Source organism: Streptomyces sp. CNQ085 (assembly GCF_022614595.1).
Taxonomy (GTDB): domain Bacteria; phylum Actinomycetota; class Actinomycetes; order Streptomycetales; family Streptomycetaceae; genus Streptomyces.
The window spans coordinates 1-53,922 of record NZ_JAJFAU010000013.1; the positions used below are offsets into that span (position 1 = coordinate 1).

Below are 53,922 nucleotides of genomic sequence, written 5' to 3' on the forward strand. Positions count from 1 at the left end.
CCCCCCCCCCCCCCCCCCCCCCCCCCCCCCCCCCCCCCCCCCCCCCCCCCCCCCCCCCCCCCCCCCCCCCCCCCCCCCCCCCCCCCCCCCCCCCCCCCCCCCCCCCCCCCCCCCCCCCCCCCCCCACGGCCGTATCCGCACCCGCACCCGCACCCGTATCTGTTCCCGGTCCCGTCCCGGCCGGTCAGGCGGTGGGGGTGAACACCACCGGCACCTCCCTGGGGCCGCGGGTGAACACGCCCTGCTCGACGATCTCGGCGCCGTCCGCCGTCCGCATGTCCGGCATGGCGTCCAGCAGCTGGTTGACGCCGGTCTCGACCTCGGCCTTGGCCAGCAGCGCCCCCACGCAGAAGTGCCGGCCCAGGGCGAAGGCCAGGTGGTCGGCGGCGGCCGAGAACGCGGTGGTGGACGTCAGGTCGTCGCGGAAGATGTCGAAGGAGTCGGGCTCCTTGTAGTGGTCCGGGTCGCGGTTGGCGGCGCCGATCAGGCAGGTGACGGTCGCCCCGGCCGGGATCGTGCCGCCGCCGACCTCCACGTCCCGCGCGGTCTGCCGCATGATCATGTGGACGGGCGGGGTGTAGCGCAGGGTCTCGGCGAACGCCCGGTCTATCAGGGAGCGGTCCTCCCGCACGGCGGCGAACTGCTCGGGGTGGGCCAGCAGATTGGCGAAGATGGCGGCGATCGCCTTGTCGGTGGTCTCCCCGCCGGCGGCCAGCAGCAGGCTGCAGAACGCCTTGATGTCCTCGTCGCTCATCCGCACGCCGTCCACCTCGGCGGCGCACAGCGTGGACAGCAGGTCGTCGCCCAGGTTCTCGCGGCGCTGCCGGATGATGGGGATCATGTACTCGGCGAACTCCACCCGGGTGCGCTCACCGTCCGCCGTCACCTCCGGGTCGCCGGAGAGGTTGCCCAGGAAGGCGATCACCGAGGTGTACCAGCGGTGGAACCTGGGGTGGTCGGCCTTGTCCAGGCCCAGCATGTCGGCGATGACGTTGACGGGGAAGCGGGTGGCGTAGGCGTCCACCAGGTCCACCCTGCCGGTGTGGCGGAAGGTGTCGATGAGTTCGCGCGAGTTGCGTTCGATGACCGGCAGGAACTTGTCCCGCAGGTCGCTGCCGCGGAAGGCGGGGGCCACCAGGGCCCGGCGCACCGCGTGCTCGCGTCCGCTGAGCTGGAGGATCGTCTTCCCGTGCACCGGCTCGATCTGCCACTCGTAGTTGTCGGTGCTGAACGACGCTCCGTCCTTGAACGCCCGCTCCACGTCCTCGTAGCGGGAGACGATATAGCTGCGGGTGGCTTCGTGCCAGATCAGCGGCGCGCTCTCACGCATCACGCGGTAAGCGCTGTAGGGGTCGGCGGCGAACTCGGGCGAGAGTATGTCGGGGAACTGCTGCGTGCTGGACAAGGCGAGCTCCATCGAAGAAGTGACGGGCAGACAGGCTCAGGGTATTGATCATCTGGCGAGCGGAACAGCCTTGCCAAAGCACATGCTCATCACATATGCAGCGTCAAAATCCTTGTGTAACCGCTGATTTCAAGCCACCCACCGCCGTATGCGGCCGTTGCTTACCCGAACATCCGCCACCTCTGCGAATGCCGCCCCCTCGCCTGCCGACGCGGCGTAGACGGCACCCGGTGATATCTGCTCGCGCCGGGGGAACCGGACCGCCTTGGTGGCGGACCGTGCCTGCACTGCGTTCGCGCCCTGCCCGAACCGGGACATCTCATCCCGGCTCCGGGCCGTGCGGGGAGGAGACCTCAAGCGGGCAGTCTCATGTCGATGACCAAGCTGATCTCGATGACCTGGCCGGGCAAGGTCAGTTCTGTGATACCCAAGACCGTGCTGGCCGGGCGGTGGTCGCCGAAGTACCTCGGGTTGCCCTCCGCCGCCGCCGCGGCGTTCTGCCGCAGGTTCACCACGTACAGGGTCTGTGCGAGACGGCCTGGTTCCGGGTGGCGCCGTAGTGGTCCAGGACCTTGTCCATGTTGGCGTAGGTCTGCCTGAGCTGGGCGGCGAAGTCGCCCGCGTGGAGGAACTCGCCGGCCTCGTCGAACGAGAGCTGTCCGGAGACGTGGATCAGATCGCCGGTGAAGGGCCTCGTGTTTTCCGGACAGGTAACTTGGCTTGGCGTTTAACGTCGCAGGCCACCTGACCTGCTGATCTGCGGTTCTTTCCGGGGCGGCGAAGGCGGCCGTTCTCCGCGCTTCGAGATGTCGAGTCACGAAGTACAAGAGAGCGGCCGCTGTGTGCGAGTCTGTCCGCCGATGTGCCCGCAGGCGAGGTGCTGGGCGTGTTATCCCGATTTCGGGTCGAGTTCCACGAATGCCTCTCCCCTCGTGCGGATGCGCTCTTCGAGCTGACCGACGCGCTGCTCTGTGCGGACGGGCCGGTGAAGAAGCTGGTCGAGCTGTCGCCGACGGTCGAGCACCGGCGTGGGCACGGGGCGCTGTACGCCGGGCTGGACCGGGGCTGGACGGAGCCTACGCGTCTACGCCCCGCACGCCGCGGCCTGCCGCTGCCCAGGGCGGCCGATGGCAGGGTCGTGCCGGCCGTGGACGTGGCCAACGGCTGCGCTCTGACGCGCCGACCAGCAACGATCGGCTGTCCTGCCACGTCTACGGACACGGAGACCGCAAAACGGACCGGTTCGTGCCGGGCTGGCAGCACTCTTTCGTCGCCGCGCAGGAGTCCGGCCGCGCCTCCTGGTGCGCCCTGCTGGATGCTATGTGCCTGGGGCCCGCCGACGACGCGACCGCCGTCACCGCCGCCCGACTGCGCGATGCCGTCCAGCGGTTGACGCAGGCCGGGCACTGGCAGCCAGGCGATCAGGAGAACCTGGTCGTGATGGACGCCGGCTACGACGTCGCCCACCTTTCCCACGCCCTGGGTTGATCTGCCGGTCGTACTGGCCGACCGGCTGCGCTCGGACCGGACCGTGCTCCGCGACCCCGGCCCTGCCCGGGGCCCGGACGGTCGCCCGGCTCGAAGAACAAGCAGCGCGACAAGCGCCACGACATCGACAAGACCGTCAAACGCTCCGAGTCGATCAAGAAACACCAAGCGCACCGACGTTGAACGCAAGCTGAGGACCAGCACTGACAGTTCGGGCTTCGTGGAACCGGAGCCAGCCTGGCCGGCTCTGCCACCGTGGCTTTCACCACCCGCTCTCGGAGCCTGTGTCCTGATCGCCGACTCTGTAAGGGCTGCCTAAGGAGCCAGATCCGGAAACTGGCTCCCGAACGGCTCCCAAGCAGCCCTGGAAATGAGTCAGAGGCCTGATCCGCTGTGCGAATCAGGCCTCTGACCTGGTGTTTCGGCTGTCGGGGTGGCGGGATTTGAACCCACGACCTCTTCGTCCCGAACGAAGCGCGCTGCCAAGCTGCGCCACACCCCGTGTGCAACGAGGACTACTTTAGCCCACGCCCGCGCTCAGGAGAAATCCGGTTTCGTGGGGTGCGGGTCGGCGCGGCGGAGTGGGTCAGGGGCGCTCGACCAGGGTGAGGAGGGTGGCTTCCGGGGGGCAGGCGAACCGGAAGGGGGTGTAGCGGTTGGCACCGCAGCCCGCCGAGACGTGGAGGTAGGAGCGGTGGCCGTCCACTTCGTGGTGGGACAGGCCGCGGGCCCGGTCGGTGTCCAGATCGCAGTTGGTGACCACGGCGCCGTAGAAGGGGATCCGGAGCTGGCCTCCGTGGGTGTGGCCGGCGAGGATCAGCGGGTAGCGGTCGGTGGCGAAGGCGTCCAGGGCGCGCAGATACGGGGCGTGGACCACGGCGAGGGGGAAGTCGGCGCCCTGCTCGGGGCCGCCGGCCACCTCTTCGTAGCGGTCGCGCTTGATGTGAGGGTCGTCCAGGCCGGTGAGGGCGATCTCCTCGCCGCCGTCGAGCTTGATCCGGCCACGAGTGTTGGACAGGCCGACCCAGCCCGCCGAGTCGAAGGCGTCGCGCATTCCCTCCCACGGATTGTGGACGGCGCCCACGACCGGGGGATTGCCGTTGAGGCCGTGGCGGCCGCTGGCCTTCTCCAGCAGGTAGCGGGCGGGGTTGCGCGGCCGGGGGCCGTAGTAGTCGTTGGACCCGAAGACGTACGCGCCGGGGAACTCCATCAACGGGCCCAGCGCGTCCAGGACCTCGGGGACGGCCTCCGGGTCGGAGAGGTTGTCGCCGGTGTTGACGACGAGGTCGGGGCGCAGCCCGGCCAGCGACTGGAGCCAGCGCTGCTTCTTGCGCTGGCCACCGACCATGTGGATGTCGGAGACCTGGAGCACGCGCAGCGGCCGCATCCCACGCGGCAGTACGGGCACCGTGACGCGCCTGAGGCGGAACGAACGGGTTTCGATGCCCACCGAATAGACGAGGCAGGCCGTGCCTACCGCCGTGATACCGAGGGGGACCTTGAGGGAGAGCGGGTATTGCGCACGCATGATCCCATCGTCGCAGACACGGGGGCGGCGCGCGGACGCACGGGCGGCGGGAACGGCGCGGGCGGAGGACGGCGGAAGGGTGCGGGGGCAGGGCGTGGGAGGGGGTACGGAGGGACGCGGAGGGGAGGCGCGGCACAATGCGGTGGGCGTCGGGCTCCGCGTCCTGGCAGACTTCCGGCATGACCACGCTCAAGACCCGGCTCCAGGACGACCTCACCGCGGCGATCAGGGCGCGCGACGAGCTGCGCTCCTCCACCCTCCGCCTCACGCTGACCGCGATTCAGAAGGAGGAGGTGGCGGGCGAGAGCGCCCGTGAACCGTCCGACGCCGAGGTCGAGAAGATCATCACTCGTGAGGCCAAGAAGCGGCGCGAGGCGGCGGACGCGTTCGCCAGGGGTGGGCGCGCCGAGCAGGCCGAGCGGGAGCGCGCGGAGGGCGAGGTGCTCGCCGAGTACCTGCCCAAGCAGCTCACCGACGAGGAACTGGACGCGCTGGTGGCCAAGGCCGTGACCGAGGCCAAGGCGGCCGGGGCCGAGGGGCCGAGGGCCATGGGCGCCGTCATGAAGATCGTGAACCCGGAGGTGGCGGGACGCGCGGAGGGCGGCCGGGTGGCCGCCGCTGTCAAGAAGCGCCTGGCGGGCTGACCGCGGGCCCGTGGACCCGCGGGCCGCAGGGAAGCGGGGCCAACGGCGGAGGGGCCCCGGAACGGGGCCCCTCCGTGTGTCTTCTCGCTGCCTTCGTGCGGACCGTGTCGGCTACCGCGGGCTCCAGCCGCCGTCCTGACCGGAGGTCTGCCAGCCCCCGTTGCCGCCGCCCACGTCCCAGCCCCCGGTGGTGGAGGTGGCGCCGACGCCGTCGTCTCCGTTGCCGCCTCCGGTGTCACCGCCGGTCACACCACCCACGGTGGTGCCGACCGTGGTGCCGTCGGTGGTGCCGCCCATGGTGCTGGCGCCTCCGCCGCCGCCGGGGCCCCCGTTGCCGCCCCCGCCGATGACGCCGGGCGGTAGGGAGACGTCGGGGAACGGGTTGCCGGGACGGCGGTCGCCGGACTTGTCGTCGTCCCCGCCGCGGCCCCGGTCCTCCTCCTTGTCGTCGGTGTCGGCCCGCGGCACCCGGACTTCGTTGAAGGACTCGACGGGCTCGCCCTTCAGGGCCCCGAGCATCGCGGTCTTCCAGATGGGACCGGGCAGGCAGCCACCGCAGACCTTGGCGTAGTAACGGCCGCCGATGGTGAGGTTGTACATCTTCATCGGCTTGCCGATGTCGTCGCCGACCCAGACGGCGGTGGAGAGATTCGGGGTGTAGCCGACGAACCAGGCGTCCTTGCGGAAGTCCGTCGTACCGGTCTTGCCCGCGTTGTCACGGTCGGTCAGGCCGGCTGCGGTGCCGGTGCCGTCCTCCACCACGCCCTCGAGCATCTCGTTGATGGAGTCCGCGATGTGCTCGGACATCGCCCGCTCGCACTTGGTCCTGGGGACCGGGATCTTCTTGCCGTCGGCGTCGGTGATCTTCTCGATCGCCACCGGCGAGCAGTAGGTGCCGCGGTTGGCGAACGTGGCGTACGCGGCGGCCATGGTCAGCGGGCTGCTGTTCTGGCCGCCCAGGAGTGTGGACGGCTTCTGCTCGATGGGCTTGCCGTCGCCGCGCTTGACCCCCATCTTCTCGGCCATCTCCACGATGTCGCACAGGCCGACCTTCTGGCCCAGATCGACGAAGTAGGTGTTGATCGACTTGCCGAGGGCGCCTGTCATGTCCCAGGTGCCCTTCTCGGACTCCAGCTCGTTCTGGACGGGCCACTCCTCGCTGCCGTATGGCTTGTTGCCGCAGACCGTGAAGTCCTCCAGTGCGAAAGAGGTCTTCCAGTCGCTCTTGTAGGTGCTCGCGGGGCTGACGCCCTCGGCCAGCGCGGCGGCGGCGATGATCGGCTTGAACGTCGAGCCGACCTGGAAGCCGTGGGTGCTGCCTCCCATGGCGTTGTCGACCGAGAGGTTGAGCAGGGTCTGGTTCTTGTTCTGGTCCAGACCGTACGGGCGGCTCTGGGCCATCGAGAGGATCTTCCCGGTGCCGGGCTCGACCTGGACCACGGCGGTGGCCACCGGGTCGTCCTCGTAGACCATGCTGGTGGCGGCGTCGGCGGCGGCCTTCTGCGCCTTGGGGGAGAGCGTGGTGCGGACGGTGAGGCCGCCGCGCTTCCAGAGGTCCTTGCGCTCCTCCTCGGTCTTGCCGAAGGCGGGGTCGCTCAGAATGACCTTGCGGACGTAGTCGCAGAAGAAGCCCGCCTTGTCGGTGGCGGTGATGCAGCCGCTCCTGGGCTTGCTGACCTTGAGGCCCAGCTTCTTCTTCTTGGCCGCCGCGACGTCCGCCTTGGCGGCGGCCCCCGTCTCGGCCATGCGGTTGAGCACGATGTCGCGGCGCTTGACGGCCCGGTCGGGGTAGTTGACGGGGTCGTAGTAGGTGGGGGACTGGACGAGCCCGGCCAGCAGCGCCGCCTCGTGGAGCTCGAGGTCGGCGGCGTTCTTGGAGAAGTAGCGCCGGGCCGCGGCCTCGATGCCGTACGCCTGCTGGCCGAAGAACGTGATGTTGAGGTAGTTCTCGAGGATCTGCTCCTTGTCGAGCTCCTCCTCGATCCTGATCGCGTACTTCAGTTCCTGGATCTTGCGGCCGAGGGTCTGCTGGGTGGCCTCGGCGACCTTCTCCTGGTCGTCGCCGGCCTGCTCCACGAAGACGTTCTTGACGTACTGCTGGGTGAGGGTGGAGCCGCCCTCGGCGACTCCACCCTGCTGCGCGTTCTTGTTCAGGGCACGCAGCACGCTCTTGAGGTCGATCGCGCCGTGCTCGTAGAAGCGGGAGTCCTCGATCGCGACGATCGCCTTCTGCATGGTGGGGCTGATCCTCTTCAGCGGCACCACCGTGCGGTCGCGGTAGTAGTCGGTCGCGATGACGTTGCCCTCGGAGTCGAGGATCTGGTTCTTCTGGCTCAGCGGGGGGCGCTTGAAGTCCATGGGGATCTCGTCGAAGCTCTCGACGGTGCCCTTGGCGGCCAGCCCGAGGCCGCCGGCCACGGGCAGCGCGATGCCCGCCAGCACCGCTCCCGAGAGCACGCTGACACCGAGGAACTTGGCGGCCTGTTGGGTCCCGGACAGTCCGCCACCCGAGCGCTTGTTTGCCATGAGGGCAGCCTACGTTCTCAATCGCCGGACAGGTGTGCGTGTGTTCGCCTACGCTGTATCACGTCTGGCACGGTCGTTCGGTTCCTTGTCAACTCAAGGTTCACTCCATCGAGGGTGGAGCTGTGACCGAATTGCAATCCTGTGTCAGGAAATATTCGACTCCACGCTCTTGAGGCGCGGCCCTATTGTCCCCTTTTGGGTGAGTGGTCAATGTCGTTCTCGGATCACTCCGTTGGGTGATCTGCCGCGCACCCATAGTCCGTTCGGGCCATTCAAGATTGGGCCCGTCGGGGGTGTTGCGCTCCTGTCGCCTTCCGTAACGTCCTGCACTGGCAGCGGTGAACATGCCGTCTGCCGCCGTGGGGGAGCCTCGATTCGGGAGAGGACGGCGCCGGCATGGGCTGGGTTACCGACTGGAGCGCGCAGGCGGCCTGCCGCACTGCGGATCCGGATGAACTGTTCGTACAAGGGGCGGCACAGAACCGCGCCAAGGCGGTCTGCACCGGATGCCCGGTGCGCACCGAGTGCCTGGCCGACGCCCTGGACAACCGTGTGGAGTTCGGCGTCTGGGGCGGGATGACCGAGAGGGAGCGGAGGGCACTGCTGCGCCGCCGCCCGACGGTCACCTCCTGGCGGCGGCTGCTCGAGACCGCGCGCTCCGAATACGAGCGCGGCGCGGGTCCGCTGCCCGTGGAGGTCGAGATGCGCGATCACGAAGCGCGGCGGTACAGCGGCGACTACGCCGCCGCGGGCTGAAACCAGGACCTGAGGGCCCCGGGGACTTCGAGGGCCCCGGACAGGAACCCGGGCATCGGCCATCGCCCGGCGGTACGGCTAGGCGGGCTCGACGCCGGGCTGCTCCGCCAGACGCCCGCCTATCGCCCGCAGTCCGTCCAGGTCGTGCACATCACCCGGCAGCGCGGCGACCTCGGCCACCGGCACCTCCGGGTGCAGCGCGGCGAAACGGTCGCGTGTGCGCCGCTCACGCGCCAGTACGTGCATCCGCTCCGCGTGCAGCCTCAGCATGCCCGCGGCCAGCCGTTCGGCCGTCGTGGGGGAGGAGGGAGAGCCGTCGTGGCCCACGTCGGCCCCGGAGCCGTCACCGGAGGAGGTGCCGGAGGCGGACCGGGGCGCGGGCCGTTCATCCCCGTCCTTCCCGGTGGGCTGATCGGCGATGCCGTCCTCCTCGAGGTTCTCCGCGGCCGCCAGCGCCCGCTCCGCACTGAGGTGGGCCGCCTCGCTGCCGTGCATGCGGTTCAGCACGAGCCCCGCCAGCGGCATCCGGTCCGCGGCCAGCCGCTCGACGAAGTACGCCGCCTCGCGCAGCGCGTCGCGTTCCGGTGCCGCCACCACCAGGAAGGCCGTGCCCGGTGCCTGGAGCAGCCGGTACGTGGCGTCGGCACGGGTGCGGAACCCGCCGAACATCGTGTCCATCGCCGCCACGAACGTCTGCATGTCGCGCAGCAGCCCCGTACCCAGCAGCTTGTTGAGCAGCCCGGTGAACACCGACAGCCCGGACACGCCCAGGTTCATGAACTTCAGGCCCGCCCGGCCGCCTGCCTTCGCCGGAGCCGTCAGCAGCCTGATGAACCGCCCGTCCAGGAAAGACCCCAGGCGCTTGGGCGCGTCCAGGAAGTCCAGCGCGGACCGGCTCGGCGGGGTGTCCACGACGATCAGGTCCCACTCGTCGTCCGTGCGGAGCTGGCCGAGCTTCTCCATGGCCATGTACTCCTGCGTCCCCGCGAAACCGGCCGACAGCGACTGGTAGAAGGGGTTCTCCAGGATTGCCCGGGCCCGCTCGGGGTCGGTGTGGGCCTCGACGATCTCGTCGAAGGTCCGCTTCATGTCGAGCATCATCGCGTGCAGCTCGCCGCCCGGCACGCCGTCGACGCCCTCCACCCGGCGCGGGGTGTTGTCCAGTTCGGTCAGGCCCATCGACTGGGCCAGTCGGCGGGCCGGGTCGATGGTGAGGACGACGACCTTCCGGCCGCGCTCGGCCGCGCGTACGCCCAGGGCCGCGGCCGTCGTCGTCTTGCCCACGCCGCCGGAGCCGCAGCAGACCACGATCCGGGTGCCGGGATCGTCGATCAGCGCGTCGACGTCCAGCACCGGGAGCGTGCCCAGCCCGTGTGCCTGTCCCTGCGTCCGGCCCCTCGCCCGGCCCTGTGCCCGTGCGGTCCCCGCCTCGGCAGTCCGTGCCGTCACCTCGCCACCCCCTGTTCACGCAGCTGTTCGCGCAGCTCGCCGGCGAGCAGGTAGACGCCGGGCAGGTCGGCGCCCTCGGCCAGCAGCTCCAGTTCGTACCCGGGCAGTTCCAGCCCGGCTATCTCCGACCGCAGTTCGCCCTCCAGCGCCAGCCGTTCGGCGTGCTCGTGGGCCTGGCGCAGCAGCGGGTCGATCAGCTGCTCGGCCCTGCCGCCGCGCCGCGCGCCGCCCAGACCCGCCCGGGACAGCGCCTTGGCGATCTCGGTGCGCGACTCCTCGGCGGCCCGCACCGACGCCCGGCCCAGCACAGCCGGCCGCGTCATGTTGACGAACACGCCGCCGACCGGTAGCCCGGTGGCACGCAGCTCGGCCACACCGTCCACGGTCTCCTGGACGGGCATCTCCTCCAGCAGGGTCACCAGGTGCACGGCGGTCTCGGACGACTTGAGCACCCGCATCACGGCCTGGGCCTGGTTGTGGATCGGGCCGACCCGGGCCAGCCCGGCCACCTGGTCGTTGACACCGAGGAAGCGGGTTATCCGCCCGGTGGGCGGCGCGTCCATGACCACCGCGTCGTAGACGAAGGCACCGCTTCCGGCGCGACGGCGCACCGCCTCGCAGACCTTGCCGGTGAGCAGGACGTCGCGCACGCCGGGTGCGATGGTGGTGGCGAAGTCGATCGCGCCGAGCCTCTTCAGGGCCCGCCCCGCGCCGCCGAGTTTGTAGAACATCTGCAGGTAGTCCAGCAGCGCCTTCTCCGCGTCGACGGCCAGCGCGTACACCTCGCCGCCGCCGGGCCCGACGGCGATCTTCCGTTCCTCGTACGGCAGCGCCTCGGTCTCGAAGAGCTGGGCGACGCCCTGCCGCCCCTCGACCTCCACCAGGAGTGTGCGTCTGCCCTCCTCGGCGAGGGCGAGCGCGAGTGCGGCGGCGACCGTCGTCTTTCCGGTCCCGCCCTTGCCGGTCACCACATGCAGCCTGCTCATCCTTCGGAGCCTAACCACCGGACGGGGGGAGTACGCGTGCGGATGGGCCATGGAGGTGCGCCCGGGCTCCCCGCGGGCGGACCAAAGCGGCGGGACACCGGGAGGAGGGCGCGCGGGCGGGGTGCGGGGGAGGGGCTAAGGTCGGCCCCATGACGAAGTGGGAATACGCGACCGTGCCGCTGCTCGTGCACGCGACCAAGCAGATCCTGGACACCTGGGGCGAGGACGGCTGGGAACTGGTCCAGGTGGTGCCCGGCCCGAACAACCCCGAGCAGCTCGTGGCGTACCTGAAGCGGGAGAAGCGGTGAGCGACGCGCGCGGCTCGGTGGAGTCCAGGCTCGCGGAGCTGGGGCTGACCCTGCCGGAGGTGGTGGCGCCGCTGGCGTCGTACGTCCCGGCGGTGCTCTCCGGCTCCTACGTGTACACCGCCGGACAGCTGCCGATGGTCGACGGCGCGCTGCCGGTGACCGGCAAGGTCGGCGCCGAGGTGACGCCGGAGGAGGCCAGGGACCTGGCCCGGATCTGCGCACTGAACGCCCTGGCGGCGGTGAAGTCGGTGGCCGGAGACCTGGACCGGGTCGCCCGGGTCGTCAAGGTGGTCGGCTTCGTCGCCTCCGCCCCGGACTTCACCGGTCAGCCCGGCGTGGTCAACGGCGCCAGTGAGCTGCTGGGCGAGGTGCTGGGCGACAGGGGCGTGCACGCGCGCAGCGCGGTGGGGGTCGCGGTGCTGCCGGTCGACGCGCCGGTCGAGGTCGAGATCCAGGTCGAGCTGGCGGACTGAGCCGCCGGCCGGCCCGGTGCGTCCGGCGCGGGCCGCGGTGTCCGGGGCCCGCACTCGAACATCGCGGCCCGTGGCCGTACGATCCGGCCATGTCGTCAACGCCGCCGCCGTCCGCGTCTCCCGCCCGGCCGCCCGAGCCCCCGCGAGACGGGCAGTGGTATCCGCCCGAGTGGCCCGAGCGCATCCGTGCCCTGGCGGAGGGCCGGGTCACGCCCGTGCCCCCGCGCCGGGCGGCGACCGTGATGCTGCTGCGGGACGCCGGGGGCGGGCCGGCCGTCCACATGCTGCGCCGGCGCGCCTCCATGGCCTTCGCCGCCGGCGCGTACGCCTATCCCGGCGGTGGCGTGGATCCCCGCGACGAGGGCGCGGTCGCCTGGGCCGGCCCGGCGCGCGCGCAGTGGGCGCGGCGGCTAGGGGTGGAGGAGGCGGTCGCGCAGGCCGTCGTGTGCGCCGCCGTGCGCGAGACCTTCGAGGAGACGGGCGTTCTGCTGGCCGGCCCGGACCCGGACACGGTCGTCGCCGACACCACCGGCGAGGACTGGGAGGCGGACCGGGCCGCCCTGGTGGCCCGTGAGCTCTCCTTCGCCGACTTCCTCACCCGCCGCGAACTGGTCCTGCGCAGCGATCTGCTGGGCGCCTGGGCGCGCTGGATCACCCCGGAGTTCGAGGCGCGGCGCTACGACACCTGGTTCTTCGTCGCCGCCCTGCCCGAGGGGCAGCGCACCCGCGACGTCTCGGGCGAGGCCGACCGCACGGTGTGGATCCGCCCCGCGGACGCGGCCGCCGCCTACGACCGGGGCGAGCTGACGATGATGCCCCCGACGATCGCCACCCTGCGGCAGCTCATGTCGTACGCCGGCGCCGCCGCGGCGCTGGATGCCTCCGGTGAGCGGGACCTGGCGCCCGTACTGGCCCGGGCGAGCCTGGAGGACGACGGGGCAGGCGGGCAGCGGGTGGTGCTGAGCTGGCCGGGGCACGAGGAGTTCACCAAGCACGTGCCCGCGGCCCGGCGGATGGCGGGGGGCGCACCGTGACCGACGCCTCCGCCCTGCCCGGGCAGCCGCGCGGCGGCGCCGTCGACGGCATGGGCACCGCCCGCGCGGTGTGCGTGCTCGCGCCGAACCCCTCGCCGATGACGCTGGACGGCACCAACACCTGGATCGTCGCCGAGCCGGACTCGGCGCTGGCGGTCGTCGTCGATCCCGGTCCGCTGGACGAGAGGCACCTGCGCCAGGTGATCGACACCGTCGAGCGGTCGGGCCGGCGGGTGGGGCTGACGCTGCTCACCCACGGCCACTGGGACCACGCCGAGGGCGCCGCCCGCTTCGCCGGGCTGACGGGGACGGCCGTACGCGCGCTCGACCCGGCGCTGCGGCTGGGGGACGAGGGGCTGGCGGCCGGGGACGTGGTGACCACGGGCGGCCTGGAGCTGCGGGTGGTGCCCACGCCGGGGCACACCTCCGACTCGCTCAGCTTCCACCTGCCCGCCGACAAAGCGGTGCTGACCGGCGACACCGTTCTGGGGCGCGGCACGACGATGGTGGCCCATCCCGACGGGCGGCTGGGCGAGTACCTCGACTCGCTGCGGCGGCTGCGCTCGCTGACCGTGGACGACGGCGTGCGCACGGTGCTGCCGGGGCACGGGCCGGTGCTGGACGACGCGCAGGGGGCCGTCGAGTACTACCTGGCGCACCGGGCGAGCCGCCTGGCGCAGGTGGAGACGGCCGTGGAAGCGGGCCACCGGACGCCCGGGGAGGTCGTGGCGCACGTCTACGCGGGCGTGGACCGCTCGCTGTGGCCCGCCGCCGAGCTGTCGGTGCGGGCGCAGCTGGAGTACCTGGAGGAGCACGGCCTGGTGTGACGGCCGTGCTCCGGGCGAGGGAGGCTCCCCGGCCCCGGGGGAGGGCGGAACTCAGCGCGAGCGCTTCGCCAGCCGCTCCACGTCCAGCAGGATGACCGCCCGGGCCTCCAGCCGGAGCCAGCCGCGGCTGGCGAAGTCGGCCAGCGCCTTGTTGACGGTCTCGCGGGACGCGCCGACGAGCTGGGCCAGCTCCTCCTGGGTGAGGTCGTGCACCACGTGGATGCCCTCCTCGGACTGCACACCGAAGCGGCGCGACAGGTCCAGCAGGGCCTTGGCGACGCGGCCGGGCACGTCGGAGAAGACCAGGTCGGACATCGAGTCGTTGGTGCGGCGCAGACGCCGGGCGACGGCGCGCAGCAGCGCGGTGGCGACCTCGGGGCGGGCGTTCAGCCAGGGCTGGAGGTCGCCGTGGCCCAGACCGAAGAGTTTGACCTCGGTCAGCGCCGTGGCGGTGGCCGTACGGGGGCCCGGGTCGAACAGGGACAGCTCGCCGATCAGCTCGCCGGGGCCGAGAACGGCCAGCATGTTCTCCCTGCCGTCCGGGGAGGTGCGGTGGAGCTTGACCTTGCCCTCGATCACGACGTAGAGCCGGTCGCCCGGGTCCCCCTCGTGGAACAGGGCCTCGCCCCGTGCGAGCGTCGTCTCCGTCATGGAGGCACGCAGCTCGGCGGCCTGCTCGTCGTCAAGCGCCGCGAAGAGCGGGGCGCGCCGCAGAACGTCGTCCACGAGTTCTCTCCTTGTCCACGTGCCCACGGGTCTGTCGCCCCCATGATGCCGGACGGTGAAACAGTGCGATCAGTCACAAGTTTGACGCACCCGGCGTCCGGCGTGTGCGCCAGGGGTCCGATCGGGCCCCGAATCGGCGGTGAACGGGGCGGATGTCGGTGCTCCCCCGTACGCTGGCCGGGTGTCCAACACGCCGGTGAGACCGGATGGAAAGGGGGCGTACGGGTGACGGTGTCCCGCGACCCATCCCAGAATTCCGCCGCGGGCGAACGGAAGTCCGCCGAACGGGTGGCGGAGGAGAAGCCGCCGCGAGCGGCCGGGGGAGGAGGCAAGAAGGCGGGGAGTAGGCCGGAGACACGGCTGGCCATGGTCCGCCGCGCCCGGCGCATCAACCGCGAGCTGGCCGAGGTGTACTACTACGCCCACCCCGAGCTGGACTTCGACAACCCCTTCCAGCTGCTGGTGGCCACGGTCCTCTCCGCTCAGACCACAGATCTGCGGGTCAACCAGACCACCCCCGCCCTCTTCGCCGCCTACCCCACGCCGGATGAGATGGCCGCGGCCGACCCGGAGCGGCTGGAGGAGTTGATCCGGCCCACCGGGTTCTTCCGCAACAAGGCCAAGTCGCTGCTGGGGCTCTCCGCGGCGCTGCGCGACCGTTTCGGCGGCGAGGTACCGGACAACCTGGAGGACATGGTCTCCCTGCCCGGCGTCGGACGTAAGACGGCGCATGTGGTGCTGGGGAACGCCTTCGGCAGACCGGGGCTGACGGTGGACACTCATTTCGGGCGGCTGGTGCGCCGCTGGCGGCTGACGGAGCGGACCGACCCGGAGAAGGTCGAGGCCGAGATCGCCGGGATCATCCCCAGGAGCGAGTGGACGATGTTCTCGCACCGGGTCGTCTTCCACGGCCGCCGCGTCTGCCACTCCCGCAAGCCCGCGTGTGGCGCCTGCCCGATCACGCACCTGTGCCCCTCGTACGGCGAGGGCGAGACGGACCCGGAGAAGGCGAGGAAGCTGCTGAAGTACGAGATGGGGGGCATGCCCGGCCAGCGGCTCAGGCCCCCCGCGGACTACCCCGGGCAGCCCGCGCCGCCGCTGGGCGCCTGAGCGGGGTTCGGATGAGGGAAGCACAGGAGAAGCACAGGGGCTCCTTCGCCGGTCCGGCGGCTGGCCCGGTGGCCGTCACCGACCAGGGGCTGCCGCACTGGCTGCGCCCGGTGGCCGATGTGGCGTCAACGGTGCGGGCGGGGCAGCTCAGCCGCTTCCTGCCGCCCAGCGACGGGGGTGGACGGCAGTCCGCGGTCCTGGTGCTCTTCGGCGATGGCGGCGCCCGCGGAAGCGGCACCACCACCGGTGGCGGGAACGGGGGGACGACGGGCGCGGGGGCCGGGCCGGAGCTGCTGCTGATGGAGCGGTCCTCCAGCCTCCGCTCGCATGCCGGGCAGCCGTCCTTCCCCGGCGGAGCCCTCGACCCGGAGGACGGCGACCCCGAGGGCGACGGGCCGCTGCGCGCCGCGCTGCGGGAGGCGGAGGAGGAAACCGGACTCGACCCGTCGGGGGTGCAGGTATTCGGGCGGCTGCCGCGCGTCTACATCCCGGTGAGCGGGTTCGTCGTCACGCCCGTACTGGGGTGGTGGAGGGAGCCGAGCCCGGTGGCTCCGGTGGATCCGGCCGAGACGGCCCGGGTCTTCACCGTCCCCGTGTCCGACCTCGCCGATCCGGCGAACCGCGCCACGGCCAGACACCCCAGCGGCTACCGCGGTCCGTGCTTCCTCGTCAGTGACGCGCTGGTGTGGGGCTTCACGGCCGGGATCATCGACCGGATCCTGCACTTCGCCGGATGGGAGCGGCCGTGGGACACCGATCGCAGCGTCCCCCTGGACTGGCGCGCGTGAGACGGTGGGCGACGTGAACGTGCTGGACGTACTGCTGCTGCTCTCCGCCGTGTGGTTCGCGGTCGTGGGCTACCGCCAGGGCTTCGTGGTCGGTGTGCTGTCGGTCGCCGGTTTCCTCGGGGGCGGGCTCGCCGCGGTCTATCTGCTGCCGCTCATCTGGAACGAGTTCACCGACGGTGCCTCATCGGGGACGGCGGGTGCGATCGCGGTGGTGGCGGTGGTGATCGTGTGCGCTTCGGTCGGGCAGGCGTTCACCACCCACCTGGGCAACCGGCTGCGGCGGCACATCACCTGGTCGCCCGCCCGGGCCCTGGACGCCTCCGGTGGAGCCCTGGTGAACGTCGCGGCCATGCTGCTGGTCGCCTGGCTGATCGGCTCGCTGCTGGCCTCCACGGCCGTGCCGGTCGTCGCCCGGGAGGTCCGCGGCTCCGCGGTGCTGCACGGTGTCTCCCGGGTGCTGCCGGACAGCGCCGACACCTGGTTCACCGACTTCACCTCGGTACTCGCGCGCAACGGCTTCCCGCAGGTCTTCTCGCCGTTCGCCAACGAGCCGATCACCTCGGTGGAGCCGCCGGACCCGGCCCTGGCCGGCAGCCCGGCCGTGGCCCGCGCCAAGCGGTCCATCGTCAAGGTACTGGGTACCGCACAGAGCTGCGGCAAGGTGCTGGAGGGCACCGGTTTCGTCTTCGACCGCGGCCGGGTGATGACGAACGCGCACGTGGTCGGCGGCGTCGACGAGCCGACCGTGCAGGTCGGCGGCGAGGGCCGACTCCACGACGCCACGGTCGTCCTCTACGACTGGGAGCGCGACATCGCCGTGCTCGACGTGCCGTCCCTCCAGGCCCCGGCGCTGCGATTCGTGGAGGACGACGCGGAGACCGGCGACGACGCGATCGTCGCGGGCTTCCCGGAGAACGGAGGGTTCGATGTCCGCTCCGCGCGGGTACGCGGCCGTATCCAGGCGACCGGCCCGGACATCTACCACCGGGGAACGGTGCGCCGCGACGTCTACTCCCTGCACGCCATGGTCCGGCAGGGCAACTCCGGCGGTCCGCTGCTGACGCCCGACGGCAGGGTCTACGGTGTCATCTTCGCCAAGTCCCTGGAGGACGAGAACACCGGTTACGCACTCACCAACGACGAGATCCGCCAGGACATCCTGCAGGGGCAGGCGTCCCGGGGGCCGGTGGACAGTCAGGGATGCGCGATGTGAGGACGGGGTTCCGCCGGTCCTTCCGGTCCTCGACCGCGCTCGCCGGTCCTCGCCTCAGCCGCGCGTATGGCGCAGCCGCGCGCCGACCCAGCGGGCGCGGCGGCGCAGGATGTGAGGGATGCCGAGCCGGGGATCGCGGAGATCACCGAGATCGCGGTGGTCCCGCGCGGAGCGTGGGGGCGAACCCGGCGCGCCGCTCTGTTCCCGGATGTTGCGTGACACGTCACGGTAGTCGTGCGTCCAACCCATACTCCGGACTCTGCCCGTGCCTCAAGGTCGGTAATCACCCAATGGTCCGTCAATTGACCTATGCGGGCGTCACGTACTCTTATCATCGGTCTGGTTCGGGGTCCTTGAGCCAGTCGACGAGCTCACTGGTGAACGCCTTCGGGTCCTCCTCGTGGGGGAAGTGGCCAAGCCCGTCGAACAACCGCCAGCGGTACGGGGCCTCCACGTACTCGCCCGACCCCGCCGTGCTGCGGGTGCGCATCACCGGGTCGAGCGAGCCGTGCAGATGGAGGGTGGGGACACGGACCGGCCGCTTCATACGGCGGTTGAACTGGAATCCGTCCAGGCGTGCCAGTGAGCGGACCATCCAGCGGTACGGCTCGATCGAGCAGTGCGCGGTGGAGGGGACGCACATCGCCCGCCGGTAGACCCCGACCGTGTCGTCCTCCGGCAGGCGGGGCCCGGACCACTCCCGCAGCAGACGGCCGACCAGCGCTCCGTCGTCCGCCACCAGGCGCCGCTCGGGAACCCAGGGGCTCTGAAAGCTCCAGACATGCGCTCCGGCCGCGGTCTGCCGCAGGTCGCCCAGCATGGCCGCGCGCCAACGGCGCGGATGCGGCATCGAGGTCACGGCCAGACGCCGGACCAGCTTCGGGCGCATCACCGCAGCCGTCCATGCCAGGTAGCCGCCCAGGTCATGGCCGACGAGAGCGGCATCCGGCTCGCCCAGGGAACGGATCACGCCGGTGACGTCGAGGGCGAGGTTGGCCGGGTCGTAGCCGCGGGGGGTGCGGTCGCTGCCGCCCACACCCCTCAGGTCCATCGCGACCGCGCGGTAGCCCGCCTCGGCGAGGGCGGGCATCTGGTGCCGCCAGGACCACCAGAACTGCGGGAAACCGTGCAGCAGCAGGACCAGCGGACCCTCGCCCATCTCGGCGATGTGGAAGCGCGCACCGTTGGCGGCGACATCCCGGTGCGTCCAGGGCCCGTCCATCCGGATGACGGAGGAAGGGGTGCCGGAGTGGTTCACGCCTGTCACACCTGCCGCTGCCGTGTCGTTCGTCTCCACCGTGTTCGCCGTGCCCGTGTTGCCCGCGCCGTCAGGGCTGTGCGTGCTGTGCGTCATGCGGAAGAGCGTGTCACGTGCTCGACGGCCATGGGTTCCGCCCCGACGGCCTTGGGCTCCGTCCGCGCGGCCGGAACGGTCCGGGGGTGGGGTTTGACACCCGACAGCACGGCCGCCGACTGCTTGGCCGAGGCGATCGAGCGCTTGGGCGGCTTGACCTTGGTCAGCTTGGCCTTGGCCAGCAGCAGGAGCACGAGCGCGACCAGCAGGTAAGCGCTCCCCACGATGGTGAACGACCAGGCGAGCCCAAGCCCCAGGTTGTGGATGCCGTAGGCCGCGGCGAAGCTGAAGACCGGCAGCGAGAAGAGCACCAGGATGCCGGCGGCGATGGCCGCACCGCTGCCGATCGCGCCGCGCTTGACATCTTGCCGGAGTTCGGCCTTGGCCAGCGCGATCTCCTCGTGGACCAGTGCGGACAGTTCGGTCGTCGCCGAGGCGACCAACTGACCGATGCTGCGGCCGTCGTCGGCTGGGCTCATTTCATGCTCCCTCTCGTCGTGGCGGTCGATGGCTCTGCACCAGGGTCTGCATCATGCCGGACCGCGGTGCCCGCCGCCGCACACGGTGTCGGCGAGCCGTCCGCGCGTGCGGGCGGAGACAACGGACAGGGGCACCCGGCCACCGCGCACGCGGTGGCCGGGCGCCCCTGCGGGGCGGACCCGGTGCCGGATCAGTCCTCGCTGGAGGCGGCGCCCGGCAGTTTGGACTGGATGAGGGTCATCACCGTGGAGTCGGTGAGTGTGGTGACGTCCCCCAGATCCCGGTTCTCGGCGACATCACGCAGAAGACGGCGCATGATCTTGCCCGAGCGGGTCTTGGGCAGCTCGTCGACCGGCAGGATGCGCCTGGGCTTGGCGATCGGGCCGAGGTGTTTGGCCACATGGCCGCGCAGCTCCTCCACCAGGCCCTCGTCCTCGGCGGCGTTGCCGCGCAGGATGACGAAGGCGCAGATGGCCTGGGTGGTCTGCGGGTCGGTGGCTCCGACGACCGCCGCCTCGGCGACCTTCGGGTGCGAGACGAGGGCGGACTCGACCTCGGTGGTGGAGATGTTGTGACCCGAGACCAGCATCACGTCGTCCACCCGGCCCAGCAGCCAGATGTCGCCTTCCTCGTCCTTCTTGGCGCCGTCACCGGCGAAGTAGCGGTCCTGGAAGCGCGACCAGTAGGTGTCCAGGTACCGCCGGTCGTCGCCCCAGATCGTCCGGAGCATCGACGGCCACGGCTCGGTCAGGACGAGGTAGCCGCCGGAGCCGTCGGGCACCTCCTTGGCTTCGTCGTCCACGACCGTGGCGGAGATGCCGGGCAGCGGCACCTGAGCCGAACCGGGCTTGGCCTCGGTGACCCCCGGCAGTGGACTGATCATGATGGCGCCGGTCTCGGTCTGCCACCAGGTGTCCACCACCGGGGTGCGGTCGCCGCCGATGTTGTGGCGGTACCAGACCCAGGCCTCGGGGTTGATCGGCTCACCGACCGAGCCCAGCACCCGCAGCGAGGACAGGTCGAACTTCGCCGGGATGTCGTCGCCCCACTTCATGCAGGTGCGGATGGCGGTCGGGGCGGTGTAGAGGATCGTGACCTTGTACTTCTCGACGATCTCCCACCAGCGGCCCTTGTGCGGGGTGTCGGGGGTGCCTTCGTAGATCACCTGGGTGGCGCCGTTGGCCAGCGGACCGTAGACGATGTACGAGTGACCGGTGACCCAGCCGACATCGGCGGTGCACCAGTAGACGTCCGTCTCCGGCTTGAGGTCGAAGACGGCGTGGTGGGTGTAGGCCGTCTGGGTGAGGTAGCCGCCGGAGGTGTGAAGGATGCCCTTGGGCTTCCCCGTGGTACCGGAGGTGTAGAGGATGAACAACGGGTGCTCGGCCTCGAAGGGCTGGGGAGTGTGCTCCTCGGCCTGGCGGTCCACCAGCTCGTGCCACCACAGGTCCCGGCCCTCGGTCCAGGCGGTCTCCTCGCCGGTGCGGCGGACGACCAGGACGTTGCGCACGTTCTCGGTACCCGGCCGGGCCAGGGCCTCGTCGACGGCGGGCTTCAGCGCACTGGGCCTGCCGCGCCGGTAACCGCCGTCGGCGGTGATGACGACGCGGGCGTCGGCGTCCTGGATGCGGGTGGCCAGGGCGTCGGAGGAGAATCCACCGAAGACCAGGGAGTGGGGGGCGCCGACGCGGGCGCAGGCCAGCATCGCCACGACGGTCTCGGGGATCATGGGCATGTAGATCGCGACCCGGTCGCCGGCCTCGACACCCAGCTCGATCAGGGCGTTGGCGGCCTTGGAGACCTCACGCTGAAGGCCGGCGTAGGTGATTGCCCGGGTGTCGCCCGGCTCGCCCTCGAAATGGATGGCGACCCGGTCGCCCAAACCCGCCTCGACGTGACGGTCGACGCAGTTGTGGGCCACGTTGAGCCGGCCGTCCTTGAACCACTTGGCGAAGGGCGGGTTGGACCAGTCCAGAGTCTCGGTCGGCTCGGTCTCCCAGCTCAGACGGCGGGCCTGCTCGGCCCAGAAGTCCAGCCGGTCCGCTTTCGCCCTTTCGTACGCCTCCGCGGTGATGTTGGCATTCGCTGCCATCTCGGCGGTCGGCGCGAACCTCCGTTCCTCCTTGAGTAGATTGGCCAGGCTTTCGTTGCTCACGACATCTCCCTTTCCCAGGGTGTCTGGTGTGTCCCGCGTCATAGCAGACCAGCCCTTGTCGCCACCTGACAAGGGCTGTCCGTCAAGTGGTGTAGACCTTTTGTGCTCAGGGGTCGGCGCCTGTCGGTGAGCGGTCGACGAGCGGTCGAAACGGCTTGTCCTCCCGCTCTTCACTCTGCCGTCGGCCGCCGGTCTCCCGTTGTGCGCGGGACCGTTCAGGCGACCGCCGCGCCGGGGCGCACGGCAGTGAGGACCGGCGCCTCGCCTCCGTTCCCGTTGCCCGGATCGCCCAGTGCGTACGCCTGTGCCTCACCGACGTGGAGATGCATTCCGTGCGGGATCGTGGAGTTGCGGCTGACCGCGCCGGCCTGGATGTTCGCCGAGGTGCGCACCGCGACGCCGGTAACCGGCGGTCCGCCCAGGGCTCCGGAGGTCATCGCCGACAGCGGCGACTCCACACGGGTGACCGGGGTGACGGCCGGCACGGCGGCCAGCAGCCCCGGCGCCGGCCCCCCGGGCGGTGGGGGCGGGGCGTGGCTGCACCAGGACGGCAGGTACACGCGCTGCGCCCGGACCGCTTCCGCGGGGGCCTCCTGGACGCGAGGAGGGCGGACCGGCAGGCGTGGTCGGCGTGGTCGGCGGGGTCGGCGGCTTCTGTGGCGTCGGCGCCGTCAGGACGTTCGGAGGGACTTCCAGGACGAGGGCTGGCGCAGGCGGACACACTCGTCTCCGTCGCGAGGTTGCGTCACTTGACGTGTGGGTATGACTACATAAAGTCGCGGTAAGCGAATCGTAATGTCGCTCGAGGTGCCAAGGGGGAGAGCCGGAGCAATCGGGCTCACCGTTCACGCCCGGGGGTGAATAAGTCGCAGGAACCGGCCTTTTCGCTTGCGCCTCCCACCGTGCGTGTGAGGTTGGTCGCAGGTCGAGCGCATCGGCCGGAAGAGCACAGAGGCGACGACGGAGGCGATGAGATGGAGAGCATGGGAGCCGCGTGGAGGCTGACCAGAGGCGTCGCGGGAGCGGCCGTGCTGGCCGTGCTGGCCGTCGGCTGCTCGGGTTCGTCCCCGAGCGTGTCGAAGGACGAGGGACATGCGAACAAGGACGGGCGGGAGGCGAGGCCCGCGGCCAAGGCCAGGCTCATAGGCGACGGCTCCACCGCCTACATAGGCGCCCAGCCGAACCAGCCCGGTTTCGGGCGTCTGAAGCCCGGCGACAAGCCTCCGCAGTTCGTCGTCTTCTCCTGGGACGGCGCGGGGGAGGACAGTAAGAAGCTCTTCTCGCACTTCCGCGAGGTGGGAAGGAAGTACGACGCGTACATGACGTACTTCCTCAGCGGAGTGTACGTGCTACCCGAAGGGGAGGCCCACCGCTACGAGCCGCCCGGCCGTGGTCGAGGCGCCTCGGACATCGGCTACCTCAAGGACGAGAACATACGGGCCACACTGGAGCAGCTCCGAGGTGCCTGGCTCGAGGGGAACGAGATAGGCACCCACTTCAACGGCCACTTCTGCGGTGCGAACGGCGTCGGCGGCTGGACGCCCGAGCAGTGGAGGAGTGAGATCGAACAGGCCAAGTGGTTCGTGAAGAACTGGAAGACCACGACCGGCTGGAAGGACCTGGAGCCCCTCCCCTTCGACTACGACCGGGAACTGGTCGGCGGCCGCACTCCCTGCCTGGAGGGCCGCGCGAACCTTCTCCCCGCCGCGAAGGAGATGGGCTTTCGCTACGACTCCTCCGGCAACGGCACCCAGGTCTGGCCCGACAAGGAGGGCGGCCTGTGGGACCTGCCGCTCCAGCAGGTGCCAATGCCCGGACGCTCCTTCGAGACGCTCGCGATGGACTACAACTTCCTGGCCAACCAGTCGGGGACGGTCAACGGCGATCCGGCGCAGCGTGAGGCATGGGGGCGCCAGATGCGTGACGGGCTGCTGGAGGGCTTCGACCGCGCGTACGACGGCAACCGCGCACCGATGATCATCGGCAACCACTTCGAGGACTGGAACGGCGGCGTCTACATGAAGGCCGTCGAGGACGTCATCAAGAAGGTATGCCCCATGGCCGACGTGCACTGCGTCTCCTTCAGGCAGCTCGTCGACTGGCTCGACGCCCAGGACCCGCGGCTTCTGGAAAGGCTGCGCACGCTCGGTGTGGGGCAGGCACCCGAGGGCGGTTGGAAGAAGTTCACGACCGCCCCGTCGGCGGCGGCCCCCTCCCAGTCGTCCGGCGCGTAGACCCCGCCCCTCCCGGCCCGGCGTCCCCGCACACGCGGCACGGTCGGCGCGCCCGGCGCGCCGACCGTACGACGCGAGGGACCGGGTCCGGGTCAGACGGGCCGGGAGAGGCGGGGCTGTTCCTCACGGAGCATGAAGGAGGGATCGACCTGGGCCGCCAGATCGACGCCCGTCCTCGCGTTGCCCCAGCTCTCGGCGTTCTTCAGGTGGAAGTGCACCATCTGCCGGGTGTAGCGCTCCCAGTCCCGCAGCCCGTACGAAGCGTCCGCCGTCTCCTGCATCATCCGCAGCGCCTTGTGGTTCGCGTCCTCCAGTTCGGAGAAGGGCCGGAGGCGGCCCTTCTCCATCGCCCGGACCCAGTCGGAGTGCCCGACGGTCACCAGGAGGGCGTCCCCCGCCTCCGCGTGCAGGAAGTCCAGGTCTTCCTGGCCCTGCACCTTGTTGCCCACCACGCGCAGCTGGACATCGTAGTCCCGGGCGTACTCCTTGTACTGCCGGTAGACCGCCATGCCCTTGCGGGTCGGTTCGGCCACCAGGAACGTCATGTCGAAGCGCGTGAACATCCCGGAGGCGAAGGAGTCGGAGCCCGCCGTCATGTCGACCACCACGAACTCCCCGCGCCCGTCTACCAGGTGGTTCAGACACAGCTCGACCGCGCCGACCTTGGAGTGGTAGCAGGCCACGCCCAGATCCGCCTCGGTGAAGGGGCCGGTGGCCAGCAGTCGTACGTCGCCGCCGTCGGGAACGCCTCCGGGCCGGACGCGGCGGGCGCACGCGTCGTACACGGGGTTGTCCTCGGTGATCCGCAGCAGCCGGGATCCCTCACCGGGCGGAGTCGTCTTGATCATCGTCTCGACCGAGGCGATCCGGGGGTTGGCGCCGCGCAGATACTCCTTGATCAGCGGCAGACGGGCGCCCATCGCCGGCAGGGCGGCCGCCTCCTCCTCGTCCAGGCCCAGCGCGACGCCCAGGTGCTGGTTGATGTCGGCGTCCACGGCGACGACGGGGAGGCGCTGGGCGGCCAGGTGGCGGACGAACAGCGAGGACAGCGTCGTCTTGCCGCTGCCTCCCTTTCCCACGAAAGCGATTTTCATGGTCGGAAGCGTAGTGGGGTGCTCGCGGTACGGACGGGGGCCGCGTGAAGAAGACCACTCGATCGTGGGGCTTTCGCGCCGTCGGCGGTGCGTAGGGTCTAGGCATGTCTACGACTGCTGATCCCCTCGCGGCGCTGGGTGCGCTGCCCGGTGTCGCCGACTCCGTCGAATCGGTGCGCAAGGCCGTGGACCGGGTGTACGGGCATCGGGTGATGCGGCGGCGCAGCAGCGAGGTCACCGCCGAGGCGGTGCTGAGAGGCGCCCGCGCCTCGGCAGCGCTCGGCGGCGCCGACTGGCCGCTGGAAGAGGTGCGCCGCCGCAGCGACTTCGGCGCGGACGCCGAGGCGCGTACGGTCGGCGCGGCCCTGCGGGTGACCGCGGAGGCCGGTCAACTGCTGGACGTGTGGCGGCAGTCGCCCCTGCGGGTGCTGGCCAGGCTCCACCTGGTGGCGGCGGGCGGCGAGGCGGATGGCGAGCGGGTGGGCCGGCCGCGGCTGGCGGGCGAGCCGGTGGAGGAGCCTTTGGTGTCCAGGCTGCCACTGCCGGAAGCCGCCGAGGTCTCGGCCCGGCTGGACGCCCTGGCGCAACTGGTGGTCACGGGTACTTCCGCATCCGCGCTGGTGGTGGCGGCGGTGGTGCACGGCGAGCTGATGGCCCTGCGGCCCTTCGGGGCGTACAACGGCCTGATCGCCCGGGCGGCGGAGCGGATCGTGCTGATCGGCGGCGGCCTCGACCCGAAGTCCGTCTGTCCCTCGGAGGTCGGTCACGCCGAGCGGGGCGAGGGCGCTTACGTCGGGGCTCTGGAGGAATACGTCTCCGGCAGCCCGGAAGGAGTGGCGGCGTGGATCCGTCACTGTGGCCGGGCCGTGGGGCTGGGCGCACGGGAGAGCACAGCGGTCTGCGAGGCCCTCCAGCGCGGGGCGGCCTGACGTGCGGGAGGTGCACAGGCCCGATCCGCGGGACAGGTAGAGCGGTCGGAGACCCGTACACAGTGATGCGGCGGCACCGGCGCGAGGTCGGTGTCGCCGCTGGCACGTCCGTCGGGGTACCAGGCGTGCACGGTACTGCCGTCATCAGGGGGGGACTCCGCCCGACCCTGGTGCGGCCGGCCCTATCGCGGGTCTGCTGCGCGTGGGTTCCCGGCTTCCATGCTCGGTCCGTGGGGCCTTCTTCTGTGCCGATCCTCCTTTCGGACGGTATCGACCAGGTCTCGCGGGCCGTCGACTCCTTTGTACCCGAAAAAGGGGCGAATCGGAACCTCTCTCCATGGATCTCTACTTTCCATTTCAACTATCCTGAAAGCTCCGGAACGCCGCGAAGGGGGCATCGGGTCCAGTCGGAGTGCGGCGGTGCTCACGCCGCGCCGAGACGGGCGCGCCGTCGGCTCGCGTACCAGACCAGGCCGGCGGTCGCCGCCGCCGCGCCAACCGCCACCGCGGCGGCCAGCGCGGGGCGCTGAGGCATGGCGAGCGAGGGGACCCGCTGCTTGAGGCGGACCGGACGCTGGAAGGCGAGGATCGGCCAGTCCCGGGTCACCGCCTCCCGGCGCAGCGCCCGGTCGGGGTTGACGGCGTGCGGGTGACCGACCGCCTCCAGCATGGGGATGTCGGTGGCCGAGTCGCTGTAGGCGTAGCAGCGCGAGAGGTCGTACCCCTCGGACTCCGCCAGTTCGCGCACGGCCTCCGCCTTGGTCGGACCGTACGCGTAGTACTCGATCTCGCCCGTGAAGCAGCCGCCCTCGACGACCATGCGCGTCGCCACGACGCGGTCCGCGCCTATCAGCTCGCCGATCGGCTCGACCACCTCCGCGCCTGAGGTGCTCACGATCACGACATCGCGTCCGGCGAGGTGGTGCTCCTCGATGAGGGAGGCGGCCTCGTCGTAGACGATCGGGTCGATGAGTTCGTGGATGGTTTCGGCGATGATCTCCCTGACCTGCTGGACGTTCCAGCCGCGGCACATCGCGGACAGATGGGCGCGCATCCGTTCCATCTGGTCGTGGTCGGCGCCTCCGGCGAGGAACACGAACTGCGTGTACGCGGTGCGCAGTGCGGCACGCCGATTGATCAGCCCGCCCTGGTAGAAGGACTTGCCGAAGGTGAGCGTGCTCGACTTCGCAATGACCGTCTTGTCCAGGTCGAAGAAGGCAGCGGTGCGCGGCAGTGAGTGGTTTTCCACGAGGTGAGCATATGCGCCCACCATTCGGCGTAAGGTGAGGCGCGTGGGTTTGCCTGAGAAGGCTCTCGGGTACACCATGGAAGTCACGGATCGTTCGCGACCGTGCTATCCCGGTCCGACTCCTCCCCCCCCGAGTCGGCCGTGGAGACGACCCCCGCTCTCCCCCCCGGCGGGGGTCGTCGCATGTCCGGACGCGTTTTGCGTCGTCGGAGCCCTCTCCCTCCCTTCCCTCGGTCCGCAGCGGCGTGAGCCTCCTCCTTCTGGGGTCGGTCACTCTCCGTATTCGTCAGCCCGCTCGCGTGAAGCCACTCGTTTGGGTGAGTGAGTTATTCACAACTGCCGAGTTGTCCACGTATTTAGACCAAGATCAACGAGTTTTTCCGTTCCCCGGCACGGTGTTTGAGCACGGAGTTCGCGGAGCCACCGCGAACTGGAGAGCGAGAATCCGGAAGGGGAACGGGACGTGACCGGAAGCATCCTGATCGTCACCGAGGACGAGAAACTGCTGGACGATCTGCTGCGCCTGTGCGCGGCGGCCGGGGCCGAGGCGGAGGTGGCGCACGGCGCGCCGCCGGCCCCGGGGCGATGGGGGAATGCCCCGCTGGTACTGATCGGCGACGACCGGGCCGACGCGCTGTCCCGGTCGGCGCGCGCGCCCGCGCGCCGACCGGGTGTGCTGCTCATCGGCCGGGATCTGGACGACCCCGGCATCTGGCGGCGTGGTGTGGGGGTCGGCGCGGAGCACGTGGTGCTCCTGCCCGACGGCGAGTCGTGGCTTACCGGCCGGATCGCCGACGCGGCCGAGGGTGTCGGACGGCAGGCACTGACCGTTGGGGTGATGGGCGGGCGCGGCGGGGCCGGGGCCTCCACTCTGGCCTGCGCGCTGGCCCTCACGGCCGCGCGTGCGGGACACCGCACGATGCTCGTCGACGGTGATCCGCTCGGCGGCGGGCTCGATGTGCTGCTCGGCGGGGAGCGGGCGGAGGGACTGCGCTGGCCTGCGCTCGCCGACTCGCGCGGCCGGGTCGGCGGCGCGGCTCTGGAGGAATCCCTGCCCACTCTGCACGGTCTGCGGTTGCTCAGCTGGGACAGGGGGGAGAGCGCGGCCGTCCCGCCGGAGGCGGTGCGCGCGGTCCTGGGAGCGGCCAGGCGGCGTGGCGGAGTGGTCGTGGTGGATCTGCCGAGGCAACTGGACGAGACCGTTGCCGAGGTGCTGGCGCAACTCGACCTCGGCCTGTTGGTCGTGCCCGCCGAGCTACGGGCCGTCGCGGCGGCGCAGCGGGTCGCCTCCCGGGTGAGCTTGATGCTGCGGGATCTGCGGGCGGTGGTGCGCGGCCCCTTCGGACCGGGGCTGGAGGGAGACGAGATCGCCCGTCTGCTGGGGCTCCGGCTGGTCGGCGAAATGCCCTCCGAAGGAGGGCTGACGGACGCGGTGGACGCAGGCCGTCCGCCCGGCACGGACATGCGTGGCCCGCTGGCCCGGTTCTGCACGGAATTCTGGGCCCGCGCCCTGCCGGAGAGCGGCAGGGCACGGCCCGCCGATGGCCGGGGGAGCGTGGCCGCGTGAGCGTGCGCATGGACGGTCGGAGGACCGCGCGCGGTGGAGCGGATGCGCGCGCTCACACGTACGGCGGGGCACCCGCTCCGCGGACGCTGGTGGACGCGGTACGTCTGCGGCTGGCTGAAGCCGGCGCGGAACCCACGCCCGCCCGGGTCGCGGCGGCGCTGCGGGCCCAGGGGCGGCTGCTCGGGGACAGCGCTGTGCTGGGCGTGGTGGAGGCGCTGCGCTCGGAGATGGTCGGCGCCGGCCCTCTGGAGCCGCTGCTGGCCGAGCCGGAGGTCACGGACGTCCTGGTGACCGCTCCGGACGAGGTCTGGGTGGACCGCGGTGGCGGGGTGGAGCGCACCGCCGTCCGCTTCCCCGACGTGGCGGCGGTGCGCAGACTCGCACAGCGGCTGGCCATCTCGGCGGGGCGGCGGCTGGACGACGCCCGTCCCTGGGTGGACGCCCGGCTTCCGGACGGGACCCGGCTGCACGCGGTGCTGCCCCCGGTGGCGGTCGGCTGTACATGCCTGTCCCTACGGGTGGTACGGCCGCGGGCTTTCGCCCTGCCGGAGCTGACGGCGGCCGGTACGGTGCCTCCGGGCGGGGAGAGCCTGCTGAGAGCGATCCTGGACGCCAGGCTGTCGTTCCTGGTCAGTGGTGGGACGGGGTCGGGGAAGACGACCTTGCTGTCGAGTCTGCTGGGGCTGGTGGGGCCGAAGGAGCGGATCGTCCTGGCCGAGGACTCGGCCGAACTGCGTCCCGACCATCCGCATGTGGTGCGACTGGAGACGCGTCCGGCCAACCAGGAGGGCGCGGGCCGCGTCACCCTGCGGGACCTGGTGCGGCAGGCGCTGCGCATGCGGCCTGACCGGCTCGTGGTCGGTGAGGTGCGCGGTGCTGAGGTGACGGATCTGCTGGCCGCGCTGAATACGGGGCATGAGGGCGGCTGCGGGACGGTCCATGCCAACGCGGCGGCCGATGTGCCGGCCCGGCTGGAGGCGCTGGGCACCACGGCGGGTCTTGACCGGACGGCGCTGCACAGCCAGCTCGCGGCGGCGTTGTCGGTGGTTGTCCACCTGGTGAGGGACCGCCGGGGCCGGAGGCGGATCGCCGAGATCCATGTGTTGGAACAGGACCGGTACGGCCTGGTGGTGACGGTGCCCGCCGCTGTCCGAGGACCGGAGGGCTTCGTGCGGGAACGGGGCTGGCCGAGTCTGGAGCGACTGTGCGCGCGGGGCGGTGGTGCGCTGTGACGGCGGCCGGAGTACAGGCGGGGACGCAGCCCGAAGTGGTGTACGTGGGTTCGGTCTGCGCGGTGATGGTGTGCGCCGGAGCGGTGAACCGGATGCTGGGCCGGTCCGGGGAGAGGGCGCGGAGGGCCCGGCTGCTGCGCGCCGGCGGCGTCGAGCCGCTGTCACGGTGGGGCGGCTCGGCAGGCGGTGCCGTGGAGGCCGTCGTCCGGACGGTGCGCGGGGCCGGGGCCCGGGTGGGCCCTGCGTGGTGGTGCCTGGCGGCGGGTGTCCTGCTGGCGCTGCTGGGGGAGTCGGTACTGCCGCTGCTGGCCGGTGTGGTGGCGGTGCCGCTGCTCGATCGCCGGCTGCGGGCACGGGAGCGGCGCCGTACGGGGAGAGCAAGGGGGGCGACTGTCATCGCCCTGTGCTCGGCGGTCGCGGGTGAACTGCGGGCCGGACGCACACCGGAGCGGGCCCTGCTGGCGGCCGGCATGCCCGGCTTCGGGGGCGCGGGGGCGGCGGTGTTGGCGGCGGCCCGGTTCGGAGGGGACGTACCGGAGGCGCTGCGGCAGGCGGCTCGGCGGGAGGGGGCGGAAGGGCTCGGCGGAATGGCCGCCTGCTGGCGGGTGGCGGCGGACAGGGGCGCGGGCCTCGCGGACGGGCTGGACCGGGTGGCCGGTTCACTGCGGGCGGAGCGCGACCGGCGGGAGGAACTGCGGGCGCAGCTGGCCGGGCCGCGGTCCACGGCTCTGGTCCTGGCGCTGCTGCCGTTCTTCGGGCTGCTGCTGGGCGGTGCGATGGGAGCGAGGCCACTGCACGTACTGCTCCACAGCCCGGCCGGTTGGGCCTGTCTGGTCGGCGCCGGGTTGCTGGAGTGGGCCGGACTGGCATGGGTTTCCCGGATCGTCCGAAGGGCGGAGGAGGGCGGGCGGAGGTGAGCGGCGGATTTGTCCACAGTATGTGGACAGTGTGTGCGGGGTCTTCCGCGTCGCTCCCGTCGCCGCGGTTGCCCGCGCTGTCCCTCTCGGTCGCCGCGCTGTGTCTGCTCGGCGGGGTGTCGGCGGCCGGCCGGGTGCGGCGGCTTCGTCGGCACCGGTCGGTGGATCTGTCGGCAGCCGGAGCCCGGTCCGGGGGCGATACCGGGGCCGGAGCGCGAAAGGTGCTGCGCGTAACCGGAGTGTGGCGATCTTCGGCCCGGGAGGCGGCCGCGATGACCGGGGCCGTCGCCCTGGGGATCGCCCTGGTCGGAGGCCCGGTCGGCTGTCTGCTCGGGACGGCCGCGGCGTACGGCGCGCGGCGCCTGCTGAGGGAGAAGGGGGCACGAGGAAATGCCTCAAAGCAACGCCATGAGGGCGAACGGGGCGCTAGATCGCATTCCGATATCGAGTCGTCGGTGACAGGACAACTACCGATCACCGCGGAACTCCTGGCTGCCTGCCTGGCCGCCGGGTCGGGGCCGGAAGAGGCGGCCGGTGCGGTCGGCGGTTCGGTGGGTGGCCCCCTTGGCGAGAGGTTGGTGCGGGCCTCGGCCGAACTGCGGCTCGGCGGCGACCCGGTGGCCGTCTGGACGCGGCTGGGCGAACTGCCGGGGGCGGCGGGGCTGGCCCGGTGCCTGGAACGGGCGGGGACGACCGGTGTGCCCGCGGTCGAACCGGTGGGCCGTCTGGCCGCCGAGTGCCGGGCACGGCAAGCCCGGGCGGCCACGGAGCGGGCACGGCGGGCCGCGGTCCTGGTTACCGGACCGCTGGGGCTGTGCTTCCTGCCCGCCTTCCTGCTGGCGGGTGTGGTTCCGGTGGTCATCGGTCTGGCGCGATCGCTGCTGTGAACCGCACGGCACGGGCCGCGGCGGACGCGGAGCCGGTACGGACAAACGAGACGGAGGAGCGGGGCATGAGGGAACGATCGACAGGAGGACGAGCGATGTGGGGACAGCACAGGCAGAGCCGGAAGGCGGTGTGGGCCGACCGGAGGACGTGTGGAGTCCGCGACCGGGACGCACAGGCGGGAATGAGCACAGCGGAGTACGCGGTGGGCACGATCGCCGCCGCGGGTTTCGCGGCGGTGCTCTACAAGATCGTCACCAGTGGCCCGGTCTCCACGGCGATGCGGCAGCTGATCGAGCGTGCGCTCGATGCGGGTTTCTGAAAGGCGGGACCGGGGCTATGTCACCGCGGAGACCGCCGTGGTGGTACCCACCCTGGTCGCTCTGCTCGGTCTGCTGCTGTGGGGTGGGGCCGCGGTGGTCGCCCAGGTGCGCTGCGTGGACGCGGCGGGTGCGGGAGCGCGGGCGGTGGCGAGGGGCGAGCCGCCTGAGAAGGTCCGCCGAGCCGTGCGGGAGGTCGCACCGCGGGGAGCGGAACTGCAGACGTCCCGGGAGGGTGAGCTGGTGCGGGTACGGGTCACGGCAAGGACGGCAGGCCCCGGCCCGGTCGGCCTGGAACTGGAGGCTGAGGCGGTGGCGTATGCGGAACCGGGGTGATCGTCGGCCGGCTCCCGGCGGCGTCCGTTCCCGGGAGCGGGGCTCGGCCACGGTGTGGGCCGCGCTGTGCGGGCTGGTGCTGTGCACGGTGGCGGCGGGCGTACTGGGGCTGGGACAGGCCGTCGTCACGCGCCACCGCGCGGGCGCGGCGGCGGACGCGGCAGCGCTCGCGGCGGCCGATCACGTCCTTCGGGGCGTTGAGGAGGCGTGTGCCGCCGCGCGGCGGGTGGCAGCCGCGCAGCGGGCGAGTGTGGTGCGCTGCTGGGTACGGGAGGAGGTCGCGGACCTCACGGTGCGGGTGCGGTCGGGGCCGTACTCCGCCGGGGTGAGGGCTCGGGCGGGACCTGCCGCAGCAACTCTGTGAGGAGCCGTATCGCGCCGCGCTTGTGCAGGGGATCATTGCCGTTGCCGCACTTGGGCGACTGGATGCACGAAGGGCAGCCGCTGTCACACTCGCACGCGGCGATGGCCCGGCGGGTCGCGGTCAGCCAGTCGCGGGCGGTGTGGAAGGCGCGTTCCGCGAAGCCGGCGCCGCCGGGGTGCCCGTCGTAGACGAAGACCGTCGGCAGCAGGGTGTCGGGATGCAGAGGCACCGAGACGCCGCCGATGTCCCATCGGTCGCAGGTGGCGAAAAGCGGCAGCATGCCGATGGAAGCGTGCTCTGCGGCGTGCAGGGCGCCGGGCAGTGTCTCGGGGCCGATCCGGGCGGCGTCGAGCTGGTCCTCGGTGACCGTCCACCACACCGCGCGGGTGCGCAGGGTGCGCGGCGGCAGGTCCAGTCCGGACTCGCCGAGCACCTCGCCGGTGACGAGTCTGCGGCGCAGATAGGAGACGACCCGGTTGGTGACCTCGACCGAACCGAAGCACAGCCGTGCCTCGCCCCAGGGAATCTCGGTGTCGGTCTCCAGAACGGAGACCGAGGTGGTGTCCCTGGCCATCGTCGTCCAGGGTGGGCTCGCTTCCTCGACCAGGGCGACCGAGTCCTCCAGGTCGAGGCGACGGACCACGTAGGTACGGCCCTGGTGGAGGTGGACCGCGCCGTCGTGGACGGTGGTGTGGGCCGCCGCGGCGTCGACCGTGCCCAGCAGCCGCCCGGTGCCGTCCTCCACCACCTGGACGGGCCGGCCGCCCTGGCCGCGGATGTCGGTGAGATCGGTGGCCCGCTCGCGGCGGGTCCAGTACCAGCCGGCCTTCCGTCGGCGTAGCAGTCCGCGCCGTTCCAGCAATGGCATCAGATCGGGTACGGCTGGCCCGAACAGCTCGAGATCCGCTTCGGTGAGGGGTGCCTCCGCCGCCGCGGCGCACAGATGGGGGGTGAGGACGTAGGGGTTGTCCGGATCCAGGACGGTGGACTCCACGGGGCGGCGGAAGACCGCGTCGGGGTGGTGTACGAGGTAGGTGTCCAGTGGGTCGTCCCGGGCGACGAGGACGGCCAGGGCGCCCTGGCCCGCCCGTCCGGCGCGCCCGGCCTGCTGCCACAGGGAGGCGCGGGTGCCGGGATAGCCGGCCAGGATCACGGCGTCGAGGCCGGACACGTCGATGCCGAGTTCGAGAGCGGTGGTGGCGGCCAGTCCGAGGAGTTCACCGGAGTGCAGTGATCGCTCCAGTGCGCGGCGCTCCTCCGGCAGGTAGCCGCCCCGGTAGGCGGCGATCCGTCCGGCCAGGGAGCGGTCCACCTCGGACAGCCGTTCCTGGGTGATCAGCGAGATCAGCTCGGCTCCGCGCCGGGAGCGTACGAAGGCGACGGTCCGCACGCCCTGGACGGTGAGGTCGGTGAGGAGGTCGGCGGCCTCGGCGGTGGCGGTCCGCCGTACCGGAGCGCCGCGCTCACCGTGCATCTCCGTCAGAGGGGGCTCCCAGAGGGCGAAGACCACCTCGCCGCGCGGGGAGGTGTCCTCCGTGATCTCGGTGACGGGCAGGCCTGTGAGGCGGGTAGCGGTCTCACCCGGTTCGGCGGCCGTGGCGGAGGCCAGCAGGAAGACCGGCTCGGAGCCGTGGCGGGCGCACACGCGCCGCAGCCGGCGCAGCACCTGGGCGACGTGGGAGCCGAACACACCGCGGTAGGTGTGGCACTCGTCGACGACCACATAGCGCAGGGCGCGCAGGAAGGAGGACCAGCGGGGGTGGGCGGGGAGTATCCCGCGGTGCAGCATGTCGGGGTTGGTGAGTACGTGGTTGGCGTACTGCCGCACCCATTCGCGCTGCTCGAAAGGGGTGTCACCGTCGTAGACCGCCGGGCGTACGGCGCTGCCCAGCGGGGCGGCCAGTTCGCCCACAGTCCGCCGCTGGTCGGCGGCCAGCGCCTTGGTCGGGGCGAGGTAGAGAGTGGTGGCGCCGCGTCCGTTCGGAGCCCGCGCGCCCTCCAGCAGCACGCTGAGCACCGGGGCCAGATAGGCCAGCGACTTGCCGGACGCCGTGCCGGTGGCGATCACCACCGATTCCCCTCGCAGCGCGTGCCCGGCGGCGCGGGCCTGGTGCTCCCACGGACGGTCGATGCCGGCGGCGCGAATCGCGTCGACCACTTCCGGCCGAATCTGACCAGGCCAGTCCGCATGACGACCGTTCCGCGGGGGCAAGTGCTCCACATGGGTGATGCGCACGGCCCGGTCCGTCCCTGCGGCAAGGCTTTCGAGGACCGTTCGGGGAGACGGGGACGGGGGACGTGCGCCTGCAGACGTCGCGCGGTGGTTGGTGGCCATCGGAATCGAGTGTGTCACCGGCGCGACGGACAATGGTCGCAAGGCGTCGTGCAGGCCCCCGGGTAAGTGATTGAATGCTTCTGCGGCTGCCGATCCGTCCTCTACCTTCGGCGGGGAGACGATCTCCCCACGTCCGGTGGGGATGGCCCGTCCTCACCTCCCGGTGGGGAGGAGCCAAGGGGGCGGACCGCTCGATAGCAAGGTGCTGGAGGATCTGTGGACCTGTCCCTGTCGACCCGTACCGTCGGCGATCGCACGATCGTCTCGGTGGGTGGCGAGATCGATGTATACACCGCGCCCAAGCTGCGTGAGCAGCTGGTCGAGCTGGTGAACGACGGCAGCTACCACCTGGTCGTGGACATGGAGGGCGTTGACTTCCTCGACTCCACCGGCCTCGGTGTGCTCGTCGGCGGACTCAAGCGCGTGCGTGCCCACGAGGGGTCGCTGCGCCTGGTCTGCAACCAGGAGCGCATTCTCAAGATCTTCCGTATCACCGGCCTGACCAAGGTGTTCCCCATTCACACCTCGGTCGACGAGGCCGTGGCGGCCACTGACTGAGAGACGAGCCGAACAAGCCCGTACAAGGCGTCCGGGGGCGTCGGACCGGCCCGCTGCCGGTCCGGCGCCCCCGAGCGGCCGTCAGGCACCAGGTCACCGGTTGACCGCAGGCATTACCGAGGGGGATGGCATGGCCACCGTCGAACTGCGCTTCAGCGCGCTGCCCGAGCATGTGAGGACGGCACGTCTGGTGGCGGCCGCCGTGGCGCGCCGGGCCGGTGTCGACGACGCCGTACTGGACGAGGTACGCCTCGCGGTGGGCGAGGCATGCAGCAGAGCGGTCGGCCTTCACGTCGGTCACGGACTCGACACACCCGTCCGGGTGGCGCTGACCGAGGACGAGAAGGCCTTCTGTATCGAGGTGGGCGACGACGCCCCCCAGGGGACGCAGGGCGCCGCCCATCGTTCTCCCGGCGGCGGTGACGGCACCGAGGGCGACGACGAGGTCGACATGGGGCTCGCAGTGATCAGCGGGCTGGTGGACGACTTCGAGGTGACCGCCGACGAGCACGGCGGTCTGATCCGGATGAGCTGGCCGACCAGCCCCGAGACGCACGTCTGACCGCCCCGCGGCCCGTCCGCCCGCGCGGCCGCTCGCCCCGTGGCTCTCTCGAGCCGGCCCAGGCGCCCCTCCCCGGGGCGCCTTGCTCGTGTCCGGCCCCGTCGGACCCGCACCCAACCCTGACCGGTCCCACCGCGGCCTACCTCCGTCCCGCCGCGGCCGACCCGCGCACACCCGCGTCCGCGCCCCGGCGGGGGCCCATCCGGTATTCCGAGATCTTTTGTCCCGCGACGCCGGAGCGGAATGAATCGGCTGTTCAGGGGAATTCTTTCCAGTGCCCGCTATTCGATCTTTGCGGGTGCGGACCGGCAGGAAATACCGCACCCTGTTGTGAGCCGAAGCAGCTCCCTACAATCCGTCCACATCTTTGCAGCAGGACGCCTGAGCGTGCTTGCGCGCGCCCATGTGCCAAACGTCAAGGAGGACGAATGGCGGGGCACCACACCCCTCTCCAGAACCGGCTACAACTAGCCGATGCCGTGCTCACCAGCGGCAATCGCGGCCTGGTGCTGGTGATCGCGCTCGTCGCCGCGGCAGCCTTGGCGGTCGCCGTGGTGCTGGTACGTCAAGTGCTCGCCGCGGGCGAGGGCACCGACAGCATGAAGAAGATCGCATCCGCCGTACAGGAGGGCGCGAACGCCTACCTCGCGCGGCAGTTGCGGACTCTCGGCATATTCGCCGTCGCGGTCTTCTTCCTATTGATGTTGCTCCCGGCCGACGGTATGGGACAGCGAATCGGACGCTCGATGTTCTTCCTGGTCGGCGCCGCTTTCTCGGCGGCCACCGGCTATATCGGCATGTGGCTGGCCGTACGCAGTAACGTACGGGTCGCGGCGGCCGCCCGGGAGGCGACCCCCGGTGAGGGAGAACCCGCGAAGGACCTGACCGAGGTCTCCCACCGGGCGATGAAGATCGCTTTCCGTACGGGCGGGGTCGTCGGTATGTTCACCGTCGGCCTCGGTCTGCTCGGTGCCGCCGTCGTGGTGCTCGTCTACGCCGCCGACGCGCCCAAGGTGCTGGAGGGCTTCGGCCTGGGAGCCGCCCTGATCGCGATGTTCATGCGGGTGGGCGGCGGCATCTTCACCAAGGCCGCAGACGTGGGCGCGGATCTCGTCGGTAAGGTCGAGAAGGGCATCCCCGAGGACGACCCGCGCAACGCCGCCACCATCGCGGACAACGTCGGCGACAACGTCGGCGACTGCGCGGGCATGGCCGCCGACCTCTTCGAGTCCTACGCCGTCACCCTGGTGGCCGCACTCATCCTGGGCACGGTCGCCTTCGGCGATTCGGGGCTGGCCTTCCCCCTGCTCGTCCCGGCGATCGGCGTCCTCACCGCCATGATCGGCGTCTTCGCGGTCGCGCCGCGCCGCGCCGACCGCAGCGGTATGACCGCCATCAACCGCGGCTTCTTCGTCTCGGCGGTGATCTCCCTGGTCCTGGTGGCCGTCGCGGCCTTCGCGTACCTGCCGGGCAGCTTCGGCGAACTGGAAGGCGTCACCGACACCGCCATCGCCGGCCACGACGGCGACCCACGCGTCTTCGCACTGGTCTCGGTCGCCATCGGCATCGTGCTCGCCGCGCTCATCCAGCAGCTCACCGGCTATTTCACGGAGCCGAGCCGCGGGCCCGTGCGCGACATCGGCAAGACCTCGCTGACCGGTCCCGCCACCGTGGTCCTCTCCGGCATCTCCATCGGGCTGGAGTCCGCGGTCTACACGGCGCTGCTGATCGCGCTCAGCGTCTATGGCGCCTTCCTGCTGGGCGGCGCCTCCATCATGCTGGCGCTGTTCGCCGTAGCCCTGGCGGGCACCGGTCTGCTCACCACCGTCGGAGTCATCGTCGCGATGGACACCTTCGGCCCGGTGTCCGACAACGCGCAGGGCATCGCCGAGATGTCCGGTGACGTCGAGGGCTCGGGCGCCCAGGTGCTCACCGACCTCGACGCGGTGGGCAACACCACCAAGGCCATCACCAAGGGCATCGCCATCGCCACCGCGGTGCTGGCCGCCGCCGCCCTCTTCGGCTCCTACCGCGACGCGATCGCCGGCGCCGTGTCGGACGTGGGCGCCAGGGCCGGAGAACTGGGCCTGAGCCTGGACATCTCGCAGCCGAACAACCTGGTCGGCCTGATCCTCGGGGCCTCCGTGGTCTTCCTCTTCTCCGGGCTGGCGATCAACGCGGTCTCCCGGTCGGCGGGATCGGTGGTCTTCGAGGTCCGGCGCCAGTTCCGCGAGCGGCCCGGGATCATGGATTACAGCGAGGAGCCCGAGTACGGCCGGGTGGTGGACATCTGCACCAAGGACGCACTGCGCGAGCTGGCCACCCCCGGCCTGCTGGCCGTCATGGCGCCCATAGCGGTCGGCTTCACGCTCGGGGTCGGCGCACTCGGCTCCTTCCTCGCCGGCGCCATCGGCGCGGGCACACTGATGGCGGTCTTCCTCGCCAACTCCGGTGGGGCCTGGGACAACGCCAAGAAGCTGGTCGAGGACGGCCACCACGGCGGCAAGGGCAGCGAGGCGCACGCCGCGACGGTCATCGGCGACACGGTCGGCGACCCGTTCAAGGACACCGCGGGCCCCGCGATCAACCCGCTGCTGAAGGTGATGAACCTGGTGGCGCTGCTGATCGCGCCCGCCGTGGTGCAGCTCAGCTACGGTGACGACGCCAGTGTCGGCGTGCGGGCCGCCATCGCGGTCCTCGCACTCGGCGTCATCGTCGGTGCGGTCTACGTCTCCAAGCGGCGCGGTACCGCGGTCGGCGGTGAGGACGGCGAGGACGGCGGTGAGAACGGTGGGAAGGACGCCGGTGGCGCGGCCGGACGTACCTCCGGGGCGCCGGGCTCCTGCGGCTCCCCGGACACGCCGGGCCCCTCGGATCCCGGCGCCCCGGTGGCGGCGCCGTAGGGGTTCCCGCACATGGCCGGTGGGCGGCGCACCGATGCGCCGCCCACCGGCCATGTGCGGGGCGGCGGTGTGAGATGCGTTCAGCGCAAATGGGCACCCAAGCCTGTAAGTATGATCTATTCACCCCACTGGTCCACGGTCGGCGAACCTTCTGCGTGTATGTTCCGGGCCGAACACCCACGAAGGGATCGATCCGGAGTGAACAAGAAGCTTGCTGCCGCGTTGTCCGGCACCGCGGTGCTCGTGCTCGCCCTGAGCGGGTGCGGCGACGAGGTTGACGAGAAGGCCGAGCGCTGGGCCCAGGAGTACTGCGGCTCGCTGCAGAAGCAGAACGAGACCATCGACGGAGCCAACCAGGCGCTCGCGCGGATCACGGAGGGGGACAAGGCCCCGGAAGAGGTCAAGAAGACCGACGTGGAGGCCTTCGGTGACCTCTCCACCGCCTACAAGGCCCTGTCCACCGCCGTGCGCAAGGCGGGCGTCCCGCCGCTGGAGGACGGCTCCCGGATCCAGGAGAACGCGATCAGCCGGCTCGACGCGCTGTCGGCCACGTACGCCGACCTCCGTGGGCGGGCCGAGGCCCTGAACGAGGAGGACCAGTCGGAGTTCGCCGACGGACTGCGGGAGATCGCCGGAGAGATGGACAAGCTGCCCAAGCAGTTCGGCCAGGTGGAGAAGGCGCTGAGCGAGCTCCGGCAGGGCGATCTCCAGGAGGCGATAGCGGGCCAGAAGGGCTGTAGGAGGCCGTCGCCGGCGCCGTCCGCCTCGGCGGCGTAGCGGAAAGCCGGGAAAGCCGGGAAACCGGTCGGCGGACCAGGCCGCCCCGGCGGGGCAGGCCGGGAGCAGCCCGGAAACAGGAGACACGGGGGGTCCGCATACGCCGGGGCGCTCCGCGTGACAATGGGGAGGTGAGTGACCGCCTCCCCACCCCCGGACCCGCCCTCCCCCGACTGCGCGACGCCTTCCTCGACGCCGGTTTCACCCCCGACGGGCTGCTGGAACTCCTCGGCGCCCCCGCCTACGCGGCCCTCGCCCGCAACGAGACCGTCCCCGCGCTGCGCGCCACGCGCGGCAGCGGGCGGCTGGAGACGCTGGTGCGGCTGTTCCTGCTCCAGCGGCCGGTGCCCCGCGAACGTGCCCGCGCGGCGCTCCCCGACGACGCCCTCGCCGACGGCTGGCTGCGCCGCCACACCGCCTCCGACGCCGAAGCGGGGGACGCGGGCGGAAGCGGCGATGCCGTCTCCGCCACCGTGGACATCCGCCCGTACGCCGGACCGGAGGGGCTGAACTGGTGGATCGTCTCCGACCTCGGCTGCGCGGTCGGCGGTGCGGGCGGCATCCGCACGGCCGAGGGCGCCGGTACGGACACGGTCGGCCTATCGCGGCTCGTCCTCGGCGTCGGCGGCGCCTCGACGACGCTGGCGGGTATCACCGTGCGCACCCCCGTGGCCCGCGTCCTGGACCTGGGCACCGGCTCCGGTGTCCAGGCCCTGCACGCCTCCCCGCACGCCGAATCCGTCACCGCCACCGATCTCAACCCCCGCGCCCTGCGTCTGACCCGGCTCACCCTCGCCCTCTCCGGCGCGCCCGAGGCCGATCTGCGCGAGGGCTCCCTCTTCGAGCCGGTCGAGGGCGAGGCGCCCTATGACCTGATCGTCTCCAACCCGCCCTTCGTCATCTCCCCCCGTGCCGCGGACGGCGCCCGCCTGACCTACCGCGACGGCGGCATGGGCGGCGACGACCTGTGCCGCACTCTCGTCGAGCGCTCCGCCACCCACCTCGCCGACGGCGGCTACTGCCAGCTGCTGGCCAACTGGCGGCACATCGAGGGCCGTGACTGGCGCGAGCGGCTGGCCTCCTGGGTGCCGGAGGGCTGCGACGCCTGGATCGTGCAGCGGGAGGTGCAGGACACCGCCCAGTACGCCGAGCTGTGGCTGCGCGACGCCGGCGAGCACCTGGGCGACCCGGCCGTGTACGCCGCGCACTACGACGCCTGGCTGGAGGAGTTCGAGGCCGGCGGCACCACCGGTGTCGGCTTCGGCTGGATCACCCTGCGCAAGTCGGGTACGCGGCACCCGTCGGTCACCGCCGAGGAGTGGCCGCATCCGGTGGAGCAGCCGCTGGGCGGGGAGGTGCGCGCCCACTTCGAGCGCCGGGACTTCCTGCGCGCCGCGGACGACGCGGCTCTGCTCGCCACCCGCTTCGTGCTGGCCGACGAGGTCGCCCAGGAACAGATCGGCAGGCCCGGCGCGGACGATCCGGAATACGTGGTGCTCCGCCAGAACCGCGGTATGCGGCGTGCGACGAGGGTGGACACCGTCGGTGCGGGCTTCGCCGGCGTGTGCGACGGATCACTTCCGGCCGGCCGCATCATCGACGCCATCGCCCAGCTCCTCGGCGAGGACCCGGTGGGGCTGCGCGACCGTACCCCGGAATCCATCCGGCTCCTGGTCGAGCAGGGTTTCCTGCTGCCCGTGGGGGAGGAGTAGGCGGGACGGAAGCCGCGGGGACGGGCGGGCCGGACGTTTGGCCGGAGCTCGCCCGGCTGTCCGGACGGCGTTCACCCGGCGTTCGCCGCCGCGATCCCCGCGGGTGCCACCGTGCTCCGCATGGAAAGCGGACCCGCCGTCTTCGCCGGAGCGGCCTTCACCCTGTTCGGCGCCGGACTGCTGCTGTGGACCTCGGTACGTGTAAGGCTGCGCGAGCCGGTGGCCGAGGGGGTCGAGCAGGTCACCGCGGCCGTGCTCGGCTCGGTGTTCGGCGCGGCCTTCCTGGCCGCCGGGGTCTGGGCGTTCACACATCTGTGAGCCCTCCGGCCCGGCGGCGGCCCCCGAGAGTACGCGCGGCCGGGCCTCCTGAGGTCAGGAGGTACGGGCCGCCGGGGTATGTACGCCCTTACGGCGTCCGGTCACCGGCCGCTCCTCAGCCGCGCAGCACGCGGCCCTGCTTGTCGGTGCGGTCGTTGCTGGTGAGAAAGAGGATTCCGTCGATCAGCGACCAGAAGCCCAGACCGCCGCAGGTCAACAGCTGTGCGATCGCCATACCGGTGTGGCCGGTGTAGAAACGGCCGATGCCCAGGCCACCCAGGAAGATCTGCAGCAGACCAGCGGTGATCTTGGACTTGTCGGAGTAAGGCCGGCCGTTGGGCGCGGTGCCGGGGAACGCCATGGGTGGCTCCTTCGTGCTTCAGATGGGGACAGCCGCGGCCGCTGATGTCATATGCCAGACGTGCCGTGGCAGAATCCCAGACCCCCGGAGCCCGGCAAAGGGTTGCGGCGCATCTGCGGTCGTGATCGAACAGTGATCCGACAGGCCTTCACTTACCTGCGAAAACGTCCGGTGGCCGGCTCTCGCCACTCGGCTTCGGCGGAAGAACGGGCGGGAGTACGGGCGAGAGGGGCAGGGCGGAGGCGGTTGCCCGGACTCAGCCGACCAGGTTGCGCACCACCGCCCACACCACGGCCGTCCCCAGCACCACCGCCGTGCCGGTCCTTCCCAGCTTCGGCCTGTAGCGGCGCCCGCGCAGCCCCTCGACCAGCCAGCGCCCGCCGAGGTACGTGGCGGCCGGGACGCCGAGGGTCAGCAGCAGGGCGTTGTCCTGGAAGGCGGTGGCGACATCGCCGTGCATCAGGTCGTAGGCCATGCGGGTGCCGCCGCACGCCGGGCACAGCAGCCCGGTCACCGCGTTGAACGGGCAGCGCGGCAGCCACTGTCCGGCCTGGTGCGGATCGGTCCCCCACAGGTAGGCCGCTCCGGCCAGCCCGGCCGCGAGCGCGCCCAGCGGTGGCGCGGCGGGGTGGGCGCGGAGAGTGCGCACGGCCCGGGAGAGCACCCGGGAACCCCGGCTCCTTCCCACCCCTCCGGTCTTCTCCGTCTCCGCTTCCGTCCTGCCTGTCGCAGTGGCCATCGTGCTCAACTCCGCAGTACGCGGCCCTGCGCGTCCGTGGGGCTGTCCTGGGTGAGCAGCATGATCCCGTCGATCAGCGACCAGATGCCGCAGCCGCCGCAGGTGAACAGCTGGCCGAGAGCCAGACCGGTGTGGCCGGTGTAGAAGCGCCCGATACCGAAGCCGCCGAGGAAGAGCGAGAGTACGCCCGCCACGACCTTGGACTTGTCGGAGTAGGGGCGGCCGTAGGGGTCGTAGCCGTACGGGGCGCTCGGATCGCCGGTGTAGCCGCCCGCGGCGGGCGGCGGGGTCTGCTGGGGGTAGCCGTACCCGGACTGGCCCGGCTGCTGGGGGTAGCCGTACCCGGACTGGCCCGGCTGCTGGGCGTAGGGGGTGTTCTGCGGCTGCTGGGGCGGGCCGTACGGGTTCTGCTGATTGGGGTCGGACATGGATTCCCCCGGTGTGTGGCTGGGACGTACAGACGGTCACATCTTGCCAGCCGGTGCGGGGCGCAGGAATGGCGGCCGCCGGGTTACCGTTCGAGTGACCGAGCGGTGAAGGCTCCGCCGGATGGCCCGGGTGCCGGCCCGGCGCCGCGCTCCGGCGCGCGCGGTGGCGGGGACCCGGACGGCGGATCCGGTGAACACCGGGAGATGGTTATCTCATCGGGTTACCGTTCGAGTGGCGTTGTGGGCTTTTCTCGTTTGACACGGGGGCGGGAGGTACCGTCACACTCCGCAGCGAGAGCAGCGCAGCCGCGCGAAAGCGTGAAACACGCCGAGAGCAGACCGACCCGACGAAGCGGGACCACCGACCGGAGAAGAGCGAGAAGAAGTTGTCCCCGACCAGCAAGACCGCAGACGGCGGGCGCCGACTCGTGATCGTCGAGTCGCCGGCCAAGGCCAAGACGATCAAGGGCTACCTCGGTCCTGGCTACGTGGTCGAAGCCAGCGTCGGGCACATCCGCGACCTGCCGAACGGAGCGGCTGAGGTCCCCGCCAAGTACAAGGGCGAGTCCTGGGCCCGGCTCGGCGTCAACGTCGACCACGACTTCGAGCCGCTGTACGTCGTCAACAGCGACAAGAAGGACCAGGTCAAGAAGCTCAAGCAGCTCCTGGCGGAGTCCGACGAGCTGTTCCTGGCCACCGATGAGGACCGTGAGGGCGAGGCCATCGCCTGGCACCTCCAGGAGGTGCTCAGGCCCAAGGTCCCGGTGCGCCGGATGGTCTTCAACGAGATCACCAAGGACGCCATCCGGGCCGCCGTCTCCAACACCCGCGAGCTGAACCAGCGCCTGGTCGACGCCCAGGAGACCCGCCGCATCCTCGACCGGCTCTACGGCTACGAGGTCTCCCCGGTGCTGTGGAAGAAGGTCATGCCGCGCCTGTCGGCGGGCCGCGTGCAGTCCGTCGCCACCCGCCTGGTCGTCGAGCGCGAGCGAGAGCGCATCGCCTTCCGCTCCGCCGAGTACTGGGACCTGACCGGCACCTTCGCCACCGGCGGCGCCCACGGAGCCGGTGACGCGGCCGGCCCGGCCTCCCTCACCGCCCGGCTGAGCACCGTGGACGGCCGCCGCGTCGCCCAGGGCCGCGACTTCGGCCCCGACGGCCGGCTCAAGGGCGGCTCCGGCGACCGGGCGAACGTCCTGCACCTGGACGAGACCGCCGCCCGCGCGCTGGCCGCCGCCCTGGACGGCGCCGACTTCACCGTCCGCTCGGTGGAGTCCAAGCCGTACCGCCGCTCGCCGTACGCCCCCTTCCGCACGACCACCCTCCAGCAGGAGGCCAGCCGCAAGCTCGGCTTCGGCGCGAAGGTGACCATGCAGGTGGCGCAGAAGCTGTACGAGAACGGCTTCATCACCTACATGCGGACGGACTCCACCACCCTGTCCGACACCGCCGTCGCGGCCGCCCGTGCCCAGGTCACCCAGCTCTACGGCGCCGACTACCTGCCCGACCGCCCCCGCACCTACGCGAGCAAGGTCAAGAACGCGCAGGAGGCCCACGAGGCGATCCGCCCCTCCGGCGACCGCTTCCGCACCCCCGCCGAGACGGGGCTGACCGGTGACCGGTTCAGGCTGTACGAGCTGATCTGGAAGCGGACGGTAGCCTCCCAGATGAAGGACGCCACCGGTCAGTCCGTCACCGTCAAGGTCGGCGGCCGCGGTACGGACGGCCGGGACGCCGAGTTCAGCGCCTCCGGCAAGATCATCACTTTCCACGGCTTCCTCAAGGCCTACGTCGAGAGCACCGACGACCCCGGCGCCGACCTCGACGACCGCGAGCGCCGCCTGCCGCGCGTCGACGAGGGCGACCGGCTGGCCGCCACCGCGATGTCGGTGGACGGCCACGCCACCAAGCCCCCGGCCCGCTACACCGAGGCCACCCTGGTCAAGGAGCTGGAGGAGCGCGAGATCGGGCGCCCCTCGACCTACGCGTCGATCATCAGCACCATCCTCGACCGCGGCTACGTCTTCAAGAAGGGCACCGCGCTCGTCCCCTCCTTCCTCTCCTTCGCCGTCGTCGGCCTGCTGGAGAAGCACTTCGGCCGCCTGGTCGACTACGACTTCACCGCGAAGATGGAGGACGACCTCGACCGCATCGCCGCCGGCGAGGCAGAGGCCGTGCCGTGGCTGCGCCGCTTCTACTTCGGCACCGACGAGCCGGGTGCCGAGGGCGCCGCCGCCGCGGCGGCCGGGAACGGCGACGGCGACCACCTCGGCGGACTGAAGGAGCTGGTCTCCGACCTCGGCGCGATCGACGCCCGGGGCGTCTCCTCCTTCCCCGTCGGGGAGGGAATCGTGCTGCGGGTGGGCCGCTACGGCCCCTACGTTGAGGAGCCGCCGGCCGCCGAGGGCGAGACCGGCCGCCGCGCCGACGTACCCGCCGACCTGCCGCCGGACGAGCTGACGGCGGAGTACGCCCGGGAGCTGCTGGCCAAGCCAAGCGGTGAGTTCGAGCTGGGCACCGACCCGGAGACGGGCCGCCCCGTCGTGGCCAGGGACGGCCGCTACGGGCCGTACGTCACCGAGGTGCTGCCTGAGGGCACGCCCAGGACGGGCAAGAACGCCGTCAAGCCGCGCACGGCCTCGCTGCTGAAGTCGATGTCTCTGGACACCGTCACCCTCGACGACGCGTTGAAACTGCTCTCCCTGCCGCGCGTGGTCGGCGCCGACCCCGAGAGCGGCCAGGAGATCACCGCGCAGAACGGCCGCTACGGCCCGTACCTGAAGAAGGGCACCGACTCCCGCTCGCTCCAGAGCGAGGAGCAGATCTTCACGATCACCCTGGGCGAGGCGCTGGCGATCTACGCCCAGCCCAAGCAGCGCGGCCGGGCCGCGGCCAAGCCGCCGCTGAAGGAGCTGGGCACCGACCCGGCCAGTGAGCGCCCCGTGGTGGTCAAGGACGGCCGCTTCGGCCCGTATGTCACCGACGGTCAGACCAACGCCACACTGCGCCGTGACGACGACGTGGAGACGATCATGCCGGAGCGCGCGTACGAGCTGCTGGCGGAGAAGCGGTCCAAGAGGCCGGCGAAGAAGACCGCGGCGAAGAAGACGGCGGCGAAGAAGACGGCGGCGAAGAAGACGGCGGCGAAGAAGACGGCGGCGAAGAAGACGGCGGCGAAGAAGACGGCGACCAAGAAGACCGCGGCGAAGAGGACCGCGGCGAAGAGGACCGCCGGAGGCGGGACGGCGGCCGCCGCGGAGTAGGCGCACAAAGGCGGGCATACGGACGGCACGTGCGGGAACCTTCCGCATGTGTCCGTCCGCAACAGCCTCCCCGGCCGCTCCTCCGGCCGCGTCGCCGCCCCCGCACCCCCGACCGATAGGCTGGCCGGATGACGCGTGCAGAGCAGCCACCGGTCGTGTCCCCCACCTCCGACGGCCTGGCCGCGGACTCCCGCGAGCGCGCCGTACGGGCCCTGCTGAGGCATGCCCCCCTGCGTCGGCTGTGGGGCGCACAGCTCGCCGGCGGGATCGGTGACGCCCTCGCCCTGCTGGTCCTGGTGATGCTGGCCCTCCAGGCGGCCATCGCCGTACCGGCGATGGGCGGCGCTCCGGTCCTGGGCGGCGGCTACCGCGGCGTGGCGCTCGCCGTCACCGCCGTCCTCGCCGTCCGGCTGCTGGCCTCCCTGCTCTTCGGCGCCGTGCTGCTGGGCCCGCTCTCCTCCCTCACCGCCGACTCCGACGGTGTGCTCGACCGCCGCTGGACCATGATCGGGGCGGACGGCGTACGGCTGGCGCTGATGATCGTCGCGCCGCTGTGGATCGACTGGACCCCCGACCAGGCGTTCGCTTTCGTGCTGGTCACCGTCTTCCTCACCGGGGTCGCCGAACGCGTCCGGAACGTGGCCAAGGACAGCGCCGCCCCCACGCTGCTGCCTGCGCCGCCCCCCGAGGGCGCGGCGGTGCGCCCCCTGCCGGACCACCACGACGCGCTGCGCCGCCTGTGGCTGCGCACGGGTTTCCTGTCCATCCCGGCCGCCGCCGCGGGGCTGGTCGCGATCACCCTGGTCGGCAACCTGCTGGGCGCGGGCATCGAGTGGTTCACCACCCACCAGGCGGCACTGGCGTCGTATGCCGCCGCCGGCCTGTTCGCCGCGTCGATCGCCCTGCTGCACTTCCTGCACCTGCCCGGCGGCGACACCCCGCGCCCCCGCTCCCCGCTGGAGGACCTGCGCCGTCCCCGCACCGGCAGGCCGGAACAGGGTGCGGACGGCAAGCCCGTCCGCGGGTCCGTGGACAGGGGCCGTACCGGCGCCGCGCCGCTGCTCGTCCTGACCGGCGCCTGCGTGGCCGCCGCCGTCGCCGCGGCCGCCGCCCTCGCGGCGCTGCACGCCGTGGACCTGGGCGGCGGCCCGGTCCTGTTCGGGCTGTTCGTCCTGGCGCTGACCGGCGGCACCGCCGCGGGCGCCCGCCGGGCTCCGCGCGTACTGCCCGCGCTGTCCCGCAGGCGGCTGCTCGCCCTCTCCGTCGCACTGGCCGGCCTGGCCCTGCTCGCGGCCGGGCTGACCCCCGACACCACCGCCGTGCTGCTGCTGCTCCTGCTCGCCGGTCTGTCCGCCGGAGTCGCCGCGAACACCGGGCACACCCTCCTGGACGAGGAGACCGAGGAGTCCCGCCGCGCCCGGATGACCGACCACCTGCGCGCGTCCGTGCACGTCGGCATCGCGCTCGCGGCCGTCACCGCACCCGTGCCGGCGGGTCTCATCGGACCGCACCGGGTCGACAGCGGCGACTTCGTCTTCGCCCACGGCGGCGCGGCCTTCACGCTGATGCTGGTCGGCGCGCTGCTGCTGCCGGTGGCGGCCCTCGTCCTGATCCGCCTCGACGACCGGCAGGGCGTGCCGCTGCGGCGCGACCTGCGCGAGGCGTTCGGCGGCGCCGAGCCGGCCCAGGCCCCCTCGTCCACCGGCTTCTTCATCGCTCTGGAGGGCGGCGACGGCGCGGGCAAGTCCACGCAGGTGGAGGCGCTGGCCGAGTGGATCCGCTCCAAGGGCCATGAGGTCGTCGTCACCCGCGAGCCGGGTGCGACCCCGATCGGCAAGCGGCTGCGCTCGATCCTGCTGGACGTCTCCTCCGCCGGTCTCTCGCACCGCGCCGAGGCCCTGCTCTACGCCGCCGACCGGGCCGAGCACGTGGACTCGGTGGTCCGTCCCGCCCTGGAGCGCGGCGCGGTCGTCATCACCGACCGCTACATCGACTCCTCCGTCGCCTACCAGGGCGCCGGGCGCGATCTGTCGCCGACGGAGGTCGCCCGGATCTCCCGGTGGGCCACCGACGGGCTCGTACCCCATCTGACCGTGCTGCTGGACATCTCGCCGGAGACCGCCCGCGAGCGGTTCACCGAGGCGCCCGACCGGCTGGAGTCGGAGTCCGCCGAGTTCCACCGGCGGGTCCGTTCCGGCTTCCTCGCCCTGGCCGCCGCCGACCCCACCCGCTACCTGGTGGTGGACGCGGGCCTGGAGCCCGAGGCCGTCACCACGGTGGTGCGGCACCGGCTCGACCAGGTGCTGCCGATGTCCGAGGCCGAGATCGCCGCCCGTGACGAGGCGCGTCGCAGGGCCGAGGAGGAGGCCCGCAGGCGTGCGGAGGAGGAGGCCGCGCGCAGGGCCGAGGAGGAGCGCCTGGAGCGCGAGCGCCAGGAGCGTCTGGAGCGTCTGCGCGCCGAGGAGGAGGAGCGCAGGAAGCGCGAGGAGGAGGAAGCCCGGCGCCGCGAGGAGCTGCGCAGGGCCGAGGAGGCCCGGCAGCGTGCCGAGGAGGCCCGCCGCCGGGCGGAGGAGGAGCGCGCCCGTCGCGAGGCCGAGGAGCGTGCCCGCCGCCAGGAGGAGGAACGCAGGCACCGTCTGGCCGAGGAGGAGGTCCGGCTGCGGGCCGAGGCCGAGGAGCGCCGGCTGGAGAAGCAGCGCAAGGCCGAGGAGGCCCTCCTCCGCGCCGAGCAGGCACGCAGGGCCGCGGGGGCGGAGGAAGCGGCCCGCCGGGAGCGGGAGCCCCGGGAGGTACGGGAGTCCCCGGAAGCGGGGCGCAGGCACTCACTGAGCGAGGACGAGGCGCCGGACACCGGTGCCGGCACCGGAGACGGCGGGAGCGAGGCCGACGAGACCGCCGTCCTGCCGAGGGTCCCGCCGGACGCGGAGGAGACGGTCATCCTGCCGCAGCAGGCACCTTCGGCTCCTCCGGCCCCCCGGACACCCCCGGCGGGTACGCCCGCGGCCTCTGCGGACGAGACCGCTCCGCCGCCGCGGGTGAGGCCCGGGGAGCGGGCGCCGTCGTGGTCGCTGCGCAAGGACGAGCCCGGGACCGAGCCCCCGGCCGCCCCGCCCGCGGCCGGGGAGGAGCGCACCCGGGAGCTGCCGCGGGTCGACGAGGCGGGCCGTCCCCGCCGCCGCCCCGAATGGGCGGAGGAGACGCCGATGGACGACCTGCCCACCCTCGCCGACGAACTCCTCGGTCCCCACCAGGAGCTCACCGAGGACGAGGAGGACGGCCGATGGCGCGGACGCCGGGGCTGACGGGCTGACGGACGAGGGCCGGCGGTCCGCGGCTGTCGCAACCGTGCGGAACAATGGCCGGGACGCCGTCCGGCACCGGACGGACCGGATCAGCGCGCGGAGGGAGGGCGGCGGACACATGGCCGTATGGGACGACCTGGTCGGGCAGGACCGGGCCGTGGAGCAGCTCACCGCGGCGGCGCGCGACGCCGACGCGTACGTCACGGCGGCCGCCGGCGGGGAGGGAAGCCGGGCAGTGCCGTCGGAGGCTCCGGCACCACCGGAGGCGTCCGGGATCTCCGGCTCGGCGATGACCCACGCCTGGCTGTTCACCGGCCCCCCGGGCTCCGGTCTGGCGACCGCCGCCCGCGCCTTCGCCGCCGCCCTGCAGTGCGTCAGTCCCGACCGGGCCCTGGGCGGCGCACCCGGCTGCGGCTTCTGCGACGGCTGCCACACGGCGCTGATCGGCACACACGCCGATGTCGAGGTGGTCCGCGCGTCCGGGCTCAGCACCGGTGTCGGCGACACCCGCGACCTGGTGCGCCGCGCCCAGCTCTCCCCGTCCGGGGGCCGCTGGCAGGTGGTCGTCCACGAGACCGCCGACCGGCTCACCGAGCAGGCCGCCAACGCGCTCCTCAAGGCCGTGGAGGAGCCCGCCCCCCGCACGGTGTGGCTGCTGTGCGCGCCCTCGGCCGACGACGTCCTGCCCACCATCCGCTCCCGCTGCCGCCATCTGGTGCTGCGCACGCCTCCGGTCGACGCCGTCGCCGACATGCTGATCCGGCGCGACGGCATCGAACCGGAGACGGCGGTGGCCGCCGCCCGCGCCACCCAGGGACACGTCGAGAGGGCCCGGCGCCTGGCCACCGACGCGCGGGCCCGTACGCGCCGCGCCGCCGTCCTCGCCCTGCCCACCCGGATGGACGACATCGGCGACGCGCTCCGGGCCGCCCAGCAACTGGTCGACGCGGCCGTCGAGGACGCCAAGGAGGCCGTCGAGGAGGTGGACGCCAGGGAGACCGATGAGATGCGAACGGCTCTCGGCGCCTCCGAGGGCGGCCGGCTGCCGCGCGGCACGGCGGGAGTGATGAAGGACCTGGAGAAGCGGCAGAAGAGCCGCGCCACCCGCGCCCAGCGCGACTCCCTCGACCTCGCCCTGCTCGACCTCACCGCCTTCTACCGCGACGTGCTGGTCCGCCAGCTCGGCTCACAGGTGGCGATCGCGGGCGAGGACGTCCGGGACGCGGTGGAGCGGATCGCCGCCTCCACCCGTCCGGAGCAGACGCTGCGACGCATGGAGGCGGTACTGGAGTGCCGCCGCGCCATCGAGCGCAATGTGGCCCCCCTGCTGGCCGTTGAGGCGATGGCGGTGGCGCTCCGCGCGGGCTGACCCCCGCCTCCGCGGCCGTGAACTCCGGCGGCGGCTCACCGTTTGACGGCCCCGGCCCGTATACGCTCCGACGTCATGGACACCAGGCGTCTGCTCCGTACCGGTGGCGTCGCGTTCGCGACGGCCGCGCTGTTGCTGTCGGGCTGCTCCGGTTCGGATGATCCGGAGCCCGAGCGAGGCGTCGAGCCCCCCCGTTCGTCGTCACCTCCCCAGGACGACCGCGCGGTGAACACGGCCAAGCCGCTCCAGCCGCTGCCCGAGCCGATCCCGGCGAACCTGGAGCCGTACTACGAGCAGAAGCTGAGCTGGAAGAAGTGCGGAGTCTCCGGCTTCCAGTGCGCCGAACTCAAGGTGCCCCTGGACTACGCCGCGCCCGACGCGGAGAAGGACCTGAAGCTCGCCGTCACCCGCAAGAAGGCCTCCGGACCGGGCGGACGGCTGGGCGCCCTGCACGTCAACCCGGGCGGCCCGGGCGGCTCCGCCGTCGACTACGTCCAGCTCGCGGCGGGCGTCGGCTACCCGGCCCCGGTGCGCGCCCGGTACGACATCGTCGGCATGGACCCGCGCGGTGTGGCCCGCAGCGAACCCGTCGAGTGCCTGACCGACGAGGAGATGGACGACTACGTCCGCACCGACGTCACCCCCGACGACGAAGGTGAGATCGACAAACTGGCGGCGGCCTTCGAGAAGTTCGCCGAGGGTTGCGAGAAGCGGGAGGGCGACCTGCTCGGCCACGTCTCGACCGTCGAGGCGGCCCGAGACATGGACGTCCTGCGCCAGGTGCTCGGCGACGACAGGCTGACCTACGTCGGTGCCTCCTACGGCACCTACCTCGGCGCCACCTACGCCGGGCTCTTCCCGTACCGCGTCGGCCGGCTCGTCCTGGACGGCGCCGTGGATCCCTCCCTCACCTCCGAGCAGCTCAACCTCGACCAGACCGCGGGATTCGACACGGCCTTCACCGCCTTCGCCGAGGACTGCGTCAAGCTCGACGACTGCCCCCTGGGCAACGGGAGCGCCAAGGAGGCGGGCGAGCGCCTGAGCGCCTTCTTCGAGAAGACGGACGACAGGCCGGTCGCCACGGGCGAGTCGCGGAAACTGACCGAGTCGCTGGCCACGATCGGAGTGCTGAACGCCATGTACACCGAGTACTACTGGCCGAAGCTGCGCTCGGCGCTCACCGCCGCGCAGAAGGGCGATGGCGCGGAGCTGCTGTCGATGGCCGACGACTACTACGAGCGCGGCACCGACGGCGGCTACGGCAACATCATGTACGCCAACGCCGCTGTGAACTGCCTGGACCTGCCCGCACCCTTCACCGGCCCGGCCGCGGCGGAGAAGGCCGTCCCCGATTTCCGCGAGGCGTCTCCCGTCTTCGGCCGGAACTTCGCCTGGACGGCCCTGAACTGCGCATACTGGCAGCACCCGCCCACCGGCGAGCCCCGCCGCATCGAGGCCGAGGGGGCCGCCCCGATCCTGGTCGTCGGCACCACCCGCGACCCGGCGACCCCGTACAAGTGGTCCCAGGGCCTGGCCGGGCAGCTCTCCTCGGCGACCCTGCTGACCTACGAGGGCGACGGCCACACGGCGTACGTGCGCGGCAGCGACTGCGTCGACTCGGCGGTCAACGCCTACCTGCTGCAGGGGAAGGTCCCCGCCGACGGCAAGAAGTGCTCCTGACTCCCTGACTCCCTGGCCCGCGCCCCGCACCGGATCCGGTGCGGGGCACCCTCGGACACTGTGTAGACTTGGGCGCGCTGCGGTTCGCCGCGCACATCGCCGCCTTAGCTCAGTCGGCCAGAGCGACGCACTCGTAATGCGTAGGTCAAGGGTTCGATTCCCTTAGGCGGCTCACTCCGAAGGACCAGCTGGGAAAGTTCCTAGCTGGTCCTTCGTCGTTCAGCGGATGCGGCGCCGGGCGCGGGCCGCCTTGGTGGGGCTGGTCTCAGTTCTGGTCTCAGTCTGCGGCCAGAGAGCGTCCCCCATGCGCCGTACGGCCTCCTGGGTGAGCGGAGTCGTGGCGTGCACGTAGCGGCGGGTCACGCTGAGCTGTGAAGTTCCACCATTGATCTGGACAGCCTGATACTGGGACGGATGAGTCCCGGAGGAAGCAGTCCAGGTAGTGAGTAGCAAGGGCAACTTCAGCAAGCGGTACACCGCCGAGTTCAAGCGCGACGCCGTGGAGCTGGCGCTGGCTTCCGACAAGACCGTCACCGAGGTCGCCCGGGGCCTCGGCGTGAGCCCCGAGGGTCTGCGCGGCTGGGTCAAGCAGGCCAAGGCCGACCGGGGCGAGGGCCCCGCGGGTGTGCTGAGCAGCGACGAGAAGGAAGAACTGCGGCGGCTGCGGCGGCTGCGGCGGGAGAACCGGGAACAGCAGCAGACCATCGAGATCTTGAAAAAAAGGTCTGGCCTTCTCCGCGAAGGAGACGATGAAGTAGGCATGCTGTGCCGCTTCATCGACGCGGAGAAGGCCGCCGAGGACAACCCCGGCGGCTACAGCGTCAGCCTGCTGTGCCGGGTCGCGGGCGTGAACCGCTCCACCTACTACTCCTGGCTCGCGACACGCCCCGCCGCCGCCGAGCGCCGACGTGCCGAGGACGAACTCGCCGAGGAGATACGGGAGATCCACGGCACCTCGCGCGGCGCGTACGGCGCTCCACGTGTGCACGCCGCGCTGCGGCGCAACGGCCGTGCGGTCAACCGGAAGAAGGTCGAGCCGATCCCCTGTCTGTCAGACTCCGGTGAGACCCAGAAGGTATACATCTCTTTGATCTGATGCAGGGCGAGACAGGACTAGGACCTGTCTGATAATTGATCTTGTGGCAGGTCGAGGTGAGTTGACGGACGCGGCGTGGGAGCGGATAGAGCCCTTGTTGCCGCGGGTGGACGGGCGTGGTCGGCCGTGGCGTGATCACCGG

The 53,922-nt window shown here is 71.8% G+C and carries 49 protein-coding genes, 2 tRNA genes and 2 pseudogenes; 33 read left to right on the forward strand and 20 right to left on the reverse strand.

All coding sequences use genetic code 11. The annotated features are described in order from the left end of the window. Positions 1 to 184: 184 nt before the first annotated feature. Positions 185 to 1,405, reverse strand: coding sequence for a cytochrome P450 (locus LJ221_RS04445; protein ID WP_241713894.1), 1,221 nt, complete (start codon positions 1,403 to 1,405; stop codon positions 185 to 187). A gap of 353 nt (positions 1,406 to 1,758) precedes the next feature. Next, positions 1,759 to 2,090, reverse strand: a pseudogene (locus tag LJ221_RS04450) (RidA family protein); the annotation flags it as partial. A gap of 201 nt (positions 2,091 to 2,291) precedes the next feature. On the opposite strand from LJ221_RS04450, the pseudogene LJ221_RS23605 reads away from it, so the two are divergent. Together LJ221_RS23605 and LJ221_RS23610 are read left to right on the forward strand one after the other, a co-directional pair. Then, positions 2,292 to 2,552, forward strand: a pseudogene (locus LJ221_RS23605) (transposase); the annotation flags it as partial. A 50-nt stretch (positions 2,553 to 2,602) separates the two neighbouring features. Continuing rightward, on the forward strand, positions 2,603 to 2,893 hold the full coding sequence (locus tag LJ221_RS23610) for a transposase (protein ID WP_374228377.1): 291 nt from the start codon (positions 2,603 to 2,605) through the stop codon (positions 2,891 to 2,893). 428 nt (positions 2,894 to 3,321) lie between these two features. On the opposite strand, the gene LJ221_RS04465 is transcribed toward LJ221_RS23610, so the two are convergent. Together LJ221_RS04465 and LJ221_RS04470 are read right to left on the reverse strand one after the other, a co-directional pair. Continuing rightward, positions 3,322 to 3,395, reverse strand: a tRNA-Pro gene (locus LJ221_RS04465). Between the two features lie 84 nt (positions 3,396 to 3,479). Beyond that, entirely contained in the window at positions 3,480 to 4,421 is a 942-nt protein-coding gene (locus LJ221_RS04470) for a metallophosphoesterase (RefSeq protein WP_241713897.1), read from the reverse strand. 179 nt (positions 4,422 to 4,600) lie between these two features. On the opposite strand from LJ221_RS04470, the gene LJ221_RS04475 reads away from it, so the two are divergent. After that, positions 4,601 to 5,065, forward strand: coding sequence for a GatB/YqeY domain-containing protein (locus LJ221_RS04475; RefSeq protein WP_241713899.1), 465 nt, complete (start codon positions 4,601 to 4,603; stop codon positions 5,063 to 5,065). 111 nt (positions 5,066 to 5,176) lie between these two features. Here LJ221_RS04475 and LJ221_RS04480 read toward each other — a convergent pair whose 3' ends face one another. Next, positions 5,177 to 7,591, reverse strand: a complete 2,415-nt coding sequence (locus LJ221_RS04480) for a transglycosylase domain-containing protein (protein ID WP_241713901.1) — start codon at positions 7,589 to 7,591, stop codon at positions 5,177 to 5,179. A 396-nt stretch (positions 7,592 to 7,987) separates the two neighbouring features. On the opposite strand from LJ221_RS04480, the gene LJ221_RS04485 reads away from it, so the two are divergent. Then, positions 7,988 to 8,347 carry a WhiB family transcriptional regulator gene (locus tag LJ221_RS04485; protein WP_241713903.1) on the forward strand — a complete coding sequence of 120 codons (360 nt, stop codon included), beginning with the start codon at positions 7,988 to 7,990 and terminating at the stop codon, positions 8,345 to 8,347. Between the two features lie 78 nt (positions 8,348 to 8,425). Here the strand turns inward: LJ221_RS04485 and LJ221_RS04490 are convergent, their stop codons facing one another. Continuing rightward, positions 8,426 to 9,796 carry an ArsA family ATPase gene (locus tag LJ221_RS04490; protein ID WP_374228375.1) on the reverse strand — a complete coding sequence of 457 codons (1,371 nt, stop codon included), beginning with the start codon at positions 9,794 to 9,796 and terminating at the stop codon, positions 8,426 to 8,428. Continuing rightward, positions 9,793 to 10,782: an ArsA-related P-loop ATPase gene (locus LJ221_RS04495; protein WP_241713905.1), complete on the reverse strand. Its 990-nt coding sequence runs from the start codon at positions 10,780 to 10,782 to the stop codon at positions 9,793 to 9,795. The genes LJ221_RS04490 and LJ221_RS04495 overlap by 4 nt, the downstream gene beginning before the upstream one ends. A gap of 149 nt (positions 10,783 to 10,931) precedes the next feature. Here LJ221_RS04495 and LJ221_RS04500 point away from each other — a divergent pair, with 149 nt between their 5' ends. The 4 genes from LJ221_RS04500 (at position 10,932) to LJ221_RS04515 (ending at position 13,424) form a co-directional block, all read left to right on the forward strand. Beyond that, on the forward strand, positions 10,932 to 11,090 hold the full coding sequence (locus LJ221_RS04500; protein ID WP_010470378.1) for a DUF4177 domain-containing protein: 159 nt from the start codon (positions 10,932 to 10,934) through the stop codon (positions 11,088 to 11,090). Continuing rightward, positions 11,087 to 11,563, forward strand: a complete 477-nt coding sequence (locus tag LJ221_RS04505; RefSeq protein ID WP_241713907.1) for a RidA family protein — start codon at positions 11,087 to 11,089, stop codon at positions 11,561 to 11,563. The genes LJ221_RS04500 and LJ221_RS04505 overlap by 4 nt, the downstream gene beginning before the upstream one ends. A gap of 89 nt (positions 11,564 to 11,652) precedes the next feature. Continuing rightward, positions 11,653 to 12,597: an NUDIX domain-containing protein gene (locus LJ221_RS04510; RefSeq protein WP_241713909.1), complete on the forward strand. Its 945-nt coding sequence runs from the start codon at positions 11,653 to 11,655 to the stop codon at positions 12,595 to 12,597. Beyond that, on the forward strand, positions 12,594 to 13,424 hold the full coding sequence (locus tag LJ221_RS04515) for an MBL fold metallo-hydrolase (protein ID WP_241713911.1): 831 nt from the start codon (positions 12,594 to 12,596) through the stop codon (positions 13,422 to 13,424). Before LJ221_RS04510 ends, LJ221_RS04515 begins: the two co-directional genes overlap by 4 nt. 51 nt (positions 13,425 to 13,475) lie before the next feature. Here the strand turns inward: LJ221_RS04515 and LJ221_RS04520 are convergent, their stop codons facing one another. Then, positions 13,476 to 14,150: a Crp/Fnr family transcriptional regulator gene (locus tag LJ221_RS04520; protein WP_093657459.1), complete on the reverse strand. Its 675-nt coding sequence runs from the start codon at positions 14,148 to 14,150 to the stop codon at positions 13,476 to 13,478. A 366-nt stretch (positions 14,151 to 14,516) separates the two neighbouring features. Here LJ221_RS04520 and nth point away from each other — a divergent pair, with 366 nt between their 5' ends. Genes nth through LJ221_RS04535 form a run of 3 tightly spaced genes read left to right on the forward strand, consistent with a single transcriptional unit; the run spans position 14,517 to position 17,261 of the window. Beyond that, positions 14,517 to 15,260, forward strand: coding sequence for an endonuclease III (gene nth, locus LJ221_RS04525; protein ID WP_241713968.1), 744 nt, complete (start codon positions 14,517 to 14,519; stop codon positions 15,258 to 15,260). 11 nt (positions 15,261 to 15,271) lie between these two features. Continuing rightward, entirely contained in the window at positions 15,272 to 16,048 is a 777-nt protein-coding gene (locus LJ221_RS04530) for a CoA pyrophosphatase (RefSeq protein WP_241713914.1), read from the forward strand. Between the two features lie 13 nt (positions 16,049 to 16,061). After that, positions 16,062 to 17,261 (forward strand): MarP family serine protease, encoded by a 1,200-nt coding sequence (locus LJ221_RS04535; protein WP_241713915.1) that lies wholly within the window; start codon positions 16,062 to 16,064, stop codon positions 17,259 to 17,261. Between the two features lie 54 nt (positions 17,262 to 17,315). Here LJ221_RS04535 and LJ221_RS04540 read toward each other — a convergent pair whose 3' ends face one another. From LJ221_RS04540 to LJ221_RS04560, 5 genes are all read right to left on the reverse strand, one after another. Next, entirely contained in the window at positions 17,316 to 17,510 is a 195-nt protein-coding gene (locus LJ221_RS04540; protein ID WP_241713917.1) for a hypothetical protein, read from the reverse strand. 82 nt (positions 17,511 to 17,592) lie between these two features. After that, positions 17,593 to 18,483 carry an alpha/beta fold hydrolase gene (locus tag LJ221_RS04545; RefSeq protein ID WP_241713969.1) on the reverse strand — a complete coding sequence of 297 codons (891 nt, stop codon included), beginning with the start codon at positions 18,481 to 18,483 and terminating at the stop codon, positions 17,593 to 17,595. Positions 18,484 to 18,611: 128 nt separating this feature from the next. Further along, positions 18,612 to 19,094, reverse strand: a complete 483-nt coding sequence (locus tag LJ221_RS04550; RefSeq protein ID WP_241713919.1) for a phage holin family protein — start codon at positions 19,092 to 19,094, stop codon at positions 18,612 to 18,614. 191 nt (positions 19,095 to 19,285) lie between these two features. Beyond that, the gene (gene acs / locus LJ221_RS04555; protein ID WP_241713921.1) at positions 19,286 to 21,250 is read right to left on the reverse strand and encodes an acetate--CoA ligase; all 1,965 of its coding nucleotides are present in this window, start codon (positions 21,248 to 21,250) and stop codon (positions 19,286 to 19,288) included. A gap of 215 nt (positions 21,251 to 21,465) precedes the next feature. After that, positions 21,466 to 21,810: a hypothetical protein gene (locus LJ221_RS04560; RefSeq protein WP_374228376.1), complete on the reverse strand. Its 345-nt coding sequence runs from the start codon at positions 21,808 to 21,810 to the stop codon at positions 21,466 to 21,468. 423 nt (positions 21,811 to 22,233) lie between these two features. On the opposite strand from LJ221_RS04560, the gene LJ221_RS04565 reads away from it, so the two are divergent. Further along, the gene (locus LJ221_RS04565) at positions 22,234 to 23,484 is read left to right on the forward strand and encodes a hypothetical protein (RefSeq protein WP_241713970.1); all 1,251 of its coding nucleotides are present in this window, start codon (positions 22,234 to 22,236) and stop codon (positions 23,482 to 23,484) included. A 92-nt stretch (positions 23,485 to 23,576) separates the two neighbouring features. Here LJ221_RS04565 and LJ221_RS04570 read toward each other — a convergent pair whose 3' ends face one another. Next, a complete protein-coding gene (locus LJ221_RS04570) occupies positions 23,577 to 24,578 on the reverse strand; it encodes an ATP-binding protein (protein WP_241713923.1) in 1,002 nt (333 codons plus the stop codon). Between the two features lie 104 nt (positions 24,579 to 24,682). Between LJ221_RS04570 and LJ221_RS04575 the strand changes: the two genes are divergently transcribed. Further along, complete coding sequence (locus tag LJ221_RS04575) at positions 24,683 to 25,507, forward strand: oxidoreductase (protein ID WP_241713925.1); 825 nt, start codon at positions 24,683 to 24,685, stop codon at positions 25,505 to 25,507. 424 nt (positions 25,508 to 25,931) lie between these two features. Here LJ221_RS04575 and LJ221_RS04580 read toward each other — a convergent pair whose 3' ends face one another. Next, positions 25,932 to 26,780 carry an HAD family phosphatase gene (locus tag LJ221_RS04580; RefSeq protein WP_241713927.1) on the reverse strand — a complete coding sequence of 283 codons (849 nt, stop codon included), beginning with the start codon at positions 26,778 to 26,780 and terminating at the stop codon, positions 25,932 to 25,934. A 439-nt stretch (positions 26,781 to 27,219) separates the two neighbouring features. On the opposite strand from LJ221_RS04580, the gene ssd reads away from it, so the two are divergent. From ssd to LJ221_RS04615, 7 genes are all read left to right on the forward strand, one after another. Then, complete coding sequence (ssd, locus tag LJ221_RS04585) at positions 27,220 to 28,323, forward strand: septum site-determining protein Ssd (protein ID WP_241713929.1); 1,104 nt, start codon at positions 27,220 to 27,222, stop codon at positions 28,321 to 28,323. An 8-nt stretch (positions 28,324 to 28,331) separates the two neighbouring features. Continuing rightward, the gene (locus LJ221_RS04590; RefSeq protein ID WP_374228378.1) at positions 28,332 to 29,555 is read left to right on the forward strand and encodes a TadA family conjugal transfer-associated ATPase; all 1,224 of its coding nucleotides are present in this window, start codon (positions 28,332 to 28,334) and stop codon (positions 29,553 to 29,555) included. A 65-nt stretch (positions 29,556 to 29,620) separates the two neighbouring features. After that, a complete protein-coding gene (locus LJ221_RS04595; protein ID WP_247719652.1) occupies positions 29,621 to 30,472 on the forward strand; it encodes a type II secretion system F family protein in 852 nt (283 codons plus the stop codon). A gap of 455 nt (positions 30,473 to 30,927) precedes the next feature. Further along, positions 30,928 to 31,359: a type II secretion system F family protein gene (locus LJ221_RS23615; RefSeq protein ID WP_308314718.1), complete on the forward strand. Its 432-nt coding sequence runs from the start codon at positions 30,928 to 30,930 to the stop codon at positions 31,357 to 31,359. A gap of 182 nt (positions 31,360 to 31,541) precedes the next feature. Next, positions 31,542 to 31,679 carry a DUF4244 domain-containing protein gene (locus tag LJ221_RS04605; RefSeq protein ID WP_241713936.1) on the forward strand — a complete coding sequence of 46 codons (138 nt, stop codon included), beginning with the start codon at positions 31,542 to 31,544 and terminating at the stop codon, positions 31,677 to 31,679. After that, complete coding sequence (locus LJ221_RS04610) at positions 31,666 to 32,013, forward strand: TadE family type IV pilus minor pilin (protein ID WP_241713938.1); 348 nt, start codon at positions 31,666 to 31,668, stop codon at positions 32,011 to 32,013. Before LJ221_RS04605 ends, LJ221_RS04610 begins: the two co-directional genes overlap by 14 nt. Continuing rightward, on the forward strand, positions 31,997 to 32,377 hold the full coding sequence (locus tag LJ221_RS04615) for an Rv3654c family TadE-like protein (RefSeq protein WP_241713939.1): 381 nt from the start codon (positions 31,997 to 31,999) through the stop codon (positions 32,375 to 32,377). Before LJ221_RS04610 ends, LJ221_RS04615 begins: the two co-directional genes overlap by 17 nt. Here the strand turns inward: LJ221_RS04615 and LJ221_RS04620 are convergent. Further along, complete coding sequence (locus LJ221_RS04620) at positions 32,301 to 34,766, reverse strand: DEAD/DEAH box helicase (RefSeq protein ID WP_241713973.1); 2,466 nt, start codon at positions 34,764 to 34,766, stop codon at positions 32,301 to 32,303. The genes LJ221_RS04615 and LJ221_RS04620 overlap by 77 nt on opposite strands. A 162-nt stretch (positions 34,767 to 34,928) precedes the next feature. Between LJ221_RS04620 and bldG the strand changes: the two genes are divergently transcribed. From bldG to LJ221_RS04650, 6 genes are all read left to right on the forward strand, one after another. Next, positions 34,929 to 35,270, forward strand: coding sequence for an anti-sigma factor antagonist BldG (gene bldG / locus LJ221_RS04625; RefSeq protein WP_093657489.1), 342 nt, complete (start codon positions 34,929 to 34,931; stop codon positions 35,268 to 35,270). Positions 35,271 to 35,400: 130 nt separating this feature from the next. After that, positions 35,401 to 35,832 (forward strand): ATP-binding protein, encoded by a 432-nt coding sequence (locus LJ221_RS04630; RefSeq protein WP_241713942.1) that lies wholly within the window; start codon positions 35,401 to 35,403, stop codon positions 35,830 to 35,832. 428 nt (positions 35,833 to 36,260) lie between these two features. Then, the gene (locus LJ221_RS04635; protein WP_241713944.1) at positions 36,261 to 38,735 is read left to right on the forward strand and encodes a sodium-translocating pyrophosphatase; all 2,475 of its coding nucleotides are present in this window, start codon (positions 36,261 to 36,263) and stop codon (positions 38,733 to 38,735) included. A 198-nt stretch (positions 38,736 to 38,933) separates the two neighbouring features. Continuing rightward, positions 38,934 to 39,512 (forward strand): small secreted protein, encoded by a 579-nt coding sequence (locus tag LJ221_RS04640; RefSeq protein ID WP_241713946.1) that lies wholly within the window; start codon positions 38,934 to 38,936, stop codon positions 39,510 to 39,512. A 131-nt stretch (positions 39,513 to 39,643) separates the two neighbouring features. Next, complete coding sequence (locus LJ221_RS04645) at positions 39,644 to 41,224, forward strand: methyltransferase (RefSeq protein WP_241713948.1); 1,581 nt, start codon at positions 39,644 to 39,646, stop codon at positions 41,222 to 41,224. A 120-nt stretch (positions 41,225 to 41,344) separates the two neighbouring features. Next, positions 41,345 to 41,542: a hypothetical protein gene (locus LJ221_RS04650; RefSeq protein WP_241713950.1), complete on the forward strand. Its 198-nt coding sequence runs from the start codon at positions 41,345 to 41,347 to the stop codon at positions 41,540 to 41,542. 115 nt (positions 41,543 to 41,657) lie between these two features. Here LJ221_RS04650 and LJ221_RS04655 read toward each other — a convergent pair whose 3' ends face one another. The 3 genes from LJ221_RS04655 to LJ221_RS04665 all read right to left on the reverse strand — a co-directional run bounded on the left by LJ221_RS04655 (position 41,658) and on the right by LJ221_RS04665 (position 43,070). After that, entirely contained in the window at positions 41,658 to 41,903 is a 246-nt protein-coding gene (locus LJ221_RS04655; protein WP_241713953.1) for a TM2 domain-containing protein, read from the reverse strand. A 256-nt stretch (positions 41,904 to 42,159) separates the two neighbouring features. After that, positions 42,160 to 42,642, reverse strand: a complete 483-nt coding sequence (locus LJ221_RS04660; protein ID WP_241713955.1) for a DUF2752 domain-containing protein — start codon at positions 42,640 to 42,642, stop codon at positions 42,160 to 42,162. 5 nt (positions 42,643 to 42,647) lie between these two features. Continuing rightward, positions 42,648 to 43,070 carry a TM2 domain-containing protein gene (locus LJ221_RS04665; protein WP_241713957.1) on the reverse strand — a complete coding sequence of 141 codons (423 nt, stop codon included), beginning with the start codon at positions 43,068 to 43,070 and terminating at the stop codon, positions 42,648 to 42,650. A gap of 386 nt (positions 43,071 to 43,456) precedes the next feature. On the opposite strand from LJ221_RS04665, the gene topA reads away from it, so the two are divergent. The 5 genes from topA to LJ221_RS04690 all read left to right on the forward strand — a co-directional run bounded on the left by topA (position 43,457) and on the right by LJ221_RS04690 (position 52,856). Further along, a complete protein-coding gene (topA, locus tag LJ221_RS04670; RefSeq protein ID WP_241713959.1) occupies positions 43,457 to 46,333 on the forward strand; it encodes a type I DNA topoisomerase in 2,877 nt (958 codons plus the stop codon). A gap of 128 nt (positions 46,334 to 46,461) precedes the next feature. Beyond that, entirely contained in the window at positions 46,462 to 49,635 is a 3,174-nt protein-coding gene (gene tmk, locus LJ221_RS04675) for a dTMP kinase (RefSeq protein WP_241713961.1), read from the forward strand. Positions 49,636 to 49,753: 118 nt separating this feature from the next. Next, positions 49,754 to 51,004, forward strand: coding sequence for a DNA polymerase III subunit delta' (locus tag LJ221_RS04680; protein ID WP_241713963.1), 1,251 nt, complete (start codon positions 49,754 to 49,756; stop codon positions 51,002 to 51,004). Between the two features lie 75 nt (positions 51,005 to 51,079). Further along, entirely contained in the window at positions 51,080 to 52,684 is a 1,605-nt protein-coding gene (locus LJ221_RS04685; RefSeq protein WP_241713964.1) for an alpha/beta hydrolase, read from the forward strand. A 98-nt stretch (positions 52,685 to 52,782) separates the two neighbouring features. Further along, a tRNA-Thr gene (locus LJ221_RS04690) sits at positions 52,783 to 52,856 on the forward strand. A gap of 47 nt (positions 52,857 to 52,903) precedes the next feature. Here the strand turns inward: LJ221_RS04690 and LJ221_RS04695 are convergent. Beyond that, entirely contained in the window at positions 52,904 to 53,047 is a 144-nt protein-coding gene (locus tag LJ221_RS04695; RefSeq protein ID WP_241713965.1) for a hypothetical protein, read from the reverse strand. 79 nt (positions 53,048 to 53,126) lie between these two features. Between LJ221_RS04695 and LJ221_RS23620 the strand changes: the two genes are divergently transcribed. Together LJ221_RS23620 and LJ221_RS23625 are read left to right on the forward strand one after the other, a co-directional pair. Next, positions 53,127 to 53,780 carry a transposase gene (locus tag LJ221_RS23620; protein ID WP_241713966.1) on the forward strand — a complete coding sequence of 218 codons (654 nt, stop codon included), beginning with the start codon at positions 53,127 to 53,129 and terminating at the stop codon, positions 53,778 to 53,780. A 43-nt stretch (positions 53,781 to 53,823) separates the two neighbouring features. After that, the coding region (locus LJ221_RS23625; RefSeq protein ID WP_372516060.1) for a transposase at positions 53,824 to 53,922 on the forward strand (99 nt) is incomplete at its 3' end.

Coding starts and splice junctions, on each gene's coding strand:
- LJ221_RS04540 (WP_241713917.1), bottom strand. CDS start 17,510: ATGGGTTGGACGCACGACTACCGTGACGTGTCACGCAACATCCGGGAA.
- tmk (WP_241713961.1), top strand. CDS start 46,462: ATGACGCGTGCAGAGCAGCCACCGGTCGTGTCCCCCACCTCCGACGGC.
- LJ221_RS04510 (WP_241713909.1), top strand. CDS start 11,653: ATGTCGTCAACGCCGCCGCCGTCCGCGTCTCCCGCCCGGCCGCCCGAG.
- nth (WP_241713968.1), top strand. CDS start 14,517: ATGGTCCGCCGCGCCCGGCGCATCAACCGCGAGCTGGCCGAGGTGTAC.
- LJ221_RS04655 (WP_241713953.1), bottom strand. CDS start 41,903: ATGGCGTTCCCCGGCACCGCGCCCAACGGCCGGCCTTACTCCGACAAG.
- LJ221_RS04570 (WP_241713923.1), bottom strand. CDS start 24,578: ATGAAAATCGCTTTCGTGGGAAAGGGAGGCAGCGGCAAGACGACGCTG.
- LJ221_RS04630 (WP_241713942.1), top strand. CDS start 35,401: ATGGCCACCGTCGAACTGCGCTTCAGCGCGCTGCCCGAGCATGTGAGG.
- LJ221_RS04545 (WP_241713969.1), bottom strand. CDS start 18,483: ATGGACGGGCCCTGGACGCACCGGGATGTCGCCGCCAACGGTGCGCGC.
- LJ221_RS04680 (WP_241713963.1), top strand. CDS start 49,754: ATGGCCGTATGGGACGACCTGGTCGGGCAGGACCGGGCCGTGGAGCAG.
- LJ221_RS04480 (WP_241713901.1), bottom strand. CDS start 7,591: ATGGCAAACAAGCGCTCGGGTGGCGGACTGTCCGGGACCCAACAGGCC.
- LJ221_RS04665 (WP_241713957.1), bottom strand. CDS start 43,070: ATGTCCGACCCCAATCAGCAGAACCCGTACGGCCCGCCCCAGCAGCCG.
- LJ221_RS04595 (WP_247719652.1), top strand. CDS start 29,621: ATGGTGTGCGCCGGAGCGGTGAACCGGATGCTGGGCCGGTCCGGGGAG.
- LJ221_RS04685 (WP_241713964.1), top strand. CDS start 51,080: ATGGACACCAGGCGTCTGCTCCGTACCGGTGGCGTCGCGTTCGCGACG.
- LJ221_RS04635 (WP_241713944.1), top strand. CDS start 36,261: ATGGCGGGGCACCACACCCCTCTCCAGAACCGGCTACAACTAGCCGAT.
- LJ221_RS04580 (WP_241713927.1), bottom strand. CDS start 26,780: ATGGTGGGCGCATATGCTCACCTCGTGGAAAACCACTCACTGCCGCGC.
- LJ221_RS04500 (WP_010470378.1), top strand. CDS start 10,932: ATGACGAAGTGGGAATACGCGACCGTGCCGCTGCTCGTGCACGCGACC.
- LJ221_RS04475 (WP_241713899.1), top strand. CDS start 4,601: ATGACCACGCTCAAGACCCGGCTCCAGGACGACCTCACCGCGGCGATC.
- LJ221_RS04470 (WP_241713897.1), bottom strand. CDS start 4,421: ATGCGTGCGCAATACCCGCTCTCCCTCAAGGTCCCCCTCGGTATCACG.
- LJ221_RS04485 (WP_241713903.1), top strand. CDS start 7,988: ATGGGCTGGGTTACCGACTGGAGCGCGCAGGCGGCCTGCCGCACTGCG.
- LJ221_RS04590 (WP_374228378.1), top strand. CDS start 28,332: ATGGACGGTCGGAGGACCGCGCGCGGTGGAGCGGATGCGCGCGCTCAC.
- LJ221_RS04650 (WP_241713950.1), top strand. CDS start 41,345: ATGGAAAGCGGACCCGCCGTCTTCGCCGGAGCGGCCTTCACCCTGTTC.
- LJ221_RS04610 (WP_241713938.1), top strand. CDS start 31,666: ATGCGGGTTTCTGAAAGGCGGGACCGGGGCTATGTCACCGCGGAGACC.
- LJ221_RS04550 (WP_241713919.1), bottom strand. CDS start 19,094: ATGAGCCCAGCCGACGACGGCCGCAGCATCGGTCAGTTGGTCGCCTCG.
- LJ221_RS04615 (WP_241713939.1), top strand. CDS start 31,997: ATGCGGAACCGGGGTGATCGTCGGCCGGCTCCCGGCGGCGTCCGTTCC.
- LJ221_RS04565 (WP_241713970.1), top strand. CDS start 22,234: ATGGGAGCCGCGTGGAGGCTGACCAGAGGCGTCGCGGGAGCGGCCGTG.
- LJ221_RS04660 (WP_241713955.1), bottom strand. CDS start 42,642: ATGGCCACTGCGACAGGCAGGACGGAAGCGGAGACGGAGAAGACCGGA.
- LJ221_RS04530 (WP_241713914.1), top strand. CDS start 15,272: ATGAGGGAAGCACAGGAGAAGCACAGGGGCTCCTTCGCCGGTCCGGCG.
- LJ221_RS04605 (WP_241713936.1), top strand. CDS start 31,542: ATGAGCACAGCGGAGTACGCGGTGGGCACGATCGCCGCCGCGGGTTTC.
- LJ221_RS04575 (WP_241713925.1), top strand. CDS start 24,683: ATGTCTACGACTGCTGATCCCCTCGCGGCGCTGGGTGCGCTGCCCGGT.
- LJ221_RS04495 (WP_241713905.1), bottom strand. CDS start 10,782: ATGAGCAGGCTGCATGTGGTGACCGGCAAGGGCGGGACCGGAAAGACG.